Source organism: Micromonospora halotolerans, assembly GCF_032108445.1.
GTDB lineage: Bacteria > Actinomycetota > Actinomycetes > Mycobacteriales > Micromonosporaceae > Micromonospora > Micromonospora halotolerans.
In genome coordinates, this window is sequence record NZ_CP134876.1 from 4,581,618 (window position 1) to 4,636,785 (window position 55,168).

Annotated in this window: 59 protein-coding genes (2 of these 59 only partly in view); 35 read left to right on the forward strand and 24 right to left on the reverse strand. The window is 73.3% G+C overall.

What is annotated here, in order from left to right:
• Positions 1–132 carry the 3' portion of an RNA polymerase-binding protein RbpA gene (locus tag RMN56_RS21665; RefSeq protein ID WP_313719349.1) on the forward strand. The gene continues 213 nt to the left of window position 1, outside the view, so only the last 132 of its 345 coding nucleotides appear in the window; its start codon lies beyond the left edge, outside the window; its stop codon occupies positions 130–132.
• A gap of 45 nt (positions 133–177) precedes the next feature.
• On the opposite strand, the gene pgl is transcribed toward RMN56_RS21665, so the two are convergent.
• The 6 genes from pgl to tkt form a co-directional block, all read right to left on the reverse strand.
• The gene (gene pgl, locus RMN56_RS21670; RefSeq protein WP_262286274.1) at positions 178–948 is read right to left on the reverse strand and encodes a 6-phosphogluconolactonase; all 771 of its coding nucleotides are present in this window, start codon (positions 946–948) and stop codon (positions 178–180) included.
• Positions 949–1,026: 78 nt separating this feature from the next.
• Positions 1,027–2,043 (reverse strand): glucose-6-phosphate dehydrogenase assembly protein OpcA, encoded by a 1,017-nt coding sequence (locus tag RMN56_RS21675; protein WP_313719350.1) that lies wholly within the window; start codon positions 2,041–2,043, stop codon positions 1,027–1,029.
• Positions 2,040–3,554 carry a glucose-6-phosphate dehydrogenase gene (zwf, locus tag RMN56_RS21680; protein ID WP_313719352.1) on the reverse strand — a complete coding sequence of 505 codons (1,515 nt, stop codon included), beginning with the start codon at positions 3,552–3,554 and terminating at the stop codon, positions 2,040–2,042. The genes RMN56_RS21675 and zwf overlap by 4 nt, the downstream gene beginning before the upstream one ends.
• Positions 3,555–3,592: 38 nt before the next feature.
• Positions 3,593–5,233 carry a glucose-6-phosphate isomerase gene (locus tag RMN56_RS21685; RefSeq protein WP_313719353.1) on the reverse strand — a complete coding sequence of 547 codons (1,641 nt, stop codon included), beginning with the start codon at positions 5,231–5,233 and terminating at the stop codon, positions 3,593–3,595.
• A 63-nt stretch (positions 5,234–5,296) separates the two neighbouring features.
• Positions 5,297–6,475: a transaldolase gene (gene tal / locus RMN56_RS21690; RefSeq protein WP_313719354.1), complete on the reverse strand. Its 1,179-nt coding sequence runs from the start codon at positions 6,473–6,475 to the stop codon at positions 5,297–5,299.
• A 16-nt stretch (positions 6,476–6,491) separates the two neighbouring features.
• Positions 6,492–8,630, reverse strand: a complete 2,139-nt coding sequence (tkt, locus tag RMN56_RS21695) for a transketolase (RefSeq protein ID WP_313719355.1) — start codon at positions 8,628–8,630, stop codon at positions 6,492–6,494.
• 266 nt (positions 8,631–8,896) lie between these two features.
• On the opposite strand from tkt, the gene RMN56_RS21700 reads away from it, so the two are divergent.
• The 3 genes from RMN56_RS21700 to RMN56_RS21710 all read left to right on the forward strand — a co-directional run bounded on the left by RMN56_RS21700 (position 8,897) and on the right by RMN56_RS21710 (position 11,367).
• Entirely contained in the window at positions 8,897–9,856 is a 960-nt protein-coding gene (locus RMN56_RS21700) for a heme o synthase (RefSeq protein WP_313719356.1), read from the forward strand.
• Between the two features lie 251 nt (positions 9,857–10,107).
• Positions 10,108–10,440 carry a hypothetical protein gene (locus RMN56_RS21705; protein ID WP_313719357.1) on the forward strand — a complete coding sequence of 111 codons (333 nt, stop codon included), beginning with the start codon at positions 10,108–10,110 and terminating at the stop codon, positions 10,438–10,440.
• A gap of 6 nt (positions 10,441–10,446) precedes the next feature.
• A complete protein-coding gene (locus RMN56_RS21710) occupies positions 10,447–11,367 on the forward strand; it encodes an ATP-grasp domain-containing protein (RefSeq protein ID WP_313719358.1) in 921 nt (306 codons plus the stop codon).
• Between the two features lie 40 nt (positions 11,368–11,407).
• Here the strand turns inward: RMN56_RS21710 and RMN56_RS21715 are convergent, their stop codons facing one another.
• Positions 11,408–13,075, reverse strand: coding sequence for a right-handed parallel beta-helix repeat-containing protein (locus tag RMN56_RS21715; RefSeq protein WP_313719359.1), 1,668 nt, complete (start codon positions 13,073–13,075; stop codon positions 11,408–11,410).
• A gap of 80 nt (positions 13,076–13,155) precedes the next feature.
• A complete protein-coding gene (locus RMN56_RS21720; protein ID WP_313719360.1) occupies positions 13,156–14,124 on the reverse strand; it encodes a COX15/CtaA family protein in 969 nt (322 codons plus the stop codon).
• A 98-nt stretch (positions 14,125–14,222) separates the two neighbouring features.
• Here RMN56_RS21720 and RMN56_RS21725 point away from each other — a divergent pair, with 98 nt between their 5' ends.
• From RMN56_RS21725 to RMN56_RS21760, 8 genes are all read left to right on the forward strand, one after another.
• Positions 14,223–14,975 (forward strand): helix-turn-helix transcriptional regulator, encoded by a 753-nt coding sequence (locus RMN56_RS21725; protein WP_313719361.1) that lies wholly within the window; start codon positions 14,223–14,225, stop codon positions 14,973–14,975.
• On the forward strand, positions 14,972–16,402 hold the full coding sequence (gene sufB / locus RMN56_RS21730) for a Fe-S cluster assembly protein SufB (RefSeq protein WP_107075697.1): 1,431 nt from the start codon (positions 14,972–14,974) through the stop codon (positions 16,400–16,402). The genes RMN56_RS21725 and sufB overlap by 4 nt, the downstream gene beginning before the upstream one ends.
• 88 nt (positions 16,403–16,490) lie before the next feature.
• The gene (gene sufD / locus RMN56_RS21735; protein WP_313719362.1) at positions 16,491–17,633 is read left to right on the forward strand and encodes a Fe-S cluster assembly protein SufD; all 1,143 of its coding nucleotides are present in this window, start codon (positions 16,491–16,493) and stop codon (positions 17,631–17,633) included.
• Positions 17,633–17,959 (forward strand): non-heme iron oxygenase ferredoxin subunit, encoded by a 327-nt coding sequence (locus RMN56_RS21740; protein ID WP_313719364.1) that lies wholly within the window; start codon positions 17,633–17,635, stop codon positions 17,957–17,959. Before sufD ends, RMN56_RS21740 begins: the two co-directional genes overlap by 1 nt.
• Complete coding sequence (sufC, locus tag RMN56_RS21745; RefSeq protein ID WP_313719366.1) at positions 17,959–18,732, forward strand: Fe-S cluster assembly ATPase SufC; 774 nt, start codon at positions 17,959–17,961, stop codon at positions 18,730–18,732. The genes RMN56_RS21740 and sufC overlap by 1 nt, the downstream gene beginning before the upstream one ends.
• Positions 18,733–18,737: 5 nt before the next feature.
• A complete protein-coding gene (locus RMN56_RS21750) occupies positions 18,738–20,042 on the forward strand; it encodes a cysteine desulfurase (RefSeq protein WP_313719368.1) in 1,305 nt (434 codons plus the stop codon).
• Positions 20,042–20,515 carry a Fe-S cluster assembly sulfur transfer protein SufU gene (gene sufU, locus RMN56_RS21755; protein ID WP_313719370.1) on the forward strand — a complete coding sequence of 158 codons (474 nt, stop codon included), beginning with the start codon at positions 20,042–20,044 and terminating at the stop codon, positions 20,513–20,515. Before RMN56_RS21750 ends, sufU begins: the two co-directional genes overlap by 1 nt.
• Positions 20,512–20,943, forward strand: a complete 432-nt coding sequence (locus tag RMN56_RS21760) for a metal-sulfur cluster assembly factor (protein WP_313719371.1) — start codon at positions 20,512–20,514, stop codon at positions 20,941–20,943. Before sufU ends, RMN56_RS21760 begins: the two co-directional genes overlap by 4 nt.
• Positions 20,944–21,035: 92 nt before the next feature.
• Here RMN56_RS21760 and RMN56_RS21765 read toward each other — a convergent pair whose 3' ends face one another.
• Positions 21,036–21,365 carry a nucleoside triphosphate pyrophosphohydrolase family protein gene (locus tag RMN56_RS21765; protein ID WP_313719372.1) on the reverse strand — a complete coding sequence of 110 codons (330 nt, stop codon included), beginning with the start codon at positions 21,363–21,365 and terminating at the stop codon, positions 21,036–21,038.
• 203 nt (positions 21,366–21,568) lie between these two features.
• Here RMN56_RS21765 and RMN56_RS21770 point away from each other — a divergent pair, with 203 nt between their 5' ends.
• Both RMN56_RS21770 and RMN56_RS21775 read left to right on the forward strand, forming a co-directional pair.
• Positions 21,569–22,201 (forward strand): LysE family transporter, encoded by a 633-nt coding sequence (locus RMN56_RS21770; protein ID WP_313719373.1) that lies wholly within the window; start codon positions 21,569–21,571, stop codon positions 22,199–22,201.
• Between the two features lie 25 nt (positions 22,202–22,226).
• The gene (locus tag RMN56_RS21775) at positions 22,227–22,889 is read left to right on the forward strand and encodes an acVLRF1 family peptidyl-tRNA hydrolase (RefSeq protein WP_313719374.1); all 663 of its coding nucleotides are present in this window, start codon (positions 22,227–22,229) and stop codon (positions 22,887–22,889) included.
• Positions 22,890–22,977: 88 nt separating this feature from the next.
• On the opposite strand, the gene ypfJ is transcribed toward RMN56_RS21775, so the two are convergent.
• A complete protein-coding gene (gene ypfJ, locus RMN56_RS21780) occupies positions 22,978–23,892 on the reverse strand; it encodes a KPN_02809 family neutral zinc metallopeptidase (protein ID WP_313724822.1) in 915 nt (304 codons plus the stop codon).
• 249 nt (positions 23,893–24,141) lie between these two features.
• On the opposite strand from ypfJ, the gene RMN56_RS21785 reads away from it, so the two are divergent.
• The gene (locus tag RMN56_RS21785) at positions 24,142–25,749 is read left to right on the forward strand and encodes an ABC-F family ATP-binding cassette domain-containing protein (protein ID WP_313719375.1); all 1,608 of its coding nucleotides are present in this window, start codon (positions 24,142–24,144) and stop codon (positions 25,747–25,749) included.
• 6 nt (positions 25,750–25,755) lie between these two features.
• On the opposite strand, the gene RMN56_RS21790 is transcribed toward RMN56_RS21785, so the two are convergent.
• Positions 25,756–26,352: a cadmium resistance transporter gene (locus RMN56_RS21790; protein WP_313719376.1), complete on the reverse strand. Its 597-nt coding sequence runs from the start codon at positions 26,350–26,352 to the stop codon at positions 25,756–25,758.
• A 213-nt stretch (positions 26,353–26,565) separates the two neighbouring features.
• Here RMN56_RS21790 and RMN56_RS21795 point away from each other — a divergent pair, with 213 nt between their 5' ends.
• The 6 genes from RMN56_RS21795 to RMN56_RS21820 all read left to right on the forward strand — a co-directional run bounded on the left by RMN56_RS21795 (position 26,566) and on the right by RMN56_RS21820 (position 32,141).
• Positions 26,566–26,793, forward strand: a complete 228-nt coding sequence (locus RMN56_RS21795) for a helix-turn-helix domain-containing protein (protein WP_007462679.1) — start codon at positions 26,566–26,568, stop codon at positions 26,791–26,793.
• 46 nt (positions 26,794–26,839) lie between these two features.
• Positions 26,840–27,607: an enoyl-CoA hydratase/isomerase family protein gene (locus RMN56_RS21800; RefSeq protein WP_313719378.1), complete on the forward strand. Its 768-nt coding sequence runs from the start codon at positions 26,840–26,842 to the stop codon at positions 27,605–27,607.
• Between the two features lie 114 nt (positions 27,608–27,721).
• Positions 27,722–29,704, forward strand: coding sequence for an ABC transporter ATP-binding protein (locus RMN56_RS21805; protein WP_313724823.1), 1,983 nt, complete (start codon positions 27,722–27,724; stop codon positions 29,702–29,704).
• 55 nt (positions 29,705–29,759) lie between these two features.
• Positions 29,760–30,566: an ABC transporter ATP-binding protein gene (locus RMN56_RS21810; RefSeq protein WP_376787216.1), complete on the forward strand. Its 807-nt coding sequence runs from the start codon at positions 29,760–29,762 to the stop codon at positions 30,564–30,566.
• Positions 30,563–31,324, forward strand: a complete 762-nt coding sequence (locus RMN56_RS21815; RefSeq protein WP_262286251.1) for an ABC transporter permease — start codon at positions 30,563–30,565, stop codon at positions 31,322–31,324. The genes RMN56_RS21810 and RMN56_RS21815 overlap by 4 nt, the downstream gene beginning before the upstream one ends.
• A gap of 34 nt (positions 31,325–31,358) precedes the next feature.
• A complete protein-coding gene (locus RMN56_RS21820) occupies positions 31,359–32,141 on the forward strand; it encodes a MerR family transcriptional regulator (protein WP_313719380.1) in 783 nt (260 codons plus the stop codon).
• Positions 32,142–32,147: 6 nt separating this feature from the next.
• Here the strand turns inward: RMN56_RS21820 and mug are convergent, their stop codons facing one another.
• The 6 genes from mug to RMN56_RS21850 all read right to left on the reverse strand — a co-directional run bounded on the left by mug (position 32,148) and on the right by RMN56_RS21850 (position 36,580).
• A complete protein-coding gene (gene mug / locus RMN56_RS21825) occupies positions 32,148–32,783 on the reverse strand; it encodes a G/U mismatch-specific DNA glycosylase (protein ID WP_376787217.1) in 636 nt (211 codons plus the stop codon).
• An 85-nt stretch (positions 32,784–32,868) separates the two neighbouring features.
• A complete protein-coding gene (locus tag RMN56_RS21830) occupies positions 32,869–33,630 on the reverse strand; it encodes an SDR family oxidoreductase (RefSeq protein WP_313719381.1) in 762 nt (253 codons plus the stop codon).
• 43 nt (positions 33,631–33,673) lie between these two features.
• Positions 33,674–34,156, reverse strand: a complete 483-nt coding sequence (locus RMN56_RS21835; RefSeq protein ID WP_313724825.1) for an SCO6045 C-terminal-like domain-containing protein — start codon at positions 34,154–34,156, stop codon at positions 33,674–33,676.
• Positions 34,157–34,167: 11 nt separating this feature from the next.
• Positions 34,168–34,989, reverse strand: a complete 822-nt coding sequence (locus RMN56_RS21840; RefSeq protein WP_313719382.1) for an MbnB/TglH/ChrH family RiPP precursor modification enzyme — start codon at positions 34,987–34,989, stop codon at positions 34,168–34,170.
• Positions 34,986–35,906, reverse strand: coding sequence for a TIGR04222 domain-containing membrane protein (locus RMN56_RS21845; protein ID WP_313719383.1), 921 nt, complete (start codon positions 35,904–35,906; stop codon positions 34,986–34,988). Before RMN56_RS21845 ends, RMN56_RS21840 begins: the two co-directional genes overlap by 4 nt.
• Before the next feature lie 101 nt (positions 35,907–36,007).
• Complete coding sequence (locus tag RMN56_RS21850) at positions 36,008–36,580, reverse strand: TetR/AcrR family transcriptional regulator (protein ID WP_313719384.1); 573 nt, start codon at positions 36,578–36,580, stop codon at positions 36,008–36,010.
• 105 nt (positions 36,581–36,685) lie between these two features.
• Between RMN56_RS21850 and RMN56_RS21855 the strand changes: the two genes are divergently transcribed.
• From RMN56_RS21855 to RMN56_RS21865, 3 genes are all read left to right on the forward strand, one after another.
• Positions 36,686–37,540 carry a carbon-nitrogen hydrolase family protein gene (locus RMN56_RS21855; RefSeq protein WP_313719385.1) on the forward strand — a complete coding sequence of 285 codons (855 nt, stop codon included), beginning with the start codon at positions 36,686–36,688 and terminating at the stop codon, positions 37,538–37,540.
• Between the two features lie 55 nt (positions 37,541–37,595).
• The gene (locus RMN56_RS21860) at positions 37,596–38,240 is read left to right on the forward strand and encodes an HAD family hydrolase (protein ID WP_313719386.1); all 645 of its coding nucleotides are present in this window, start codon (positions 37,596–37,598) and stop codon (positions 38,238–38,240) included.
• A gap of 161 nt (positions 38,241–38,401) precedes the next feature.
• Entirely contained in the window at positions 38,402–39,331 is a 930-nt protein-coding gene (locus RMN56_RS21865; RefSeq protein WP_313719387.1) for an RIO1 family regulatory kinase/ATPase domain-containing protein, read from the forward strand.
• A 72-nt stretch (positions 39,332–39,403) separates the two neighbouring features.
• Here the strand turns inward: RMN56_RS21865 and RMN56_RS21870 are convergent, their stop codons facing one another.
• The gene (locus RMN56_RS21870; protein ID WP_313719388.1) at positions 39,404–39,652 is read right to left on the reverse strand and encodes a DUF2630 family protein; all 249 of its coding nucleotides are present in this window, start codon (positions 39,650–39,652) and stop codon (positions 39,404–39,406) included.
• Positions 39,653–40,098: 446 nt separating this feature from the next.
• On the opposite strand from RMN56_RS21870, the gene RMN56_RS21875 reads away from it, so the two are divergent.
• The 9 genes from RMN56_RS21875 to RMN56_RS21915 all read left to right on the forward strand — a co-directional run bounded on the left by RMN56_RS21875 (position 40,099) and on the right by RMN56_RS21915 (position 48,925).
• The gene (locus RMN56_RS21875; protein WP_313724826.1) at positions 40,099–41,412 is read left to right on the forward strand and encodes a cytochrome P450; all 1,314 of its coding nucleotides are present in this window, start codon (positions 40,099–40,101) and stop codon (positions 41,410–41,412) included.
• On the forward strand, positions 41,409–42,284 hold the full coding sequence (locus RMN56_RS21880; RefSeq protein WP_313719389.1) for a terpene synthase family protein: 876 nt from the start codon (positions 41,409–41,411) through the stop codon (positions 42,282–42,284). The genes RMN56_RS21875 and RMN56_RS21880 overlap by 4 nt, the downstream gene beginning before the upstream one ends.
• Positions 42,281–43,834: an NACHT domain-containing protein gene (locus RMN56_RS21885; protein ID WP_313719390.1), complete on the forward strand. Its 1,554-nt coding sequence runs from the start codon at positions 42,281–42,283 to the stop codon at positions 43,832–43,834. The genes RMN56_RS21880 and RMN56_RS21885 overlap by 4 nt, the downstream gene beginning before the upstream one ends.
• A gap of 139 nt (positions 43,835–43,973) precedes the next feature.
• The gene (locus RMN56_RS21890) at positions 43,974–46,421 is read left to right on the forward strand and encodes a sensor histidine kinase (RefSeq protein ID WP_313719391.1); all 2,448 of its coding nucleotides are present in this window, start codon (positions 43,974–43,976) and stop codon (positions 46,419–46,421) included.
• Positions 46,422–46,485: 64 nt separating this feature from the next.
• The gene (locus RMN56_RS21895) at positions 46,486–46,911 is read left to right on the forward strand and encodes a roadblock/LC7 domain-containing protein (protein ID WP_091320827.1); all 426 of its coding nucleotides are present in this window, start codon (positions 46,486–46,488) and stop codon (positions 46,909–46,911) included.
• On the forward strand, positions 46,908–47,297 hold the full coding sequence (locus tag RMN56_RS21900) for a DUF742 domain-containing protein (protein WP_262286237.1): 390 nt from the start codon (positions 46,908–46,910) through the stop codon (positions 47,295–47,297). The genes RMN56_RS21895 and RMN56_RS21900 overlap by 4 nt, the downstream gene beginning before the upstream one ends.
• Complete coding sequence (locus RMN56_RS21905; RefSeq protein WP_313719392.1) at positions 47,278–47,886, forward strand: GTP-binding protein; 609 nt, start codon at positions 47,278–47,280, stop codon at positions 47,884–47,886. Before RMN56_RS21900 ends, RMN56_RS21905 begins: the two co-directional genes overlap by 20 nt.
• A 35-nt stretch (positions 47,887–47,921) precedes the next feature.
• Positions 47,922–48,326, forward strand: coding sequence for an SRPBCC family protein (locus RMN56_RS21910; RefSeq protein WP_313719393.1), 405 nt, complete (start codon positions 47,922–47,924; stop codon positions 48,324–48,326).
• A gap of 194 nt (positions 48,327–48,520) precedes the next feature.
• Positions 48,521–48,925: a VOC family protein gene (locus tag RMN56_RS21915; protein WP_313719394.1), complete on the forward strand. Its 405-nt coding sequence runs from the start codon at positions 48,521–48,523 to the stop codon at positions 48,923–48,925.
• On the opposite strand, the gene RMN56_RS21920 is transcribed toward RMN56_RS21915, so the two are convergent.
• A complete protein-coding gene (locus tag RMN56_RS21920; protein ID WP_313719396.1) occupies positions 48,911–49,654 on the reverse strand; it encodes an SAM-dependent methyltransferase in 744 nt (247 codons plus the stop codon). The genes RMN56_RS21915 and RMN56_RS21920 overlap by 15 nt on opposite strands.
• Before the next feature lie 143 nt (positions 49,655–49,797).
• Here RMN56_RS21920 and RMN56_RS21925 point away from each other — a divergent pair, with 143 nt between their 5' ends.
• Complete coding sequence (locus RMN56_RS21925; protein ID WP_313719398.1) at positions 49,798–50,682, forward strand: fructosamine kinase family protein; 885 nt, start codon at positions 49,798–49,800, stop codon at positions 50,680–50,682.
• Positions 50,683–50,693: 11 nt separating this feature from the next.
• Here the strand turns inward: RMN56_RS21925 and RMN56_RS21930 are convergent, their stop codons facing one another.
• From RMN56_RS21930 to RMN56_RS21945, 4 genes are all read right to left on the reverse strand, one after another.
• Positions 50,694–51,785, reverse strand: a complete 1,092-nt coding sequence (locus RMN56_RS21930; RefSeq protein ID WP_313719399.1) for a winged helix DNA-binding domain-containing protein — start codon at positions 51,783–51,785, stop codon at positions 50,694–50,696.
• A gap of 103 nt (positions 51,786–51,888) precedes the next feature.
• Positions 51,889–52,377 carry a hypothetical protein gene (locus tag RMN56_RS21935; RefSeq protein WP_313719400.1) on the reverse strand — a complete coding sequence of 163 codons (489 nt, stop codon included), beginning with the start codon at positions 52,375–52,377 and terminating at the stop codon, positions 51,889–51,891.
• Positions 52,378–52,520: 143 nt separating this feature from the next.
• Positions 52,521–52,709, reverse strand: a complete 189-nt coding sequence (locus RMN56_RS21940) for a DUF397 domain-containing protein (protein WP_262286231.1) — start codon at positions 52,707–52,709, stop codon at positions 52,521–52,523.
• Positions 52,700–53,467 (reverse strand): DUF5753 domain-containing protein, encoded by a 768-nt coding sequence (locus RMN56_RS21945; protein WP_313719401.1) that lies wholly within the window; start codon positions 53,465–53,467, stop codon positions 52,700–52,702. The genes RMN56_RS21940 and RMN56_RS21945 overlap by 10 nt, the downstream gene beginning before the upstream one ends.
• A 228-nt stretch (positions 53,468–53,695) precedes the next feature.
• Here RMN56_RS21945 and RMN56_RS21950 point away from each other — a divergent pair, with 228 nt between their 5' ends.
• A complete protein-coding gene (locus RMN56_RS21950; protein WP_262286229.1) occupies positions 53,696–53,998 on the forward strand; it encodes a hypothetical protein in 303 nt (100 codons plus the stop codon).
• Between the two features lie 43 nt (positions 53,999–54,041).
• Here RMN56_RS21950 and RMN56_RS21955 read toward each other — a convergent pair whose 3' ends face one another.
• On the reverse strand, positions 54,042–55,168 hold the 3' portion of the coding sequence (locus tag RMN56_RS21955; protein WP_313719402.1) for a glycoside hydrolase family 130 protein. The gene runs 364 nt beyond the window's last position; 1,127 of the gene's 1,491 nt are visible here — the last part of the coding sequence; its start codon lies off the right edge, out of view — the gene reads right to left on this strand; it ends in the stop codon at positions 54,042–54,044.

The window sequence follows — 55,168 nt, forward strand, 5'->3', positions numbered from 1 at the left end:
CCCGGCCCGGCCCGGCCCGAGCCCTACAAGACCCACCTGGCGTACGTGCAGGAGCGGCGCACCCCGGAGCAGGGTGAGGCGCTGCTCGCCGAGGCCCTGGAGACGCTGCGCAGGCGGCGCGGCGGGGCCTGAGCACGCGGGAGCCCCGACCCGCCCGGGCCGGGGCTCCGCCGTCGTTCAGCGCAGGCTGCGCAGCCGGGGCGGCACGTTCGCCGCCGCGGAGCGGTCCAGCAGCCACAGCGTCCGGGACACCCCGCGCACGCCGGCCGCCGGCAGCTGCACCGGCCCGGCCCCGGCCAGGGCCATCCCGACCGCGCGGGCCTTGTCCGCCCCGGCGGCCACCAGCCAGACCTCCTCGGCCGTGTTGATCGTCGGAAGGGTCAGCGTGGTCCGCACCGGCGGCGGCTTGGGGCTGCCGCGTACGGCGCTGACCGGGCGGTTGTCGTGGTGCACCGGGTGCTCTGGGAAGACCGAGGCGACGTGCCCGTCCTCGCCGACGCCGAGCATCAGCACGTCGAAGTGGGGGAGGGCGGCGGTCCCCGGCCGGGCGGCCCGGGCCAGTTCCTGCGCGTATCCGGCGGCGGCCGCCTCCGGGTCGTTGCCGGCCGGCCCGTCGGAGGCCGGCATAGGGTGGATGCGGGCCGGGTCCAGCGGGACCACGTCCAGCAGCGCCGCCCGGGCCTGGGTCTCGTTGCGCTCCGGGTCGCCGGCGGGCAGGAACCGCTCGTCACCCCACCAGACGTCGACGCGGGACCAGTCGACGGCGTCCCGCGCCGGCAGCTGCGCCACCGCCCGGTACACCGCCGCGGCGATCCGCCCGCCGGTCAGCACCACCGACGCCTGGCCGCGCTCGGCCTGCGCGTCGAGCAGCTTCACCACCAACCGGGCCGCCACCGCCTGCGCCAGCAGGTCGGGGTCGGCGTGTACGGCGACACTCGCCTCACTCATCCGTCGTGCCTTCGTCCTCCGACCGCCCCGCGGCGGTCACCTGTGCTGTCCGGCCGCCGCGCGGCCCGTCTGTGCCGCTCACTCGTGGGCGGTCGCGCCGGCGTGTGCGGTGACCCCCGCCTCGGCCCGCTGGGCGGTCGCCGGATCCTTCCACACGTGCACCCGATGGGCGGGCCGCTGGTCGAGCGCGGTGAGCCCGGCGGTCGCACCGAGCGCCTCGGCGTAGACCTGGTCCGCGTCGAGCCGGCGCAGCTCCTCGGCCAGCTCGTCGCCGAGCGGGCGGCGGACCAGCGGCAGCGTCCGGTCCTCCTGGCCGCTCCGCCGGAAGATGGCCACGTTCTCGTCGCGGGTCAGCATCAGCTCGTCGCCGTTGGCGCAGCGCAGCTGCACCTCGCGCATCCGGGGGAAGTTGTCGGTGTGCTCCCAGACCGGGTCGATGCCGAGCCGGGCGGTCAGCCAGCCGCGCATGAGCGCCGCCGTCGGGTCGGTGCGCGGCGCCACCACGGTCGCCTCGGTGATCCGGGCCTGGGTGGTGTCGAACGCGCCGGCCACGAGGGTGCGCCACGGGGTGATCCGGGTCCAGGCCAGGTCGGTGTCGCCCGGGGCGTAGTCCGCGGCCCGCTGCCGCAGCGCGGCGATCGGGTCGGCGGCCTGCGCCGCGTCGGTGATCCGCCGGTCGGCCACCACACCGAGGAAGTCGGTGGCGATCTCGTCCGGCGGCTCGCCGTGCCACCACGTCACCACCGGCACGTCCGGGACCAGCAGCGGCATCACCACCGACTCGGCGTGCAGCGCGAGCCGGCCGTACATCCGGGTCACCACCGCCTCGCACGGGCCGAGCCGGCCGCCGACGACGATCTCCGCGTCCAGCCGGTTGCGGTCCCGCTCGACGTCGGAGCGGACCACCACGAGCAGCCGGCACGGGTGGGCGGCGGCCGCGATGGTCGCCGCCGCCTCCGCCTCCCGGACGCGCTTCTCGTCGACCACCACGATCAGCGTGAGCGCCATGCCGCTGGCCACCCCGCCCGCGCTGCGCCGCTCGGCGGCGAGCGCCTTGACCACCTCGTTCCCGGTGGTGTCCCACAAGCCGATCATGCTCTCCTCCAGGACCGGCCCTCGCGGGCCAGCATCTCGTCGGCGGCCCGGGGGCCCCACTCGCCGGCCCGGTACGGCTCCGGCTTGGTGCCCGTCCAGGCGTGCTCCAGCGGATCCACGACCTGCCAGCTCTGCTCCACCTCGGCCGCGTCCGGGAACAGGGTCCGGTCACCGATGAGCACGTCCAGCACCAGCCGCTCGTACGCCTCGGGGCTGGACTCGGTGAACGCCTCGCCGTACTGGAAGTCCATGGCGATGTCGCGGACCTCCATGGTCGTGCCCGGCACCTTGGAGCCGAACTTCAGCACCACGCCCTCGTCGGGCTGGACCCGGATGACGAGCTGGTTGGGGCCGAGCGACTCCATGTCCTCGGGGTTGAACGGCAGGTGCGGCGCCGTCTTGAACACGATGGCTACCTCGGTGACCCGCCGGGGCAGCCGCTTGCCGGCCCGGATGTAGAACGGCACCCCGGCCCAGCGGCGGTTCTGGATGCCCAGCTTCACGGCCACGTACGTCTCGGTGGTGGAGTCCGCCGGGACGCCCTCCTCGTCGAGGTAGCCGACGGCGCGTTCGCCGCCCACCCAGCCGGGCAGGTACTGGCCGCGGACGGTGTCCCGGGAGACGTCCTGCGGCACCGTGATGGCCTTGAGCACCTTGAGCTTCTCGGTCCGGATCTCGTCGGCGTCGAAGCTCGTCGGCTCCTCCATGGCCACCAGGGCGAGCAGCTGGAGCAGGTGGTTCTGGAGCACGTCCCGGGCGGTGCCGACGGAGTCGTAGAAGGCGGCCCGGGTGCCGATGCCGACGTCCTCGGCCATGGTGATCTGCACCGAGTCGACGTACTTGGAGTTCCACAGCGGCTCGAACAGGTTGTTGGCGAAGCGCAGGGCCAGGATGTTCTGGACCGTCTCCTTGCCCAGGTAGTGGTCGATGCGGAAGACGTCCTGGCTGGTGAAGACGTCGTCGACCAGGTCGTTGAGCGACTTCGCCGAGGGCAGGTCGTTGCCGAACGGCTTCTCCACCACCACGCGGCGCCAGCCGCCGGACTTGGCGTTGTCGGCCATGCCGGTGCGGGCGAGCTGCTTGAGCACCACGGGGAAGGCCGCCGGGGGGATGGAGAAGTAGAAGGCGGCGTTGCCCGGGATGCCGTGGGTGTTCCGCAGCTCGTCGAGGGTGGCGGCGAGGTGGTCGAAGGCGGCGTCGTCGTCGAACGAGCCGCCGACGAACTTGATGTTGCCGGCGAGCCGGGCCCAGACCTCCTCCCGCCAGGGAGTACGGGCGTGCTTCTTGGCCGCGTCGTGGGCCAGCCCCTCGAAGTCGCCGTCGCCCCAGTCGCGCCGGGCGAAGCCCAGGACCACGAAACCGGGCGGCAGCAGCCCCCGGTTCGCCAGGTCGTAGACCGCCGGCAGGAGCTTCTTCTTGGCCAGGTCGCCGGTCACCCCGAAGATCACCAGAGCGCACGGCTCCGGGATCCGTGGCAGCCGGCGGTCCTGAGGATCGCGCAGCGGGTTCATGCCGCCTCCTCGCTCCGCCGATGTCACGTCATTCATCGTCACGTCAGTGTCCGTCCGGCCGCATCCAGTAGCTGGGCGACGCCCGCCGCCCGCTCGGTCAGGTGCAGGCGCAGCACCGGCCGCCCGCGACCGGCGAGGGCCCGCCGGTCGCCGGCGGCCTGGGCCGCCTGAAGGTCTCCGAAGGTGTAGGGGTGGCCGGGCACCGGCAGGTCGTCGGTGACCGCGCCGGTCACCTGAAGGTGGCTGCCGGCCCGCGGGCCGCCCCTGTGGTACTGCCCGGTGGAGTGCAGGGAACGCGGCCCCCACCCGAAGGTGACCGGGCGCGCCGTCGCCCGCGCCAGCAGCGGGCGCAGCCCGGCCACCGCCGCGTCGCCCCGCCGGTCGAGGTAGGCGGTCACCGCCAGGTAGCCGTCGTCGCCCAGCCCGGCGAGCAGCCAGGCCAGCGCACCGGCCAGGTCGGCGGGGGCACCGGCCGGGGCGTACACCTCGATGGCGCCCTCGGTGGCCGAGGGCGACTCCGCCGGCGGGCCGGCGGCGAGCAGCCGCGCGGTGTGCTCGGTGCTCTCGGCGACGTCCGGCTGGCCGAACGGGTCGACGTCGAGCACGGCGGCGGCGAGCGCGGTGGCGTACTCCCAGGTGAGGAACTGGGCGCCGAGCGGACCGTTGACCGCGAGGTCGGCGGGGCCGGGCGCGACGCCCGGGCCCAGGGCGCCGCCGTAGCCCACGGTCAGCACGCCGGGGCCGGTGGCGCCGGGGGCGTCCGGGGACTCCACCACGACCGGGAGGATGCCCTGGCCGGCCTTGCCGGTGGACTCGGCGAGCAGTTGCTCGGCCCAGTCGCCCAGCCCGTCGAGCCCGGTGCCGTCGGACACCAGCGCGACGGTGTCCCGGCCGGTGGTGGCCGCCGCGGCGAGCGCCGCCCCGAGGGCCAGGCCGGGGTTGTCCCGGTCCCGGTCGAGCGCGCCGGCGAGGGCGTCGGCGTCGTCCAGCAGGTCGGCGACCGGCGCCCCGGCCAGCGCGGCGGGAACCAGCCCGAACGCGGTGAGCGCCGAGTACCGGGCGCCCACCTCCGGGTCGGACTGGATGACCACCACGCCCAGCTCGTCGGCGACCGCCTCCAGCGGGGAGCCGGGGTCGGTGACCACCACGAAGTGCCGGGCGGCCTCCGCGTCGGTCAGCCCGGCGTCCAGGAACGCCTGCCAGTACGCCCGCCGGATGCTGTCGGTCTCGACCGTGGCCCCGGACCTGCCGGCGACCACCACGACGGTGCGGTCCAGCCGGTCGGCCAGGGCCGCGCGGACCTCGCCGGGATCGGTGCCGTCCAGCACGGTCAGCGGCCGCCCGAGGGTCCGGGCGATCACCTCCGGGGCGAGCGAGGAGCCGGCCGACCCGGCCAGCACCACGTGGTCCAGGTCGGCCAGCTCCTCGGTCAGCTCGGCGAGCTGGGGGAGCAGCTCCCGGGCGCGCGCGTGGGTGTCCAGCCAGCCCAGCGCCGTCCGGGCCGTCGCCTCGGCGGCCGGCCCCCAGAGGGTCGGGTCCTTGGCGGCGAGCCGGGCGGGGAGGTCCGCGGCGACCAGCGCGGCCCGCACGGACGCGGGCGCGGACCCGTCGACCGCGTCCGCGCCGTGCACGGCCAGCCCGGCGGCGATGTCCGCCCGGCCGGCCAGCAGGTCGCTCACCTCACCACCCCGTCCTCGTGGCGTGGCGCGTCCCGGGTCCCGGGACGCGTCCGGCGCCGTCCGTCACGCGTCGCCCCCGGCCTTCTCGGCGGCCCGCGCGTTGCCCTTGGCGGCCTGGTTCGGCTGGCCGATGCCCTTGGCCGCCTCGGCGAGGGACTTCTTGACCCCGTCGAGCAGTTCCATCCAGCTCGTCTCGAACTTCTCCACGCCCTCCCGCTCCAGCGTGTCGATCACGTCGGCCATGTCCACGCCGACGGCCTGCAGGTCGGTGAAGACCTTGCGGGCCGCGTCGTACGCGCCGGTGACCGTGTCGCTGCGGGTCTCCCCGTGGTCGGCGTAGGCGTGGATGACCGCCTCCGGCATGGTGTTGACCGTGCCGGGTGCGATCAGCTCCTCGACGTAGATGACGTCCCGGTAGTCCGGGTTCTTGGTCGAGGTGGAGGCCCACAGCGGCCGCTGCGGTTGGGCGCCGGCGTCGGCCAGCTTCCGCCACCGGTCGGAGCCGAAGACCTCGGCGTAGCGCTCGTACGCCAGCTGGGCGTTGGCGACGGCGGCCTTGCCGCGCAGCGCCTTGGCCTCGTCGGAACCGAGCTTCTCCAGCCGCTTGTCCACCTCGGTGTCGACCCGGGAGACGAAGAACGAGGCGACCGACCCGATCTTCGACAGGTCGTGACCGTTGGCCTTCGCCTGCTCCAGACCGGCCAGGAACGCCTCCATGACCTGCGAGTACCGGTCCAGGCCGAAGATCAGCGTGACGTTCACGCTGATCCCCTCGGCCAGGGTCGCGGTGATGGCCGGCAGGCCCGCCTCGGTGGCCGGGATCTTGATGAACAGGTTCGGCCGGTCGACCAGCCACCAGAGCGCCTTGGCCTCGGCGACGGTCCGGTCGGACTCGTGGGCCAGCCGCGGGTCGACCTCGATCGACACCCGGCCGTCCACGCCGGCGCTCTTGTCGTAGGAGGGGCGCATCACGTCGCAGGCCCACCGCACGTCGTACGTGGTGAGCATGCGGACCGCCTCCTCGACCTCGATGCCGCGGCTGGCGAGGTCGCGCAGCTGCCAGTTGTACTCGTCGGCGTCGCTGAGTGCCTTCGCGAAGATTGTCGGGTTGGTGGTCACCCCGGCCACGTGCGACTCGCGGCGGAGCTTGTCCAGCCCGCCGGAGCTCAGTCGTACCCGGGAAAGATCGTCGAGCCAGATCGCCACACCGGCGGCCTGGAGCTCGCTCAGCCTGTCCGTCATGCTGTCCACGCTCCCCTCAGTTGCCGGTCGTGAAACCGGTGATGTCGCCCACCCGGGTGAGCGCCGCGTGCGCGGCGGCCACGATCCGGTCGGGGGTGAACCCGAACTGCTCGAAGAGCACGGTGTGCGGTGCGCTCGCCCCGTAGTGCTCCAGGCTCACGCTCTCGCCGCTGTCCCCGACGATCCCCCGCCAGGACATGGCGATGCCCGCCTCCACGCTCACCCGTGCCTTTACCCCGCGCGGGAGCACCGACTCCCGGTAGGCCTCGTCCTGCGCGAAGAACCATTCCTGGCAGGGCATCGAGACGACCCGGGTGGGGGTGCCGTCGGCCTCCAGCCGCTCCCGGGCGGTGAGGCAGAGCTGCACCTCGGAGCCGGTGCCCACGATGATCACCTGCGGCTTGCCGTTGGACGCCTCGGCCAGCACGTAGCCGCCCTTGGTCACGCCCTCGGCGCTGCCCAGCTCGGTGCGGTCGAACGTCGGCAGCGCCTGCCGGCTGAGCGCCAGCGCGGTGGGCCGGTCGGTGTGCTCCAGGGCCTGCCGCCACGCCCAGGCGGTCTCGTTGGCGTCGGCCGGGCGGACCACGTCGAGGCCCGGGATGGCCCGCAGCGCGGTCAGGTGCTCCACCGGCTGGTGGGTCGGGCCGTCCTCGCCGAGGCCGATCGAGTCGTGCGTCCAGACGTAGGTCACCGGCAGCTTCATCAGCGCGGCGAGCCGCACCGAGGGGCGCATGTAGTCGCTGAACACCAGGAACGTGCCGCCATACGGGCGGGTGCCGCCGTGCAGCGCGATGCCGTTGAGGATCGCGCCCATGGCGTGCTCGCGGATGCCGAAGTGCAGGGTGCGGCCGTACTCGTCGCCCGGGAAGTCCTTGGTGGCGTGCTCGGCCGGGACGAAGGACGGCTCGCCCTTCATGGTGGTGTTGTTGCTCTCCGCCAGGTCGGCGGAGCCGCCCCAGAGCTCGGGCAGCACCGGGGCGAGGGCCTCCAGGACCTTGCCGGAGGCGGCCCGGGTGGCGATGCCCTTGGCGTCGGCCGGGAAGGTCGGCAACGCGTCGGCCCAGCCCTGCGGGAGCGTGCGGGTGGACATCCGCTCCCAGAGCGCCTTGCGCTCCGGGTTGGCCTGCGCCCAGGCGTCGAACGTGGTGGTCCACGCCGCCTGCGCCTCGGCGCCCCGATCCATGACCTGCCGGGCGTGCTTGAGCACCTCCTCGTCGACCTCGAAGGTGCGCTCCGGGTCGAAGCCGAGGATCCGCTTGGTGGCCTTCACCTCGTCGGCGCCCAGCGCCGAGCCGTGGATCTTGCCGGTGTTCTGCTTGTTGGGCGCGGGCCAGCCGATGATGGTGCGCAGCGCGATGAAGGAGGGGCGGCCGGTCTCCGCCTTCGCGGCCAGCAGCGCCTCGTGGAGCGCCTCGACGTCCTCGTGGTAGTCGCCCTGGTCGGCGTCGCCGCGGCGCCAGTCGACCGTCTGGACGTGCCAGCCGTACGCCTCGTAGCGGGCGGCCACGTCCTCGCTCTTGGCGATCCGGGTGTCGTCCTCGATCGAGATCTCGTTGTCGTCGTAGATCACGCAGAGGTTGCCGAGCTGCTGGTGGCCGGCGAGGGCGCTGACCTCGTGGCTGATGCCCTCCTCGATGTCGCCGTCGGAGGCGATGCACCAGATGTCGTGGCGGAACGGGGAGTCGGGCCGGTCCGGCTCGGGGTCGAACAGGCCGCGCTCGCGGCGGGCCGCCATGGCCATGCCGACCGCGTTGCCGAGGCCCTGGCCGAGCGGGCCGGTGGTGGTCTCCACGCCCGGGGTGTGGCCGTGCTCCGGGTGGCCCGGGGTGAGGGAACCCCACTGGCGCAGCGCCTTGAGGTCGTCCAGGGCCAGCGGGTAGCCGGAGAGGAAGAGCTGGATGTAGAGGGTCAGGCTGGAGTGCCCGGCGGACAGCACGAACCGGTCCCGGCCCGGCCAGTTCGGGTCGGCCGGGTTGTGCCGCATGACCCGGTTGAAGAGCAGGTACGCCGCCGGGGCGAGGCTCATGGCCGTGCCCGGGTGGCCGTTGCCGGATTTCTCCACGGCGTCCATGGCCAGCACGCGGACCGTGTCGACGGCCCTGCGGTCGAGGTCGGACCAGTTGAGAGCGGGAAGCTCGGGTCGGTTGGCAGCCACGATGGTTGTGCTCCTCGGCAGATGGGCGGAACCCTCACTGATGACCCTATCGAGCGGCCCTAAACGTCCGCCCGGGGATCTCGGCATGCTGGTCTGTACGTCTCCGACCCGATCAGCCGTTCACGCCGGGATGTGACGGCCCGCACCGTTGCCGGGTCTGCGGGGCAGCCAAAACGACGCCGCGTAGTGTGTGGGGCGGTGTGTGGACCCGGAGGGGTCCGAGCCGATCCCGACCTCCCCCCGCCGAAGCCGGAAGGTGGCAATCCGTGAGCATGATCACCGAGCGCCCCGTCAGCGACTCTGCCGGGCAGCCGCCGGTGGGCACGGTGGCGGAGGCGCCGGCGACCGGCCGGCGGGACGTGCGGGCCGTGGTGGCCGCGTACGTGGCGCTCACCAAGCCGCGGATCGTCGAGCTGCTGCTGGTCACCACCGTGCCGGCGATGATGTTGGCCGACGGCGGCATGCCGGCGCTCTGGCTGGTGGCCGTGGTGCTGGTCGGCGGCTCGCTCGCCGCGGGCGCGGCCAGCGTGCTCAACTGCTACATCGACCGCGACATCGACCAGTTGATGCGGCGCACCAAGCGGCGGCCGCTGCCCGCGCACACCGTGTCGCCGCGCAGCGCGCTGATCTTCGGCCTGGTGCTCGCGGTGATCTCGGTCGCGCTGATGGCCGCCACCACGAACTGGCTGGCCGCCGGGCTGACCCTCGCGGCGATCGCCTACTACGACCTGGTCTACACGCTCTGGCTGAAGCGCACCACGGCCGCGAACACCTTCTGGGGTGGCGCCTGCGGTGCGGCGCCGGTGCTGATCGGCTGGGCCGCGGTCACCGGCTCCCTGGCGCCGGCCGCGTGGGGCCTGTTCGCGGTGGTCTTCTTCTGGCAGATGCCGCACTTCTACGCCCTGGCGATCAAGTACAAGGCGGACTACGCGCGGGCCGGCATCCCGATGTTGCCGGTGGTGGCCTCGGTCCGCCGGGTCAACGCGGAGATCATCCTCTTCTCCTGGCTGACCCTGCTCTCCTCGCTGGCCGTCTGGCCGCTCGGGATGAGCCCCATCTACGGCGTCACCGCTCTGGTGGTCGGCGGGATCTTCGTGGTCGAGGCACACAAGCTCTGCCGGCGCGCGACGCGGGGCGAGGCGGTCAAGCCCATGCGGCTGTTCCACTGGTCCACCACCTACCTCACCATCCTGTTCGCGGCCGTCGCCCTCGACGCGCTGCTCTAGCGGCGTTTCCCGCGTTCACCGGAGTGGATGGGTTCCCCGTGTCGCGGATTTCATCAGAATTTTTTTCGGTGTGAGCCGGACGGGCTCAACCCGGACAGACTGTGACGATCTCCGCCGCCCGTTTTGGGCGGGCATAGGCGACATGTGCGGGCGAATTACCTGTGGTCTTCCTTAAACCCGGAGGTAATTGGCATCACATTCAGTTCATCGTTCTCGCACATCCGAGTGGATGTCTGCTTAGGCTTCGCGTCATGGCAGATGGTTCCGATACGACGCTGACGGCTGACAAGACCGCCGAGCAGGCCCCCAACGGCCTGGTCGCGGGCATCAAGTCGTTCGCCGCCGGACACGGCGGGGCGAAGGCGGTCATCGAGTACGTCGGCAAGCGCGGCGCACGGATCGTCCTCGTGGGTTCCGATGGGGCGTGGGCCGACCAGTTCGCGGACGGCACCGACATCGCGCGGCAGGCCTGCGCCAAGGCGGGGGTCACCGTCGAGAACGCCTGGGAGCGTGAGCTGATGGACCAGATGCGTCCGAGCAACGACCTCTGGCGGTCGATGGCCCGGCGCACGATGGCCCGTTGACATAAATTGACCGACCACTACCAGTCGACCCGGGGGAAACCCCGGGTCGCTCTCGTCACCTGCACGGCCCTTCCCGACCTCGACCCGGACGACCGGCTCGTGCTCGCCCCGCTCGCCGCTAGCGGCGTCGCCGCCGAGGCGGTCGTCTGGGACGACCCGGCCGTGGACTGGTCCGGCTACGACCTGGTCGTGCTCCGCTCGCCCTGGGACTACGCGCTGCGCCGCGACGAGTTCGTCGCCTGGGCGCGCACGGTGCCCACCCTGGTCAACCCGGCCGACGTGGTCGCCTGGAACACCGACAAGCGCTACCTGGCCGAGCTGTCCGCGGCCGGCGTGCCCACCGTGCCGACCGCCTGGGTCGAGCCCGGGGCGGACTGGGCCCCGCCGGCCGACACGGGGGAGTACGTGATCAAGCCGGCGGTCAGCGCCGGCAGCCAGGACACCGGCCGGTACGACCTGGCCGACCCGGAACATCGGGAGCTGGCCGTGGCCCATGTGCGGCGGCTCTCCGCCGCCGGCCGGGTGACCATGGTGCAGCCGTACCTGACGGCCGTGGACACCGCCGGGGAGACCGCGCTGCTCTTCCTGGCCGGGCCCGACGGCCTGGCGTTCAGTCACGCGATCCGCAAGGGGCCGATGCTGACCGGCCCCGACCGCGGCGTGGCCGAGCTGTACCGGGAGGAGCGGATCGACGCCCGCACGGCCACCCCGGAGCAGCTCGACACGGCGGAGAAGACCCTGGCCGTCGTGCCCGGCGGCACCGAGCGGCTGCTCTACGCCCGGGTGGACCTGATCCCCGGCCCGGACTCCGCGCCCGTCCTGGTCGAGCTGGAGCTGACCGAGCCGAGCCTGTTCGTCGGCCACGCCGACGGCGCCCCGGACCGGCTCGCCGCGGCGATCGCCACCCACCTGGCCCGGCGGTCCTGACCCGGCGCTCCGGCCCGCGCCGAGTGGGCCGGGGTGGGCGTCACCGCTCGTCGCAGTGGTTGCGATCCCAGCGGCCGCCGATCGGCGGGGTGTCCAGCCGGATCGCCGCCTCGTTCCCGGTGACGTCGTTGTCCTCCACCCGGCAGGACACGCAACTGCCCGCCTCGGTGATCCACAGTCCGTAGGTCTGGGTGTGCTCGTCCCGGTGCCAGATCCGGTTGCCCCGCACGGTGGCCGAGTCGAACGGGGCGTTGATCGCGATCCCGGCGCGCTCCGGCGGGCCGGCGGGCAGCTCGTACGGCGTGCCCGGCGCCGGGGTGGCCTCGTTCCAGCCGGTGGCCCCGTCGGGCCGCACCTCGGCCAGGGACAGCTCGTTGCCGGTGTTGTCGGCGACGACCGCGGCCCGCGAGTCGACCCGCACGACCTTGCCCCGGTGCCCGCCGGGCGGCCAGTCCGCCGTCCCGTCGGTCACCTGGCGCGTGGCGTAGCGCACCGTCGCACCGGAGCCCCGGCAGGCGGGTGCGGACCGGCGCCCGTTGTCCCGGATCCGGTTGTCCACCACCGCGGCGTCGATCATCGGCCGGTCGATCCGGATGCCGTCCAGCGCGTTGTCCCAGATGTGGTTCCCCTGGATCACCACGTCCTCCGCGGCGCCCCGGTAGCCGTGGCCCAGGTCGTGCTCGTGGTAGCCGTAGCCGCCGTTGCGGCTGATCCGGTTGCCCCGGATCGCGTACGGGCCGGGGGTGTTGCCCATGCTGATCCCGTCGCCGACGTTGCGGTCGATCACGCAGTCGGTCAGCAGCCCGCCGCGGCCGGCGATCCCGGCCGTGCCGTTGGCCGACACGTCGAAGCCGGCCTCCAGGTTGTTCGTCAGCGTGCAGGCCGAGACGATCAGCCCGTCGGCCCCCCAGTCGGAGATGCCGAAGCGGTTCGCCTGGCTGTGGCACCCCACGATGCGGAAGCCGCGCGGGGGCGGCCAGTAGTCCTTCTGCAGCTCCAGGAAGATCCCGTTGGTCCCGTTGCCCAGGGTGGTGCAGTTGGCGATGGTGAGCCGCTCGACGTCGCCCCAGCCGCCGATGCCGACGCCGATGCCCGCGCCGCCCATCTGCTCGCCGTTGTCCAGCCGGCCGCAGCCCACCACGACCACGCCGTCGATCAGGCTGTCCTGGAGGAAGTCGCAGCCCAGCCCGGTTGCGCCGGTGTGGTGGATGTAGAGGTTCCGGAAGACGCCGCGCACCACGTACTGGAGCCCGAGGCCCTTCGCCAGGTAGTTGTACTGGGCCATGCCGACGCCGGAGCCGTCGATCTCGAAGTCGGCGAAGGTGCAGTCGGCGATGTGCCGGTCCCGGTCCGCGTCGTGCTGCACGGTGGTCCAGAACGCCAGCGGGACGGGATCGCTCCGGTTGCCCTCGTTGCTGAGCAGGAACCGGGTCGCGGCCGACCCCGCGCCGATCAGCGATACGCCGCTGCGCCACACCGTGCCGGCGTCCCGGATCGAGTAGATGCCCGGCGGGCAGTAGATGACCCGGGCCCGGCCGTCGGCGGCGTACCCGTCACCGAGCCGCTCCACCAGGGCGGCCAGCGCCGGCTGGTCGTTGGTCACGCCGTCGCCGGTGAGCCCGAAGTCGAGGGCGTCGCACCACAGCGGCGCGCCGGCCACCGGCGTCAGGCGCTGCGGGACGGTCGTGGACAGGCCCTTGCGCGACACCGGCGGCTCCCCTCGGGCGGACGATCCGTGGCGGAGCGCATTCCCGCTGCCCGCCGGCCGTAACGCCCGGGGGGAGTGGCTCAGGCGGCGGCGGTGACCGGCTGGCCGGCGGGCGCGGCGGCGGCCGGGGCCGGCGGGGCGGCCGGACGCCGCTCCCGGGTGGCCCAGAGCACGCCCAGGGTCGCCAGCAGCACCAGGCAGGAGCCGAGCATGTGCGCGGCGACCAGCACGGCGGGCAGGTGGGTGAAGTACTGGACGAAGCCGATCAGGCCCTGGCCCAGCTCGACCGCGACCAGCACCCCGGCGGCCCGCGCCGCCCGGGCGGCGCCCACCGCGCGGAACGCGAAGAGCAGCGCCACCGAGAGGCCGATCAGCAGGAACACCCCGTCGGCGTGCACCTGGGAGATCGCCTCCGGGTCCAGGCCGTTGCGGGCCGCGCCCTGGTCGCCCGCGTGGGGGCCGCTGCCGGTCACCCAGGTGCCGATCACCAGCACGGCCGCGCTGATCACGGTGGTGAGCCCGGCGAGGGTACGCAGCGGCGCCGGCACGGTCGGGTGGACCGGCCCGTCCGGCTCGACGGTGCGCCGCCAGAGCGCGTACGCGGCGGCGATCACCGCCATCGAGGCGAGGAAGTGCAGCCCGACCACCCACGGGTTGAGGTTGGTGAGCACGGTGATGCCGCCGACCACGGCCTGGGCGGGAATGCCGAACAGCACGCCGATCGCCAGGGGCAGCAGCCCGCGCGGCCGGGTCCGCTGGGCCAGCACGGCGAGCACCACGGCCAGCGCGATGATCCCCACGGCGAAGCTGAGCAGCCGGTTGCCGAACTCGATCGCCCCGTTGACGCCCATCTCCGGGGTGGCGATGTACGACTCGTCGGTGCACCGGGGCCAGGTGGGGCAGCCGAGCCCGGAGCGGGTGAGCCGGACACCCCCGCCGGTGACCACGATCGCCACGTTCGCGATGATCGAGGTGTACGCGAGGCGGCGCAGCAGCGTGTGGGAGACCGGGAACCGGGCGAAAGCCTTCACGGAGCGAATCCTACGCACCGTAGTTGATCCCGATCGGGTGACTCCGTCACCTCGGTGGTCGGGATCACCGGACCCCGGGTTTGCGGGGCTCCGGCGAATTACGTAACGTTGGCGTTGTGAAAAACGCGGCGGCGCTCTCCGGGCACCACCAGGCGACCGCTCCGGTCGTCAGCACTGCCGCGTCCACCGATCTCTCCACCCGGGACCGGGTCACCCAGCTGCTGCTGGAGCAGGGCGCGACGACCGCCGGCCAGCTCGGCTCGGCGCTCGGGCTCAGCCCGGCCGCGATCCGCCGGCACCTCGACGCCATGCTGGCCGACGGCGACGTGGAGGCCCGCGAGCAGGTCGTCCGGGGCAGCCGGGGCCGGGGCCGGCCGGCCAAGGTCTTCGTGCTCACGGAGGCGGCCCGGGTGCGCTGTGGCACCCACCACTACGACAACATCGCCACGGCCGCGCTGCGCTGGATCGCCCGCACCGGCGGCTCGCACGCCGTCGAGGCGTTCGCCGCCGAGCAGGTGACCGCGCTGGAGGAGCGCTGCCGCGCCGCCATGGAGGACGCCGGCGACGACCCCCTGGCCCGGGCGGAGGCGCTCGCCGGGGCGCTGACCGCCGAGGGTTACGCTGCCAACGCGTCCACGATTGCCTCCGGCGGCCAGCTGTGCCAGCACCACTGCCCGGTGGCGCACGTGGCCGCCGAGTTCCCCCAGCTGTGCGAGGCCGAGACCGCGGTGATCTCCCGTCTGGTCGGCACCCACGTGCAGCGCCTGGCCACCATCGCGCACGGCGACGGGGTGTGCACCACGCACATCCCCACCCAGCCGCGTGCCCAGTCCGGTAACACCGTCACCACTGTGAGGACAGATAGATGACCGAGCAGATCGTCCAGCCCCTGACCCAGGAGGAGCAGCTCGCCGCCCTCGGTCGCTACGAGTACGGCTGGGCCGACCCCGACGTCGCGGGGGCGGCTGCCCAGCGCGGCCTCAACGAGGCGGTGGTGCGGGACATCTCGGCCAAGAAGAACGAGCCGGCCTGGATGCTCGACCTGCGCCTCAAGGGCCTGCGGCTGTTCGGCCGCAAGCCGATGCCGGCGTGGGGCGCGGACCTCACCGGGATCGACTTCGACAACATCAAGTACTTCGTGCGGTCCACCGAGAAGCAGGCCACCAGCTGGGAGGACCTGCCCGAGGACATCAAGAACACCTACGACCGGCTGGGCATCCCCGAGGCGGAGAAGCAGCGGCTGGTCGCCGGCGTCGCGGCGCAGTACGAGTCCGAGGTCGTCTACCACAAGATCCGTGAGGACCTCGAGGAGCAGGGTGTCATCTTCCTGGACACCGACACCGCGCTGCGCGAGCACGAGGACATCTTCAAGGAGTACTTCGGCACGGTGATCCCGGTCGGCGACAACAAGTTCGCCGCCTTGAACACCTCCGTCTGGTCCGGTGGCTCGTTCATCTACGTGCCGAAGGGCGTGCACGTGGAGATCCCGCTGCAGGCCTACTTCCGGATCAACACGGAGAACATGGGCCAGTTCGAGCGGACGCTGATCATCGTCGACGAGGGTGCGTACGTGCACTACGTCGAGGGCTGCACCGCGCCGCTCTACTCCTCGGACTCGCTGCACAGCGCGGTCGTGGAGATCATCGTCAAGAAGAACGCCCGGTGCCGCTACACGACCATCCAGAACTGGTCGAACAACGTCTACAACCTGGTGACCAAGCGCGCCGTCTGCCACGAGGGCGCGACCATGGAGTGGGTCGACGGCAACATCGGCTCCAAGGTCACCATGAAGTACCCGGCGGTCTACATGACCGGCGAGCACGCCAAGGGCGAGGTGCTCTCGGTGGCCATGGCCGGCGAGGGCCAGCACCAGGACGCGGGCGCCAAGATGGTGCACGCCGCGCCGCACACCTCCTCGACCATCGTGTCGAAGTCGATCGCCCGGGGCGGCGGCCGCACCTCCTACCGGGGCCTGGTGCAGGTGCTGGAGGGCTCGCACAGCAGCCGGAGCACGGTCAAGTGCGACGCGCTGCTGGTCGACACCATCTCCCGCTCCGACACCTACCCCTACGTCGACATCCGTGAGGACGACGTGTCGATGGGGCACGAGGCGACCGTCTCCAAGATCAGCGACGACCAGCTCTTCTACCTGATGAGCCGGGGCCTGAGCGAGGACGAGGCGATGGCCATGATCGTGCGCGGCTTCATCGAGCCGATCGCCAAGGAGCTCCCGATGGAGTACGCCCTGGAGCTCAACCGCCTGATCGAGCTCCAGATGGAGGGCGCGGTCGGCTGATCCCGACCACGTGGTGGCGGGCCGTGCCCAGCTCGGCCCGCCCTCCGGTTCACCTGACATCGCCGTCGCAGAACAGACCAAGGAAGAGATGACTACCCAGGCTTCCGCGCCGCCCGCGACCAAGTCGCAGGCGCTCCGCTCGTACGACGTCGCCGACTTCCCGGCCCTCACCGGCCTGGAGGAGGAGTGGCGCTTCACCCCGCTCAAGCGCCTGCGCGGCCTGGCGGGGGAGGCGCAGGCCGCGACCGGCACGGTCCGCCACGAGCACGGTGACCTGCCCGAGGGCGTCACCATCGGCCGGATCGGCAGGGACGACCCGCGGGTGGGCAGCGTGCTCACCCCGTTCGACCGGATCAGCGCGCTGGCGTACGGCGGGGTCGACGAGGCACTGCTGGTGCAGGTCGCCCGGGACGCCGTGGTCGAGGCGCCGGTGAGCCTGCGGGTGGTCGGCGGGGGCGCCGACGCGCTCGCCCTCGGCCACACCTTCGTCGAGGTGGGCCGGTTCGCCGAGGTGACCCTGGTGCTGGAGCACGTCGGGTCGGCCACCCTGGCCGACAACGTCGAGGTGTCGGTGGGCGACGGCGCGAAGCTCACCCTGGTCACCGTCGCCGACTGGGCCGAGGACGCGGTGCAGGCGCAGCACCTCAGGGTCAAGCTGGGCCGCGACGCCAAGGTGATCCACGTCCAGGTGAGCCTCGGCGGCGACCTGGTCCGGCAGTACACCTCGGTGGAGTACACGCAGCGTGGCGGCGAGGCCGAGCTGTACGGCGTCTACTTCGCCGACGCCGGCCAGCACCTGGAGCACCGGCAGCTGGTCGACCACACCGTGCCGGACTGCCGCAGCTACGTCGGCTACCGGGGCGCCCTGCAGGGCGACAGCGCGCACACCGTCTGGGTCGGTGACGTGCTGATCCGGGCCGAGGCGACCGGCACCGACACGTACGAGATCAACCGGAACCTGCTGCTCACCGACGGCGCCCGGGCGGACTCGGTGCCCAACCTGGAGATCGAGACCGGCGAGATCGCCGGCGCCGGGCACGCCAGCGCGACCGGCCGCTTCGACGACGAGCAGCTCTTCTACCTGATGGCCCGGGGCATCCCGGAGGGCGAGGCTCGCCGCCTGGTGGTCCGCGGCTTCTTCGCCGAGCTGATCAACAAGATCCCGGTCGAGGAGCTGCGCGAGCGGCTCGGCGACGCGATCGAGGCCCGCCTCACCAAGGCCGGCGCCTGATGATCAAGATCTGCTCGACCGAGGACGTGCCCAAGGGCACCGCGATCAGCGCCGACGTCGACGGCATGCAGATCGCGATCGTGCACGGCGAGGACGACGCGTTCTACGCCGTGTACGACGAGTGCTCGCACGCCGCGGTGGCCCTGTCCGAGGGCGAGGTCGACGGGTGCACGCTGGAATGCTGGCTGCACGGATCCCGTTTCGACCTACGGACGGGTGAGCCCACCGGGCTCCCCGCCACCGAACCCGTTCCCGTCTACCCCGTCGAAGTCCGCGACGGCGACATCTACGTCAGCCTGACGCCGAGCAATGGAGTGACCCGCTGATGAGCACCCTGGAGATCCGCGACCTGAAGGTGTCGGTCAAGCTGCCCGAGGGTGAGCTCAAGCCGATCCTTTCCGGTGTCGACCTGACCGTGAAGTCGGGCGAGACCCACGCCATCATGGGCCCGAACGGCTCCGGCAAGTCCACCCTGGCGTACTCGATCGCCGGCCACCCCAAGTACGAGATCACCGGCGGCTCGGTGACCCTCGACGGCGAGGACGTGCTGGCCATGTCCGTCGACGAGCGGGCCCGCGCCGGCCTCTTCCTGGCCATGCAGTACCCGGTCGAGGTCCCCGGCGTCTCGGTGGCCAACTTCCTGCGCACCGCCAAGACCGCCATCGACGGCGAGGCGCCGAAGCTGCGCACCTGGGCCGGCGAGCTGCGCGGTGCCATGGAGAAGCTCCAGATGGACCCGGCGTTCGCCCAGCGCAACGTCAACGAGGGCTTCTCCGGCGGCGAGAAGAAGCGGCACGAGATCGTGCAGCTGGAGCTGCTCAAGCCGAAGATCGCCATCCTCGACGAGACCGACTCCGGCCTCGACGTGGACGCGCTGCGCGTGGTCAGCGAGGGCGTCAACCGGGTGCGCGACACCGGCGACACGGGCCTGCTGCTGATCACCCACTACACGCGGATCCTGCGCTACATCAAGCCGGACTTCGTGCACGTCTTCGTGGCCGGCCGGATCGTCGAGCAGGGCGGCTCGGAGTTGGCCGACAAGCTCGAGGACGAGGGCTACGAGCGGTACGTCGCCGGGGCCGGTTCGGCGCGGGCCTGAGCACGATGACCTCCATCGCGATCCCGTCGGGCATGCCGCAGTACGACGACGTGCCCCGCTTCGACGTGGCGCGGGTGCGGGCCGACTTCCCGATCCTGGACCGGGAGGTCAACGGGCACCCGCTGGTCTACCTCGACAGCGCCAACACCTCGCACAAGCCGCGGCAGGTGCTCGACGTGCTCGCCGAGCACTACGCGATGCACAACGCCAACGTGTCGCGCTCGGTGCACACGCTGGGCACCGAGGCGACCGAGGCGTACGAGGGTGCCCGGGCGAAGATCGCCGCGTTCATCAACGCGCCCAGCGTGGACGAGGTGGTCTTCACCAAGAACTCCACCGAGGCGATCAACCTGGTGGCGTACGCGTTCTCGAACGCCTCGCTGCGCCCGGACGCCGACCCGCGGTTCCGCATCGGCCCGGGTGACGAGATCGTCATCTCCGAGATGGAGCACCACTCGAACATCGTCCCGTGGCAGCTCCTCGCGGAGCGCACCGGCGCGACCCTGCGCTGGTTCCCGGTGACCGACCACGGTCGGCTCGACGAGTCCGGGCTGGACGACCTGGTCACCGAGCGGACGAAGATCGTCTCGCTGGTGCACATGTCCAACATCCTCGGCACGGTCAACGCCACCGCACGGATCACCCAGCGGGTCCGCGAGGTGGGCGCCCTGCTGCTGCTCGACTGCTCGCAGTCGGTGCCGCACCTGCCCATGGACGTGGTCGACTACGACGCGGACTTCATCGTCTTCACCGGCCACAAGATGTGCGGGCCGACCGGCATCGGTGTGCTGTGGGGCCGGGGCGAGCTGCTCGCCGCGATGCCCCCGGTGTTCGGTGGCGGCTCGATGATCGAGACCGTGTCGATGGCCCGCTCCACGTTCGCCGCGCCGCCGGCCCGGTTCGAGGCGGGCACGCCGCCGATCGCCGAGGCGGTCGCGCTCGGGGCGGCGGTCGACTACCTCACCGGGATCGGGATGCGGGCCATCCAGTGGCACGAGAAGGAGTTGACGGCGTACGCGCTGGACGCCCTCGCCACCGTGCCGGGGCTGCGCGTCTTCGGCCCGAACGTGCCGGTCGGCCGGGGCGGGACGATCTCGTTCGCGCTCGGCGACGTGCACCCGCACGACGTCGGGCAGGTGCTCGACTCGCTCGGCGTGCAGGTCCGGGTGGGTCACCACTGCGCCAAGCCGGTGTGCACCCGGTTCGGCGTGCCGGCCACGACCCGGGCGTCGTTCTACCTGTACACCACGACCGAGGAGATCGACGCGCTGGTGGCCGGTCTCGAGCAGGTGCGGAAGGTGTTCGACTGATGCAGCTCGACCAGCTCTACCAGGAGATCATCCTGGACCACTACAAGCACCCGCACGGCCGCGGCCTGCGGGACGCGACGGACCCGGCCGCCGCGGTCGGCGAGGCGCACCACGTCAACCCGACCTGCGGCGACGAGATCACCGTGCGGGTGACGACCGACGGCAAGGTGTTCACCGACATCTCGTACGACGGGATGGGCTGCTCGATCAGCCAGGCGTCGGCCAGCGTGCTGCACGAGTTGCTGCGCGGCCGGGCCGCCGACGACGCCACCGTGGTGCACGAGGCGTTCGTCGAGTTGATGTCCGGGCGTGGCCAGGTCACGCCGGACGAGGACGTGCTCGGAGACGGGGTGGCGTTCGCGGGTGTCGCGCGCTACCCGGCCCGGGTGAAATGCGCGCTGCTGTCGTGGATGGCGTTCAAGGACGCCGCGGCACGCGCCGGGGTGGGCGTGAGCCCGGAGGTGAAGGCATGAGCAGCGAAGAGACCGCCTCGACGGCGGAGACCGGCGCGGTGGCGACGGACGGCGCGGCCCCGGCCGGCGGCGCGACGGCCAACGGCGGGACGACCGGCGGTGGCAAGGCCCCGCTCGACGCCATCGAAGAGGCGATGAAGGACGTCGTCGACCCCGAGCTGGGCATCAACGTGGTCGACCTCGGCCTCGTGTACGGCATCCACGTCGACGACCAGAACGTCGCCACCCTGGACATGACGCTGACCTCGGCGGCGTGCCCGCTCACCGACGTCATCGAGGACCAGGCCCGGCAGGCGCTGACCACCGGCCCGGGCGGCGGCCTGGTCGACGACATCCGGATCAACTGGGTCTGGCTGCCGCCGTGGGGCCCCGACAAGATCACCGACGAGGGCCGGGACCAGCTCCGCTCCCTCGGCTTCAACGTCTGACCGTTCCCCGGTCACCGTCGAGCGCGACACCCCCGCGGGGTGCCGTGCTCGACCCGTTCCACCCCCCGAACCCGGCCTGACCACCCCCTGGCTCAGCGGTTGTCGCCGCTGCCGCCCAGCACGCCACGGTCCTGGCGGCTGGCCAGCTTCGCCAGGTTGGCCGCTGCGATGTCGTCGAGCGACAGGTCGAGGTAGTCGGCGAGCACCGCCAGGTACCAGAGCACGTCGCCCAGTTCCCGGGCGATGTCGGCCCGGTCGATCCGCGACTCGTCGCTGTCCAGGTCCCGGACCCACTTCTTGAACTTCTCGGCGATCTCACCCGACTCGCCGACCAGCCCGAGCACCAGGTGGAGCAGCTCGTTCCTCTTGTCCCGTGGAGCGGCCGTACGGAGGGCGCCGCGCTGATACTCGTCCAGGTCCATGGCGGACCAGTATGGTCGAGCATCGCCTGCCCGGGCGGGCGGGTGTCCCCGCCATGAAACAATCCGGTGGCGGCCCGGGGGAGGGGCAGGCACGATGGGCGCGTGATCGAGGCGTACCCGAAGCAGGCTCCTGTCCGTGCGGCCACTGCCGCGCGCCGACAGCGCACCCTGCCGCCGGCCGCCTCGACCCGCCGCCCACTGTCGTGACCGGGGCGTTCCTCGCCGGTCTGGTGGCCGGCTACGGCGTCGCCGTCCCGGTCGGCGCGATCGCGATCCTCATCCTCGGGCTCAGCGCCCGCACCGGCTTCCGGGTCGGCGCCGCCGCGGCGCTCGCCGTGGCCACCGCCGACGGGCTCTACGCGGCGGCCGCCGCGCTCGGCGGCGCCGGCCTGGCCGGGATCGTCGCGCCGGTCGCGGGCCCACTGCGGGTGGTGGCCGCGCTCGTCCTGCTCGGCCTCGCCGGCCACGGGCTGTGGCGGACCTGGTCCGCCCGCCGGACCCGGGAGGTCGCGGAGGCGCCGGTGGGCCGCGGGCTGAAGAGCCCCGGGCGCGCGTACGCGGCGCTGCTCGGCCTCACGCTGCTGAACCCGGCCACGGTGGTCTACTTCGCCGCGCTGGTGCTCGGCCGCCAGGACACCGCCGACCCGGACGTGGCCACCGCCGCGCTCTTCGTGGCCGGCGCCTTCCTGGCCTCGGCGAGCTGGCAACTGGTCGTCGCCGGTGGCGGCACCATGGTCGGCCGGGCGCTGGCCGGGCCGCGCGGTCGCCTGGTCACCGGCCTGGTCTCCAGCGCCCTCATCGCCGCCCTGGCGGTCGCCACCCTGCTGCCCGACTGAGCCGCTGGTGCCGTACGGTCGGGCGGTGACCAGCCGACCCGCAGCCGGGGGCGGCCGGTGGGTCGAGGTCGACCCGACCCGCGTCGCCCGCTGGGTCGAGGGCTTCGCCGACCGGCACGGCCCGCCCGCCACGACCGTGGAGGGGTACGGCCTGCTGCTCACCGCCCCCGACGGCGCCACCGCCGAGCTGCACACCCCGCCCGGCGCCCCGGCCGCCGCCGACGTGCCCGGGTTCGTGGCCGCGGCCGGCGCGCCCCGCCGGCTCGGCCTGCTGCTGGCCCGCAAGGGCGCGGTGGCGGTCGGTGTCGCCGAGGGCGCCGAGCTGCTCGTCTCCAAGGTGGACACCCGGTACGTGCAGGGGCGGACCGCCGCCGGCGGCTGGTCCCAGCAGCGCTTCGCGCGGCGGCGGGACAACCAGGCCAAGGCGGCGCTGGGCGACGCGGCCGAGCTGGCCGTACGCCTGCTGTTGCCGGAGGCGGAGCGCCTCGCGGCCGTGGTCGGCGGCGGCGACCGGCGGGCCGTGGACACCGTGCTGGCCGACCGGCGGCTGGCTCCGCTCGCCGCCCTGCGCGCGGAGCGGCTGCTCGACGTGCCCGAACCCCGGCACGCGGTGCTGGTCGGCGCGGTCGCCGCCGCCCGCGCGGTGCGGATCCTGGTCCGCGACCCGGCCCCCGAGAGAGCCGGCTGAGCCCACCCATCGCCGGTGGTGCCCCGCCGACACGACGGGACCCCGGCGCCGGGGTGGTCGCCGGGGTCCGCGTGCGGTCGGTCGGGGTTTACAGGCTGCCGCCGAAGGTGTCGCAGGCCTTCGGGTCGCCGGTGGAGAAGCCCTTGGTGAACCACTGCTTGCGCTGCTCGGAGGTGCCGTGGGTGAACTCGTCGGGGTTCACCGGCCGGCCCGAGCGCTGCTGGATGGCGTCGTCGCCGATCTTCTCGGCCGTGTCGATCGCCTGCTGGATGTCCTGGTCGGTGATGCTCTTGAAGATCTTCTGGCCCTGCTCGTCGGAGGTGCCGGTGGCGTTCTTCGCCCAGGCGCCGGCGTAGCAGTCGGCCTGGAGTTCCAGCTTCACCGACAGCGTGTTGGCGCTCTGCGGGTCGCGCTGCTGCTGGCGGCGCATCTGCGCCTCGGTGCCGAGCAGGTCCTGCACGTGGTGCCCGTACTCGTGGGCCAGCACGTACGGCTGGGCGAACTCGCCCTCGGCGCCGAGCTGATCGGCGAGCAGGCGGTAGAAGGTGAGGTCGATGTAGACGAGGTCGTCGGCCGGGCAGTAGAACGGGCCGACCCCGGAGTCGGCCGCGCCGCAGCCGGTGCTCACGTTCTGGCTGAAGAACACGGTCTTCGACGGCTTGTACTGGTCGCCGAACACCTCCGGCAGGGCGGTCCGCCAGTACGCCTGGATCGAGTTGACGTAGAGCGTGTTGCGGCAGTCGAGCTGCTTCAGCGCGTCCTCCGCGGAGCACTTCTGCTCCAGCGAGGTGTTGTCGCCCTGCTCCGACCCGCCGCCGTTGGTGGCCGCGTTCAGCCCGAAGCCGCCGCCCACCAGGGCGACCAGGACGGCGATGATGATGCCCACGATCCCGCCCCGGCCACCGCCGATCGGGATCGGGATGCCCATCCCGCCGCCTCCGCCGGACCCTCGCCGGTCATCCACCTGGCTGGTGTCGACCCGCGCGTTCTCGTTCAGCTCCATGATGACCCCGATCACCGATTAGTCCGTATGTGGTGGTTGCGGTACCGGACCGGGTCCGGACGGGGTTTTTCGTACCCGATGATCTTGCGTGGTAATCCGGCGGGCCGGCCGGGGAGCGCCCGGTACAATTGGCGCGTGCTGCGCTGCGAAGGCTGAACGGCCCCGCGCCGACGGGAACTGATGACCCGCCGGCGCTTTCGCGTGCCCTGAGTCAGCCCTTCGCCGAACCCCGAGAGCGAGTACCCCGACATGATCAACGCCACCGGCCTGGAACTGCGCGCCGGTTCCCGGATCCTGCTGTCCGACACCACGCTGCGGGTGCAGCCGGGTGACCGGATCGGCCTGGTCGGCCGCAACGGCGCCGGCAAGACCACCACGCTCAAGGTGCTGGCGGGGGAGGGGCAGCCGTACGCCGGCCAGATCGACCGGCGCAGCGCCATCGGCTACCTGCCGCAGGACCCGCGCACCGGCGACCTGGAGGTCACCGGCCGGGACCGGGTGCTCTCCGCCCGCGGGCTGGACGTGCTCATGGCGCAGATGAAGGAGCTGGAGGAGAAGCTCGCCGAGGGCGCCGACGACGAGAAGCTGGTCCGCCGCTACGGCGCGCTGGAGGACCAGTTCGCCTCCCTGGGCGGCTACGCGGCCGAGGCCGAGGCGGCCCGGATCTGCGCGAACCTCGGCCTGCCCGACCGCGCCCTGGCGCAGACCATCGGCACCCTCTCCGGCGGCCAGCGCCGCCGCATCGAGCTGGCCCGGATCCTGTTCCGCGACGCCGGCGAGAACGGCGGCGGCATCCTGCTGCTCGACGAGCCGACCAACCACCTCGACGCCGACTCGATCACCTGGCTGCGCGGGTTCCTGGGCAACCACAAGGGCGGCCTCATCGTGATCTCCCACGACGCGTCCCTGCTGGAGGCGGTGGTCAACAAGGTCTGGTTCCTGGACGCCACCCGCTCCGTGGTCGACGTCTACAACCTGGGCTGGAAGGCGTACCTGGAGGCGCGGGAGACCGACGAGCGGCGCCGCCGCCGGGAGCGGGCCAACGCCGAGAAGAAGGCCGGCGCGCTCATGGCCCAGGCGGACAAGATGCGGGCCAAGGCCACCAAGACCGTCGCCGCGCAGAACATGGCCCGGCGGGCCGAGAAGCTGCTGTCCGGCCTGGAGGACGTGCGGGTCGCCGACAAGGTGGCGAAGGTGCGCTTCCCCACCCCGGCGCCGTGCGGCAAGACCCCGCTCACCGCCTCCGGCCTGTCGAAGTCGTACGGGTCGCTGGAGATCTTCACCGACGTGAACGTGGCGGTGGACCGCGGCTCGCGGGTGGCGATCCTGGGCCTCAACGGCGCCGGCAAGACCACCCTGCTGCGGATGCTCGGTGGCCTGCTCGAACCGGACACCGGCGAGGTGCGCCCGGGGCACGGGCTGCGGCTCGGCTACTACGCGCAGGAGCACGAGACGCTGGACGTGGAGCGGACGATCCTGGAGCACATGCGCAGCGCCGCGCCGGAGCAGACCGACACGGACCTGCGCCGGATCCTGGGCGCGTTCCTGTTCTCCGGCGAGGACGTCGACAAGCCGGCCGGGGTGCTCTCCGGCGGTGAGAAGACCCGGCTGGCCCTGGCCACCCTGGTCTGCTCCGGCGCCAACGTGCTGCTGCTGGACGAGCCGACGAACAACCTCGACCCGGTCAGCCGCGAGCAGGTGCTGGACGCGATCGCCCGCTACCCGGGCGCCATCGTGCTGGTCACCCACGACCCGGGCGCGGTGCTGGCGCTGAAGCCCGACCGCGCCATCCTGCTCCCCGACGGCGACGAGGACGCCTGGTCCGACGACCTCCTGGAGCTGGTCGAACTGGCCTGACCCCGGTCAGGGGAGCAGGTGGGGCAGGACGCCGGAGGTGGTCAGGATGACCACGCCGAGGGCGATGAAGACGGCCGGCACCAGCCAGTGGCCGGCGCGGCCGACCAGGGACACCACCCGCGGGTGGTTGCCGAGCAGGGCGGCGGCCGCGCACCAGGCGGCCACCAGGGTGGCGAATACCAGGAGCCAGACCAGGCCGGTGGCCGGGTCGAGCGCGCGGAACACCGGCACGTAGACGGCGATGTTGTCGGCGCCGTTGGCGACCGTCACCCCGGCCACGCCGAGCAGGCTGCCGACCACGGCCGGCGGCTCGTCGTCGCCGCCCCGGCGGGCCAGCAGGGCGCGGACGCCCAGCGCGATCGGCAGCAGCCCGAGCAGGCCGGTCCACGGGTCGGGCACCACCAGCAGGCCGGCGGCGACCACCACGGCGACCCCGACGAGCGCGCCGATGCCCGCGTACTGGCCGGCGACGATCTGCCAGGGGCGGGGCCGCCCGGTGCCGCGGGCGGCCACGAAGAACACGGTGAGCACGACGATGTCGTCGATGTTGGTGGCGGCGAAGACGCCCGTGGCGGCGGCCGCCGCGGCCAGCAGGTCGATCACGCGAGGAGCGTACGGGTCGGCCGGCTGGTCGGCCTCTCATGATCCGGCCGGCCGACGCCGGCTGGGCCGGTCAGAAGGATCACTCTATCGGGAAGCTGACATTGCATAGCGTGTCGGTTGGCGAATAGTTGATATCTGGCGCATGATCGTCCGAGGCGGTCTAATAGGTGGGACCGTATCCGAACCGCACAGTCTGGGACGTGAGGACACAGCATGGCAGCCACCGGCACAGCCACCAGCACTGAGAAGGGTCGCCGGATCGTCGGGGCCGAGCGGCAGACGCTCGCCAAGGACCTGGTAAAGCGGTACACCTCGGGTGAGAGCATCCGTGCGCTCGCGGCCTCGACCGGCCGTTCCTACGGGTTCATCCACCGGGTGCTCACCGAGTCCGGGGTGCAGCTGCGGCAGCGTGGCGGCGCCCGGCGCCGCAAGAAGGCGTGACCCGCCCCCCAGCGTCGTCCATCAGCGCTGCGCTCCGGGCGGTCCGGTGACCCCCGAGACGACCGGAGTGCGACTCGACTGCGACGGGCCGGTCGCGACGGTGACGTTGTGCCGGCCCGACGTGCTCAACGCCCAGACCCCGGCCATGTGGCGCGCGATGAGCGACTTCTCCCGGGAGCTGCCCGGCGACGTCCGCGTCGTCGTGGTGCGCGGTGAGGGGCGGGCGTTCTCCGCCGGTCTCGACCTCTCGGTCGCCGGCTCCTCCGGCCCGGGCTCGTTCGCCGAGCTGTCCACCCTGCCCGAGCAGGAGTGCGCCGACCGGATCGCCGAATACCAGGGCGGCTTCACCTGGCTGCACCGGCCCGACGTCATCTCGATCGCGGCCGTGCAGGGCCACGCCATCGGCGCCGGCTTCCAGCTCGCCCTCGCCTGCGACCTGCGGGTGCTCGCCGAGGACGCCCGGCTCTCCATGGCCGAGGTGACCCTCGGCCTGGTTCCCGACCTGGCCGGCACGAAGCGCCTCGCCGAGCTGGTCGGCTATTCCCGCGCGCTGGAGATCTGCGCCACCGGCCGCCGGATGGACGCCGCCGAGGCGGAACGGATCGGCCTGGCCACCCTCGTCGTGCCGACCGGGGACCTCGACGGCGCGGTCCGCGACCTGACGGCGGGCCTGCTGGCCAACAACCGCGACGCGATCGTGGAGATCAAGGCGCTGCTCGCCGGCGCGGGCGGGCGCAGCCACGCCGAGCAGCAGCGCGCCGAGCGGGAGGCGCAGACCCGGCGGATCCGCGACCTGGCCGGGCGGGGCGAATAGTAAGGACCGTTCGGGAAGATCCGGGTTACTCGCGAGGTTGTCGTAGTCGTCAGGAGAATTGATCCCGACGGTCCACGGCTGCCGACGACCCGGAGGTGACGAGTGTCCAACCCCATGGGCGGTGGCGGCATGGGCGGCTGGAGCATGCTCCGGTCGATGCGCAACCGCGACGAGATCTCCACCCACCAGCTCAAGCGCGGCACGGCGCGGCGGATCGTCGCGTTCGCCCAGCCCTACCGCCGCGACATCATCGTCTTCCTGGTCACCGTGGTGATCGCGGCGGTGATCGGCGTGGCCACCCCGCTGCTCGCCGGTGACGTCATCGACGCGATCGCCGGCGGCGGCTCCGACGCGGGCGCCACCGTGGTCCGGCTCGCCCTGATCATCGCGGTGCTGGCCGTGGCCGACGCGCTCTTCTCCCTGGCCCAGCGGTGGTATTCGGCGCGGATCGGCGAGGGCATCATCCTCGACCTGCGCACCCGGGTCTACGACCACGTGCAGCGGATGCCGCTGCAGTTCTTCACCCGCACCCAGACCGGCGCGCTGGTCAGCCGGCTCAACAACGACGTGCTGGGCGCCCAGCGGGCGTTCACCTCGACGCTGTCCGGCGTGGTCAGCAACGTCATCCAGCTCGTGCTGACCGCCGGGGCGATGCTCATCCTGTCCTGGCAGATCACCGTGCTGGCGCTGGTGCTGCTGCCCATCTTCATCATTCCGGCCCGCCGGGTCGGCAAGCGGCTGGCCGAGATCACCCGCGAGTCGTACAACCTCGACGCCAAGATGAACGCGACGATGACCGAGCGGTTCAACGTCTCGGGCGCCCTGCTGGTCAAGCTCTTCGGCTCGCCCGAGGTGGAGGCGACCCGGTTCGCCGGCCGGGCCGAGCGGGTCCGCGACATCGGCATCCAGTCGGCCATGTACTCGCGCACCTTCTTCGTGGCCATGCTGCTGGTCGCCTCGCTCGCCCAGGCGCTCACCTACGGGCTCGGCGGCTGGCTCGCCGTCACCGGCGCGGTCAGCGCCGGCACCGTGGTCAAGCTGGCGCTGCTGCTCACCCGCCTCTACGGCCCGCTCACCGCGCTCTCCAACGTCCGGGTCGACGTGATGAGCGCGCTGGTCTCGTTCGACCGGGTCTTCGAGGTGCTCGACCTGCGCCCCGGCATCGAGGAGAAGCCCGACGCCCGGCCGGTGCCCCGGGGCAACGGCCGGGTCGAGTTCCGCGACGTCCGGTTCCGCTACCCGAGCGCCGCCGAGGTCTCCCTGGCCTCCCTGGAGGAGGTCGCCGCGCTCGACCGCACGGTCAACGAGCCGGTTCTCAAGGGCGTCTCGTTCGCCGTCGAGCCCGGTCGGATGGTGGCCCTGGTCGGCCCCTCCGGCGCCGGCAAGTCGACGCTGTCCATGCTGATCTCCCGGATCTACGACGTGAGCGACGGCCAGGTGCTCGTCGGCGGGGTCGACGTGCGGGACGCCACGCTCGCCTCGCTCCGCGACGAGATCGGCGTGGTCACGCAGGATTCGCACCTGTTCCACGAGACCATCCGGGAGAACCTGCGCTACGCCAAGCCGGACGCCACCGACGACGAGATCTGGGCCGCGCTTGCCGGGGCGCAGGTCGCCGACCTGGTCCGCGCCCTGCCCGACGGGCTGGACACCACGGTCGGCGAGCGCGGCTACCGCTTCTCCGGCGGCGAGAAGCAGCGCATCGCCATCGCCCGACTGCTGCTCAAGGCCCCGTCGATCGTGATCCTGGACGAGGCCACCGCGCACCTCGACTCGGAGAGCGAGGCGGCCGTGCAGCGGGCGCTGTCGGTGGCGCTGACCGGGCGCACCGCGCTGGTCATCGCGCACCGGCTCTCCACGGTCCGCGACGCCGACCAGATCCTCGTTCTCGACGAGGGGCGGATCGTCGAGCGCGGCCGGCACGACGAGCTGGTCGCCGTGGGCGGCCTCTACGCCGAGCTCTACCGCACCCAGTTCGCGGTCACCGACTCGCCGGCCCCCTACCAGGAGCCGGAGCAGCCGGAGCCGGTGGTCACCACCGTGCCCGTCGGCACCTACGTGGCGCAGGAGGCGCTGCCGCCGGCCGCCGCCAACTGACCGCCGCGGGAAAAACCGCCCCGCGGGCTTGACCCTGACGCAGCGTCAACCCTCCATGCTGGCTGCCATGAACATCCCGACAACAGCTCAGGTCGAGCCGCCCGCCATACAGGTGCGGGGCCTGGAAAAGTCGTTCAAGCAGCTCACGGTGCTGCGCGGCGTGGACGTCGACGTGGCACGGGGCAGCATCTTCGCCCTGCTCGGCTCGAACGGGGCGGGCAAGACCACCATGGTGAGGATCCTCTCCACGCTGCTCAGGGCCGACGCCGGTACCGCCCGGGTCAACGGCTTCGACGTCGCGACACAGGCCGCGGACGTACGCGAGTCCATCAGTCTCACCGGGCAGTTCGCGGCGGTCGACCAGATCCTCACCGGACGGGAGAACCTTGTCCTGGTCGCCCGGCTGAGGCACCTCAAGGACCCGGGCGCGATCGCGGACGACCTGCTGCGGCGCTTCTCGCTGACCGAGGCGGGCGCCCGGAGGGTGGCGACGTACTCCGGTGGCATGCGCCGGCGTCTGGACATCGCGATGAGCCTCATCGGGAACCCGCCGGTCATCTTCCTCGACGAGCCGACGACCGGGCTGGACCCGGAGGCGCGCATCGAGGTGTGGGAGGCCGTCCGGGAACTCGCCCGGGGCGGCACGACGGTCCTGCTCACCACCCAGTACCTCGACGAGGCGGAGCAGCTCGCCGACCGGATCGCGATCCTCCACGAGGGCCGGATCCTCGTGAACGGCACCCTCGACGAGCTGAAGCGGCTCCTCCCACCCGCCGAGATCGAGTACGTCGAGAAGCAGCCGACCCTCGAGGACGTCTTCCTCACCCTCGTCGGCGCCGGAAGGGACAAGGCACAGCGATGAACAAGCACTTCCTCGGCGACACCGCCGTCCTCCTGGGCCGTTCGCTGCGCCACATCGCGCGCAGCCCGGACACCATCATCACGACCGCGATCATGCCGATCGCCTTCCTGCTGCTGTTCGTCTACGTCTTCGGCGGCGCGATCGAGACCGGGTCCGACTCGTACGTGAACTACCTGCTGCCCGGCATCCTGCTCATCACGATCGCCTCGGGCATCTCCTACACCGCCTACCGGCTCTTCCTGGACCTGCAGGGCGGCATCTTCGAACGGTTCCAGTCCATGCCGATCGCGCGCTCGGCCGTGCTGTGGGCGCACGTCCTGACCTCGCTGGTGGCCAACCTGATCTCGCTCGTGGTCGTGATCGGGGTCGCGCTGCTCATCGGCTTCCGCACCGGGGCGGGCGTGCTGGCGTGGCTCGCGGTCGCCGGCATCCTCCTCCTGTTCACCCTGGCGCTGACCTGGATCGCCGTGATCCCCGGCCTCACCGCGAAGTCGGTCGACGGCGCCAGCGCGTTCTCCTACCCGCTGGTCTTCCTGCCGTTCATCAGCTCGGCCTTCGTGCCCACCGGGTCCATGCCCGGCCCGGTGCGCGCGTTCGCCGAGCACCAGCCGGTGACCTCGATCGTCAACGCGATCCGGGACCTGTTCACCCAGCAGCGGGTCGGCACCGACATCTGGATCGCCCTCGCCTGGTGCGTCGGCATCCTCGTCGTCGCCTACGTGTTCGCCGGCATCTCCTACCGTCGCAAGATCTCCTGAGCCGGCGCGGGGCGGTGGAGGGCAGGATCAGGGCATGCTGACGATCGGTCAACTGGCGGCGTACGCCGGCGTCACGGTGCGGGCGGTGCGGCACTACCACCAGATCGGGCTGCTGCCCGAGCCGGAGCGGGACGCCTCGGGTTACCGGCGGTACCGCGCGGCGGCGGTCGTGTCCCTCATCAAGATCCGCACCCTCGCCGACGCCGGCGTGCCGCTGTCCCGGATCGGTCAGATGCTCGAAGCCGACGCGCCGGCCTTCGCCGAGGCTGTCCGGCGGATCGACAGCCACCTGCGTGACGAGATCGAACGGCTGGAGGCCAGCCGCAAGCAGATCGCACAGCTCGCCGCCGGGGACGCCCTGGCACTCCCACCGGAGGTGATCGCCTACCTCGATCGGCTTCGGGAGGTCGGGGCGTCGGAGCGGATGGTGGAGGGCGAGCGGGACGGGTGGATCCTGTTGGCGGCCCGCTGGCCCGATCGCGTCCGCGAGTTCATGCCGGGGAAACTCGCGCAGCTGGACGACCCGCGAGTCGTTCGGCTCTACCGGGTCCTGTCGGAGATCTTCGACGACAGCGACGTCGGCGACGACCCGCGTCTGGAGGAAGCCGCCGACCTGATGGCCGTCTTGGCCGAGGAGGCATACGCCGCGAGCGAGATCAACCACGGCAGGGAGGCGTACGACGACATGCCGCACGACCTCCTGGACGCGCTCGCCGTCGAATCCGATCCGCGGGTGGAGCGGCTCGTGAAGCTGTTGCGCGAGCGTGGGTGGGACGGTTGGAACCGCATGGAGCGGCTGGCGGACCGGCCCGACTGACCTCGGCTAGCCGGCGACCGCGGCACGCAGCTCACCGAACGCGGCACCGAGCGTCTCCGGGGTGAAGTGCGCGTTCAAGCCGCTCGGGTTGGGCAGCACCCACAGGCGGGCCGCGGCGAGCGGTTCCGGCTGCGGCCCGAAGCCCGCCTTCGGCCGGGCGAACCCGATCCGGTACGCGGTCACGCCGACCACCGCGACCCAGCGCGGCCGGTAGCGCGCCACCTTGGCGGTCAGCTCCCGTGCGCCCGCGACCAGCTCCTCGGCGGTCAGCTCGTCGGCGCGGGCGCTGGCCCGGGCCACCATGTTGGTGATGCCGAGCCCGAGGCCGGGCAGCTCGTCCTGCTCGCTGGGGTGCAACTGCCGTGGGGTGAAGCCGCCCCGGTGCAGCGCCGGCCAGAACCGGTTGCCCGGGCGGGCGAAGTGCCAGCCCGTGGCCGCCGACCACAGGCCCGGGTTGATCCCCACGAACAGCACGTCCAGCCCGGGGGCGATCAGGTCCGGGAGCAGCTTGTCGGCCGCCGCCGCGAGCTGCTCCTTCGTCGGCCGGGGATACCGCCGCCCGGCCGCCGCCGAGCCCGGCCCGGCCGCTCCGCGCAGCGTCGGGTCCGGCACGGCCGTCTCGGGCCGCGTGGGGTCCGGCACGGCCGCTTCGGGCGGCGTGGGGTCCGGCACGGCTGCCTCGGGTCGGGCGTCCCCGGGCCGTTGTCGCCCCTTCACCGGCTCACCGTCACAGGCCGCGCAGCGCGCCGCCGTCGACCGGCACGGTCACCCCGGTGACGTAGCCGGCGGCGGGGGAGAGCAGGAAGGCGGCCACCCGGCCGAACTCGGCGGGGTCGCCGATCCGGCGCAGCGGGATCGACGCCTCGGCCTCGGTGCGGGCCCGCTCCGCGTCGCCGCCGGCGGCCAGGAGCTCCCGGTTGCGGTCGGTCATGATCCGCCCCGGCAGCAGGCTGACCACGCGTACGCCGCGGGGGCCGTGCTCGTCGGCGAGGTCCTTGGCGACCCCGGCCAGGCCGGGGCGCAGGCCGTTGGAGATGCCGAGGCCGGGCAGCGGGGCGCGGACCGAGGTGGACAGCACCAGCCCGATGGCGCCGCCGTCGGTGAGCGCGGCGGCCACCGTGCGCGCGGTGCGGACCGTGCCCAGGAAGACCGTCTCGAAGGACTCCCGCCACTGCTCGTCGGTGATCTGGGCGGCGGTGCCCCGGGGCGGGCCGCCGACCGAGATCAGCGCCCCGTCGAGCCGGCCGAACTGCTCGCGTGCCACCGCGACGAGCCGTTCCGGGGTGCCCGGGTCGGTGAGGTCGGCGGTCAGCCCGATCGCCCGCTCCGGCCCGCCGAGCGCCTCGACGGCGGCGGCGACCCGCTCCGGGGCGCGGGACGAGATCACCACGCGGGCGCCGTCGCCGACGAGCTGCTCGGCGGTGGCGAAGCCGAGGCCGCCCGAGGCGCCGGTCAGCACGTACACCCGGTCGACGAGTCCGAGATCCATACCGCCGATCCTGCCGTACCCCGGGAGCGCCTGCCACCCGCTCTCAGCGCGGCGCGGGCCGGAGCAGGCGTACCCGGCCGGCGAGCTGGGCCGCGACGGCGCCGCCGGCCCGGGCGACGGCCGGCAGCCGGCGGGGCCGGGGGGCGGTGCGGCCGTCGTAGCGGATCGCCGCCTCGCGGACGGCCAGTTCCTCCGCGCCCAGCGGCGGCAGCGTGTCCCGGTCGCGCAGCTCCCGGGCCAGGTCCCAGCCGTCCCGGAGTGAGCCGTTGGTGGGGCGGCCGGCCGCCCAGCCGGCGAAGGTGGCCGGCCACGCGTCGCCGAGGCCGGCGGCGAGCAGCGGCCAGTGCCGGGCCACGTCGCCGGCCCGCTTGCGCAGCAGCGCCCGCCGGGCCGCCTCCACCGGCGCGGTGGCGAACCCGGGTGGCAGCGGCCCGCCGGCCACCAGCGCCGCGACCAGCTCCGCCTGCCGCCCGGCCAGATCCCCGCCGCCGGGCGCCTGGGCGTGGCGGCCGCCTGGCCCGGCCAGGTCCCCGCCGGTCACGTGATCACCGGGTACGAGGAGGCGGCGGCCAAGGCGTCCAGCTCGCCGCGCAGCTCGGCGGCGGGCGGGTAGTGGCCGTCGCGTTCGAGCAGCAGCGCCGGGGGCCGGCGGCGGTCGCACAGCTCCCGGACCAGGTCGAGCACCTCGGCGGGGACCGGGTCGGTGTGCGTGTCGTGGTAGAAGCCGCCCTGCTCGGTGCCGCCGGCCACGTGCACGTAGGCGATCCGGTCCAGTGGCAGCCGTTCCAGCAGGGCGCCCGGGTCGCCGCCCCGGTTGCGGGCGTTGGCGTGCACGTTGGCGACGTCGAGCAGCAGCAGCGCCCCGGTGGCGTCGAGGATTTCGGTGAGGAAGTCCCCCTCGTTCAGCTCGTCGTCGGGCCAGTCGAAGAGGGCGGCGATCGGCTCCAGGGCCAGCGGCACCGGCAGCTCCGCCTGCGCCCGGCGCACGTTGGCCACCACCGCGGCCACCGCCTCCCGGCTGCGCGGCAGCGGCAGCAGGTGACCGGCCTCCAGACCGCCGGCCCGGACGAACGCGATGTGCTCGCTGACCAGCGGCGCGTCCAGCGCCGCGGCCACGCCGGCCAGGTGCGCCACCCGGGCCGGGTCGACCGGCTCGGCGCCGCCGAGGGAGAGCTTCACCCCGTGAGGTACGACCGTGACGCCCCGCGCGCGCAGCTCGGCGAGGCCGTCGGGGAGCGGCCCGGCGGGAGCGACCGTCTCGGCGACCACCTCGACGAAGCGCAGCCCGGGCAGGCCGGCCACGAAGCCGGCGATCTCCGGCCGCCAGCCGATGCCCACACCGGACGGTCCGGCCGTCATCCGCCGCACCCGCCACCGCCGCCGCAGCCGCCACCGCCGCCGCAGGAGCTGCCCCCGCCGCAGGAGCTCCCGCCCGCGTCGGAGCTGCCGCCGCCGCAGGAACTGCCCGAGCTGCCGCCCGACCCCATGGCCTGGCGCTGGATCTCGGCCTGCTCCGAGAAGCCCGGGTCCATGCTCCAGAGGGTGGCCGTGCCGAACAGCGCGACGCCCATGGCCGCGTCGGACGGGCCGTAGGTGGCGTACGCCGGTGCGGCGGCGGGGCGCAGCCAGGTGTGCTGGCGGCGCAGCTCGCGCAGCTCCCGGTCGGCCGCCCGGGTGCGCCACGGCACCCGCTGGAGCAGCGGGAACGCGATGAAGAGCGGCACGAGGGTGAGCAGCAGCCAGCCGGCGGGCCGGCCGTTGGAGATGCCGACGAAGGCCCGGACGAAGCCGACCGCCACCAGGGCCCCGAGGAGCAGCGAGCCGCGGCGCAGCGTCGCCCGCCGTTCCTTGTCCAGTGCCAGGCCACGGCGCACGAGCCCGTCGCCCAGCTCGTCGAGGGCGCGCCGGACCCACTCGTCCTGCGCCAGCTCCCGGGAGCGCAGCCCGCGGCCGGCCGCGTGGTGGATTGCCTGGTCCAGCGGGGTGAGCCCGGCCGGCAGCGGGCCGCCGGTGGTGAGCCGCCGGTCCGGGCGTACGCCGACCGCGCCGGCACGGCGCAGGCCGCCGAGCGCGGTCCAGACGGCGAGCTGGTCGCCCCCGTTGAGGTACGCGACCTGCTGCGGCCCGAGCGGCCCACCGCCCTGCACCGGGGTGCCAGCCAGCGCGCGCCAGCGGTACACGAGGGTGCCGGCGACCAGCACGACGGCCGCCACGAGGTACCAACGGAGGAAGACGGGGCCGGGGATGCCCCAGGTGTCGCCCGCGAGGACGGTCATGCTCTGCTCCTGTCGCGAGGGGTCGCGGCTCATTGTGGAGCAGGTCCGCCAGGGGTGATCTCCCCGAGCGGCCGAGTTACCGGACCGATATCCGCGGCGGGTCAGTGCCGGCGGACGGCCTCCTCGACCAGGTCGAGCACCCGGCCCAGGTCACCGGCGGGACGGCCCATCGCCAGGTGCAGCACCAGCCCGTCGTACGCCAGCTCCAGGAACTGGGCCAGCACGTCGATCGGCACGTCGTCGCGGAGCACCCCGGCCTCGCGCTGCCGCAGCAGGCGCTCCCGGGTGGCCTCGGCGATCGCGGCCGAGCGTTCCGCCCAGCGCCGGGCGAACGCGGGGTCGGTGCGCAGGCGCCGGGAGACCTCGAGCTGGCTGCCGAGCCAGCCGGTGGTGTCCGGGGAGACCGCCCGGGCCAGCAGGTCCCGCATCACCTGGACCAGGCCGTTGCGGGCCACGGTCTCCACCATGATCGCGGCGTCGTCCTCGGCCACGGCGAGGAAGAGCGAGTCCTTGTCCCGGAAGTGGTGGAAGATCGCGCCCCGGGAGAGCCCGGTGGCCTCCTCCAGCCGACGGACCGTGGCACCCTCGTAGCCGTGCCGGGCGAAACACGCTCGTGCGGCGCCGAGGATCTCCTGCCGGCGCGCGTCGAGCTGGTCCTGGCTTACTCTGGGCACGTCACGATCGTTGCAGGTGGACCCGGTCGATGCAAACCGTACGTACGGCTTGAGATGCGGTTTCGCATGATCGACCCGGCCGGTCGCGCCGGTTACGATCCTCCGGTGACCGAGGCCGTGCCCCTGCCCACCCGTCCGCTGACCGTGGCCACCGTGCAGGCCGAGCCCGTCCCGGGTGACGTCGCCGGCAACGCCGCCCTGGCCGCCCGCCTCGTCGGCCGGGCCGCCGGCGCCCGGGTCGTGGTGCTGCCCGAGCTGTTCCTGCCGGCGTACCACCCGCCGACCCTGGGCGCCGACCCGACCGGCACCGACGTGGCCGCCGACCCCGAGGGGCGGGTCGACGACGCGCGGCTGGACCCGCTGCGCGCGGCCGCTCGCGACGGCGGGGCGAGCGTGGTGATCGGCGCGGCGGTCCGCCATCCCGACCGGCGGCGCACGATCTCCTCCCTGCTGGTCGACCCGACCGGCGCGGTCACCGCCGCGTACGACAAGCAGCAGCTCTGGAGCGGCGAGCGCGAGCTGTTCGACGCCGGCCGGCGGGGCGCCTCGCTGCTGGTCGACGGCTGGCTGCTCGGCCTCGGCATCTGCTACGACGGCTGCTTCCCGGAGCACGGCCGGGCCGCCGCCCTCGCCGGCGCGCACGGCTACCTCTGCCCGAGCGGCTACCTGGCCGGCTCCGAGCACCGCCGCGACCTCTACTACGCGGCGCGCGCCCTGGACAACACCATGTTCGTGGTCTTCGCCAACGCCGTGGGCGGCGCGGACCCGTGGCGGTTCAACGGCGGCGCCGCCGTCTACGAGCCGGAGGGCCGGCCGCTGGCCCGGGGCGCGGACACCGGCGAGGAGGTGCTGGTGGCGACCCTCGACCCGGCCGCCCTCGACGCCACCCGCACCGCACACACGATGCTCACCGACCGGCTGCCCGACCAGGGGCTCGCCCGAACGACGCTCGTCGGCTGACGGCCTGGTGCCCTCGGCCCTGTCGGTGGCGCACCCCGTCCCGTAGGGTGCCCGAGTGCCGTTGCTCCTGCTCGATCTGGACAACACCCTGCTCGACCGCGAGGGGCCGTTCCGCGCCTGGGGTGAGCGGTTCCTGGACAGCATCGGCGCGCCGCCCAGCGACATCGAGTGGTTGCTCTCCGTCGACGCCGACGGCCTGACCGACCGCTGGGACGTCGCCGACGCGATCCGCGACCGCTACGAGGTGCGCATCCCCTCGATCGACCTGGTCGAGGAGCTGCACGACGGCGTGGTGGCGTTCACCCGCCTGGACCCGCTGGTGGCCTGCGCGCTGCGGATCGCCGACGACGCCGGCTGGGTGCCCGTGGTGGTCACCAACGGCACGTCCCGGCAGGAAGAGGCGAAGATCCGCCGGACCGGGCTGGACCGCTACATCGCCGACTGGGTGATCTCCGAGGAGGCCGGGGTCAGCAAGCCCAACCCGCGTATCTTCGCGCTGGCCGCCCAGCGGGCCCGGATGCCGCTGCGCGGGGCCTGGGTGATCGGTGACAGCCCGGAGGCGGACATCGGCGGCGCGACCGCGGTCGGGCTGCCCAGCGTCTGGCTGCACCGGGGGCGCCGCTGGTCGGACACCCGGTTCGCGCCCACCCGCACGGTGGACGGGCTGATCGCCGCGGTGGCCGCCGTCCTGGCCGGCTGAGCGGAAATTCGGTTGACCCGTCCGCGGCCGCCCGTGACCATGGTGCGGCGCGAGGGCGCAGCCGGGCGGTGCCCGGTCGAGGAGAGGAGGTCGGTCATGGCCGTCTTTGCAGGGTCGAACCACCTGCCTCCACCAGCCTCGATCGAAGGACCGATCCACCCGTGCGCGATCACGACTTCCCGGCGCCGCAGCGCCGTGGCCGCGGCAAGAGCCGCTTCGACGACGACGAATCCACCTTCCTGAAGCGCGGCCGGCACACCGAGCCGGTCCTCACCGACCCCGACGCCGAGCCGGACGCGGAGGACAGCTGGTCCTCCTGGGACCAGGCCGTGCACGGGCCCGAGCCCCACCCGCAGTGGCTGGTCACCGAGCTGGCCGCGAAGGACACCGAGCTGGGGGTGCTGAAGACCGGCAAGGAGGCGGACGTCCACCTGGTCCGCCGTGCCGTGCCGGACACCGGCCGGGGCTGCCTGCTGGCGGCCAAGCGGTACCGGGATCCCCAGCACCGCCTCTTCCACCGCGACGCCGGCTACCTGGAGGGGCGCCGGGTCCGCCGCTCACGGGAGATGCGGGCCATGGCCGGCCGGACCTCGTTCGGCCGGCAGATGATCGCCGGGCAGTGGGCGGCCGCCGAGTTCGCCGCGCTCGCCCGGCTCTGGGAGATCGGCGCCGCCTCCGGGCGGATCGCCGTGCCCTACCCGGTGCAGCTGCTCGGCACCGAGCTGATGCTGGAGTTCGTCGGTGACGCCGAGGCGGGCCAGGCCGCGCCCCGGCTGGCCCAGCTCCGACCCGAGGGCGCCGAGCTGCGCGACCTGTGGGAGCAACTGGTCGACGCCCTGGTGGTGCTGGCCCGCGCCGGATACGCCCACGGCGACCTGTCCCCGTACAACCTGCTGGTGCACGCCGGGCGGCTGGTCATGATCGACCTGCCGCAGGTGGTCGACGTGGTGGCCAACCCGCAGGGGGCCGAGTTCCTGGGCCGGGACGTCCGGGTGGTGGGCACCTGGTTCACCGCCCGCGGCCTGCCCGCCTCGGAGACCGATCCGGAGGCGCTGACCGAGGTGCTGTTGCGGGAGGCGGGCCTCCGCTGAGCGCGCCGCCGGGTCCCGGGCGGGTGGCGGCCCGCCCGGGACGCGGCGCGGCGGTCCACCGCCGGCCCGGCGTCACTGGAGGTAGCGCTCGACCTCGGTCACCGGACGCTCGCCCTGGGCGTCGGGGTCACCGTGCGTCCGGCGCGCCGCCCGGCGGCGACGGAGCAGGTCCCAGCACTGGTCGAGGTGCTCCTCCAGGGCCCGCAGCCGCTCCCGGGCCTCGTCGTCGGTGCCGGTCTCGTGCTCCTGTGCGGCCGCGCGCAGCCGGTGCTCCTCGTCGACGAGTTCGGAGATCCGGCTCAGGATGGTCTTGTCGTCCATGCCCGAAGCTTGGCACAGGGGGCGAGCACGCGCCCGCGTTCTCCCCAGCCGGCCGGGAGGAGTTGACCGCTCCGGCCCACCGGCTGGGCGGCGGACGGTTCGGGCCGGTCGCGGCCGGCGGGTGGCCGGCGAGGGCCGGCGGACCTGCGCCGGAAGCCGGCAGGAAACTCCACTGTGGATGTCCGGGCGCGCCGGAAGGCCTACGGCGTGACGCAAATCCCACCCGCTCCATTGTCGACAGCGGGATTGTTGTGGAGTGAGATATTTTCCTGTCCGCCTTTTTATCCGCCGTTCAGGATGGCATGCTCGCGGGCAACGTCACGGGTCATGACGGTGTCGCGACCCTGAGTAGGACTGGGGGAGCCATTCACGTGGACGAGTCGCAGACCGCGCCCCGGCCCACCGGGCGGCCCCACCCCGTTCCGCTGCGGCAGATCCTGCCCGGCATGCTCCGGGACCCGGCCCGCGCGCTGATCGACGTCGGCAACCGGACCGGCGGCGCGCTCGTCCGGCTCAACCTGGGGTCCTTCCGCCCCTACCTGGCCACCCACCCCCGGCACGTCCAGCACGTGCTGCGGGACCGGGCGGACAACTACGAACGGGCCGGCGACGGGCTGTTCTGGCGCCCGGTCAAGCGGCTGTTCGGCGAGGGCATCCTCGGCGAGGGCCAGATCTGGTCGGCCAGCCGCCGGATGCTCCAGCCGATGTTCACCGCGAAGCGGGTGGAGGCGCTGATCGACGGCATGGCCGACGCCATCCGGGACGCCGTCGACGAGCTGGACGAGCCGTTCCGGGCCGGCCGCCCCGTCGACATCGGCACCGAGCAGGCCCGGATCGTCAGCCAGGCGATCATGCGGGTGCTCTTCGCCGACAAGATCTCCGTGCCGGACGCGCTGCGGGTGATCGACGCGCAGGACGTCATCGCCAGCGCGGTGATTCCCCGGATCGTGGTGCCGTTCGCCCCGCTCTCCCTGCCCATGCCGGGGGACCGTCCGTTCCGCCGCGCGGTCCGCATCGTCGACGAGGTGCTCGTGCCGATCGTCCGGGAGACCCGGGCCGTGGCCGACCAGGGCGACGACATCATCTCCACGCTCTGGAAGGCCCGCACCGACGACGGGCGGCAGCTCGACGAGCGGCAGGTCCGCAACGACACCGTGGCCATGTTCGCGGCCACCACCGAGACCACCATCAACGTGCTCACCTGGGCCTGGCCCCACCTGGAGCAGCAGCCCGACGTGGCCGAGCGGCTCTACGCCGAGATCGACCGGGTGGTGGGCGACGAACCGGTGCGCCGCGAGCACCTCGCCGACCTCACCTACACCCGGATGGTCCTGGACGAGCTGCTCCGGCTCTACCCGATCGGCTGGATCATCCCGCGCCGCGCGGTGGCCGACGACGTCATCGACGGCGTGCCTATCGAGGCCGGGGCCACCATGGTGGCCAGCCCGCTGATCACCCAGCGCATGCGGCAGTTCTGGGACCGGCCGGACGAGTTCGACCCGGAACGGTTCCGGCCCGAGCGGGTCCGCGCCCGGCACCGGTACGCCCACTTCCCGTTCGGCGGCGGCCCGCACCAGTGCCTCGGTATGTACCTGTTCTACCTGGAGGCCCAGCTCATCCTCGCCACGATGCTGAGCCGCTACCGGTTCCGGCTGCGCCGTCCCGGCGTACCCGGCTTGCGGCTGGCCGCGGCGTTGCGGCCGCGCGAGCGGGTCGAGCTGACCCTGCTGGCCGCCGAGCGGCGGGCGGAGCCGGCGTGACCGGCGGGAAGGTGCCGGATCCGGTCGCCGCCGCGGCGGAGCAGGGGCGGGTCTGCGCGCTCGCCGCCAAGGGCCAGCGCGACCTGCAGCGGTGCGCGGCCCGGCACGCCGAGCTGTTTCCCGGCCGGCCGTTCGACGCGGCGCTGTTCAGCAGCATCGCCCTCGCGATGTCGTTCAGCGCGCCCTGGTGTACCGCCGAGGAGCTGGCGCTCACCAACCGCGCCGTGCTCTGGGGCTTCGCGGTCGACTGGCAGGTCGACCACCTGGCGGCCTCCCGGTCGGAGGTCGACCGGATCGTGAAGTCCTGCCTCGCCGTGGTCGACGGCGCCGCGCCCGACGACCCGCTGGGCCGGTTCCTCGCCGAGCTGCGCGACGACCTGGCCGCCACCCCGGCGTACGCCGAGCTGCGCGAGCCGTGGCGGGACGCGATGGCCCGCACCCTCGACGCGATGGCCCGCGAGTGGGACTGGAAGCAGGCCGACCACCCCACCCTCGCCGCATACCTGGCGAACGCCGACAACCTCGCCGCCACGGTGGTCAACGTGGCCCACTGGATCCACACCGGGGACGCCGCCACCCACCGCGAGCTGCCCCGGCTGATCGCGGTGAGCGACGAGGTCCAGCGGGCCCTGCGGCTGGTCAACGATCTCGGGACGCACCGGCGTGACCGGGAGTGGGGCGACCTCAACGCGCTCCTGCTGGTGGACGACCCGGCGGAGATCGAGCGGTGCCTGGCGGAGCAGGTCGACCACTGCCGGCGGCTGCTGGCCGACCTGACGCCGGCCTGCCCCCGGCAGGCCGACTTCCTGGCCCGGCAGCTGGGCTTCACCAGCGGGTTCTACCGGCTCACCGACTTCTGGGGCGCCCAGTGAGCCTCACCGCGGGACCCGCGCGGGTCACCCGTGCCGGCGACGCCCGCGCCGGGCAGGCCCGGGAACTCGTCGAGGCCATGGTGGACAACCCGGCCGGGGAGACCTCCGCGTCGGTCTACGAGACCGGCCGGCTGGTGGGCCTGGCGCCCTGGCTGCCCGGCCACGACCTCCGCGTCTCCTGGCTGCTCGACCGGCAGCGCGCCGACGGCGGGTGGGGCGGCCCCGGCGGGTACGCCCTGGTGCCGACCCTGAGCGCCACCGAGGCGCTGCTGACCGTGCTGCGGCGGGGCGAGCACGGTCCGGCCGCGCCGCTGGCCGACGCCGCGCACCGGGGCCTGGCCTTCCTGGCCGGCGCCCTCGACGCCGCCGCCCCGCCCGACCTGCCGGCCACCGACCTGATCGTGCCGGCGCTGCGCGAGGCCGTCGAACGGCACCTCGCGCAACCCCCGGCCGGGCTGGCCGACTGGGCCGGGGTCCGCCTGCCGCTGCCGGCCGGCATCGACCCGGACCGGCTGACCCGGGTACGCGGCCTGCTGGCCACCGGGCGGCCCGTGCCCGAGAAGTTGGCGCACGCGCTGGAGGTGGCCGGCGAGGGCGCCCGCCGGGCGGCCGGGGTGCGACCCGCCGGGGTCGGCGCGGTCGGTGCCTCGCCCGCCGCGACGGCCGCCTGGCTCGGCCGCCCCGAGCCCGGCTCCGCCCTGGACTACCTCCGGGCGGTCGGCTCGCGCGGTCCGGTGCCCTGCGCCAGCCCGATCACCGTCTTCGAGCGCGCCTGGGTGCTCGGCATCCTGGCCCGGGCCGGCGTGCCGCTGGCCGTCCCCGGGTCGCTCCTGGCGGAGCTGCGGGCGGCCGTCGGGGTGTCCGGTGCGGCCACCGGACCGGGGCTGCCCGCCGACGCCGACACCACCTCGGTGACCCTGTACGCGCTCGCCCGGCTGGGCCGGCCGCTCGACGTGTCCCGGCTCGACGCGTACGACACCGGAGGGCACTTCTGCACCTGGCCGGGGGAGGACGGGGCGTCGGTGACCACCAACGCCCACGTGCTCGACGCCCTCGGGCAGCACCCCGGCCACCCGGGCGTGGCGGCCACCGTGGACCGGGTCGCCGGCTGGCTGGTCGAGCGGCAGGAGCCGGACGGCTCGTGGGACGACCGGTGGCACGCGTCGGCGTACTACGCGACGTACTGCGTGCTGCTCGCGCTCGCCGACCACGCCGCCGGCGCCGCGGCGCTGGCCGCCGTCGAGCGGGGCGTCGGCTGGCTGCTGGACACCCAGCGGTCGGACGGCTCGTGGGGGCGCTGGGGCGGCACCGCCGAGGAGACCGCGTACGCGGTCCTCGCGCTGTCCGGCGCCGGGCGGCCGGGAGACACCCGGGTCGACGCGGCGCTCGTGCGGGGGCGGCGGCGACTGTCCGAGTGGGACGGACGCGCTGATGGGCCGGCCCTGTGGCACGACAAGGATCTCTACCGTCCGACCCTGATCGTGCGCGCGGCGGTGCTGGCCGCGTCGTGGTCGGCCGACCCAACTCCCACCGGGCCGGCAACACCATGATCAGGATCGCTTGAATGGAGTTCACGACGACTGCTAGCGTGCGCCGGAGTCGATCGGATTTCCGACTGATCGGATACCGGGCCAGGACGGTGTGATGCGTTCCCGCAGTACGAATCTCCGTACGAAGATCATCGCCCTCTTGGCGTCCCTGATCGCGCTCTGGGCCTTCGCGGCTTGGGTGACGGTCCGGGACGGGTTCAACCTGCTCGGCGTGCAGGCGCTCAACGCGCGGGTCTTCGAGCCGGCCGACCCGCTGCTGCTCCAGCTCCAGAACGAGCGGCGGCTGTCGCTGTTGTACCTCGGACAGTCCGACCCGGACCAGCTCCAGGAACTCGTCGCGCAGCGGCAGCGCACCGACGACAGCGCCTCCGCGCTGTGGCGGTCCGCGCAGGACTGGCGCACCGAGATCCCGGCCAGCGACGAGCTGGAGCAGCGGATCACCGACCTGAAGACCCAGGTCGAGCAGCTCGGTGCGGTCCGCGCCGAGGTGGGCCGCAAGACCATCGACCGCACCGCGACGCTGGCCGCGTACAACGAGGCGGTCGACTCCATCTTCGGTGTCTTCGACGCGCTCGGCGGCCTGGACGACGACGAGATCGCCCGGGACACCGCGGCGCTCATCGACCTGAACCGGGCCCGGGAGCTGCTGTCCCAGCAGGACGCCCTGCTCACCGGCGCGGTGGCGGCCAACCGGATGACCGTGGCGGAACAGAGCGCCTTCGCCCGGCTGGTCGGCGCCCAGTGGTTCCTCTCCGACCGCACCGCCCGCGACCTCGCCCCCACCGACCGGGCCCGCTACCAGCAGATGACCGAGGGGGAGGCGTTCCGGCAGCTCCGCGCCCTCCAGGACCGGGTGCTCGCCGCCAAGGGCAGCGACGTGCGCCCGCCGGTCACCGCCACGGCGTGGCAGACCGCCGTGAGCCGGTCGATGGAGGACCTGCGTGGCGTGATCCTCGCCGGCGGCGACGACATCGTGGCCCGGGCCACCCCGGTCGCCGTCGGCGTCATCGTCCGGCTGGTGCTCGCCGCCGGCCTCGGCCTCATCGCGGTCGTGGCGTCCATCGTCGTCTCCATCACGACCGCCCGGGCGCTGGTCCGGCAGCTCGAACGGCTGCGCGAGGCGGCGTTCCGGCTGGCCAACGAGCGGCTGCCCAGCGTGGTCGAGCGGCTGGGCCACGGCGAGGAGGTCGACGTCGCCCGCGAGGCGCCACCGCTGGAGACCGGTGACGACGAGATCGGGCAGGTCGGCAAGGCGTTCAACGCCGTGCAGGAGACCGCCATCCGCACCGCCGTCGAGCAGGCCGAGCTGCGCCGCAACGTCCGCGAGGTCTTCCTCAGCCTGGCCCGGCGCACCCAGGCGCTGGTGCACCGCCAGCTCACCCTGCTCGACGCCATGGAACGCCGGGAGCACGACGCCGAGGAACTGGAGGACCTGTTCCGCGTCGACCACCTGGCCACCCGGATGCGGCGCAACGCGGAGAACCTGATCGTCCTGTCCGGCTCCACGCCGGGCCGGGCGTGGCGGCGCAACGTGCCGATGGTGGACGTGGTGCGCGGCGCGGTCGCCGAGGTCGAGGACTACACCCGGGTCACCGTGCGGCCGCTGGGTCCCGTGTCCCTGACCGGCCGGGCCGTCGGCGACGTCATCCACCTGCTGGCCGAGCTGATCGAGAACGGCCTCTCCTTCTCGCCGCCGCACACCACCGTCGAGGTGCGCGGCATGATGGTGTCCAACGGCTTCGCCATCGAGATCGAGGACCGCGGCCTCGGCATGGGCGCGGAGGAGTTGGCCGCCGCGAACCGGCGCATCGTGGACCGCTCCGAGCTGAACCTGGCCAACGCCGCCCGGCTCGGCCTCTTCGTGGTCAGCCGGCTCACCGAGCGGCACGGGGTGAAGGTGCAGCTCAAGGAATCGGCGTACGGCGGGACGACCGCCGTGGTGCTGATCCCGCTCGAACTGGTCACGAACGACGGGCCGGACCCGAGCACCTCCGGCGGCTTCCCGGTCGGCGCCGGGCAGCCCGCCCCGGCGGCGCCCGCCTCCCCGGCCGTGGAGAGCGCGGCGGCCGAGCCCGCCGGCGACCGGCCGGCCGCCACGGTGGCGCTGGCCGAGAGCGCCGGTCCCGCGGAGCCGGTCGCGGACGGCACGGAAGCGCCCGCCCCGGCGCCGGAGGCCGACGCGGACGAGCCTCGGCTCACCCCGTCCGGGCTGCCGGCGCGTACCCGCAAACGGCAGCCCTCGCTCGCCGAGCCCACCGCGGCGCTGTCCCCGGTGGACGCCCGGCCCGCCGACGCGGCACCGGCCGGCGCGGCGGAGGCGGCCGGCGCGCCGGCGGCCCGCACCGACGGCGGGCTTCCCGTCCGGGTCCGGCAGGCCAACCTGGCGCCGGAACTGCGGCACGACCAGTCCGCCGTCGACGACGGCGGCAGCGAGGACGACGACACGGTGCGCCCGCCGGAGCAGGTGCGCCGGATGATGAGCTCCTACCAGAGCGGCACCCGACGCGGCCGGACCGACGCGGCCCGGCTGCTCGGCGGGGCGCACGAAGCCGGCGCGCCGGACACCGGCGACGGTCAGGCGACCTAGGGACCGCCGATCCGGCGATCCCGGACGAGCACGGCACACCAGCCGGGGGAGAAGAGGACGACGAGTGGCGCAGAAGACGGCTTCGAGCGCGGACCTGACGTGGTTGCTGGATGACCTGGTCGGCCGGGTCAAGCAGGCGGAACACGCCGTGGCGCTCTCCACCGACGGACTGCTGATGGCCTCGTCCCGCGGGTTGAGCCGGGACGACGGCGAGCACCTCGCGGCGATGGCGGCGGGCATCCAGAGCCTGGCCCGGGGCGCGGGGAAGCGGTTCGGGGGTGGTCAGGTGCAGCAGACCATCATCGAGATGCAGTCGTCGTTCCTGTTCGTCACCGCGGCCGGCCGCAACGCCTGCCTGGCCGTGCTGGCGTCCGAGGACGCCGACGTCGGCCTGATCGCGTACGAGATGGCCATGCTGGTCACCCGGGTCGGCCGGTTCGTCGCCTCACCGACACGGGAACAGCCCCTCGGCGAGAACCCGGCGCGATGACCGGCCAGGGGGACCCCGCGGAGCACGAGTGGGTGGACGACCACGCGGGTCCGGTGGTGCGCCCGTACGCGGTGACCGGTGGCCGGGCCCGCCCGGTGACCGGCACGTTCGATCTGATCTCCCTGGTCACGGCGACCCGGGCGGAGGTGGCGTCGGAGTCCGGGCTCGGCCCGGAACACGTGGCGATCGTCGGTCTCTGCCAGCGGATCCAGTCCGTTGCCGAGATCGCCGCCCACCTCGACCTGCCGGTGGGCACCGTCCGGGTCCTCCTGGGTGACCTGGCGGCCCGCAGCCTGGTGCAGGTCCGTGAGCCGCGGGCGACCCCCGCCGGCCTTCCCGACGACAGTGTTTTCGAGGCGGTAATCAATGGACTACGGGCGCTCTGAGCGGCCGGCGGGAGCGGCGCCGCTGCCCACCGCGATCAAGATCCTGATCGCCGGTGGTTTCGGCGTGGGCAAGACCACCCTGGTCGGCGCGGTCAGCGAGACCCGGCCGCTGCGGACGGAAGAGGTGCTGACCGAGACCGGGATCGGCATCGACGACCTGTCCGGTGTGGAGGAGAAGACCACCACCACCGTGGCGATGGACTTCGGCCGCATCACCCTCAGCGACGACCTGGTGCTCTACCTGTTCGGCACCCCCGGGCAGGACCGGTTCTGGTTCGTCTGGGACGAGTTGGCGCTGGGCGCCATCGGCGCGGTGGTGCTCGCCGACACCCGCCGGCTGGCCGACTGCTTCCCGTCGATCGACTACTTCGAGGGGCGCGGCACGCCGTTCGTGGTGGCGGTGAACTGCTTCGAGGGTGCCAAGCAGTTCCGGCTGGACGAGGTGCAGGGCGCGCTCGACCTGGACCCGGACGTGCCCGTGGTGCTCTGTGACGCGCGGGACCGGGAGTCGGTCAAGGAGGTGCTGATCACGCTGCTGGAGTACGCCATGAAGCTGCGCGAGGAGCGTCGGCGCGCCGCCGGGGAGTGACTGACTCCGGCGGCGCGCGCTGCCATGATGGGGCGATGTCCACGGAATCCCGGCACCTGAGCGTGCACATCGACCGGCCGGTCGCCGAGGTCTACGCGTTCGCCTCCGACCCCCGCAACCTGCCCCGCTGGGCACCCGGCCTGGGCAACTCGATCGTGCGCGAGGACGGCGCCTGGTTCGTCGAGACGCCGGAGGGCCGCGCCCAGGTCACCTTCGCCCCGCGCAACGAGTACGGCGTGCTCGACCACGAGGTCGTGACGCCCGCCGGGGAGACGGTGTACGTGCCGCTGCGGGCCATCGCGGACGCCGACGGCTGTGAGGTGGTCTTCACGCTGCGCCGCTCGCCCGGCATGACCGACGCCGAGTTCGCCCGGGACGCCGGGCTCGTCACCGGGGACCTGGCCCGGCTCAGGACGGTGCTGGAAGTCGGGACGACGTGAGGCGCGTGTCGCTTCTGACGGGTCAGCGCCACATCACCGGGTTGCCGGTGACCACCGACGCCGCGGCCGCACACCCTTTCCCCGGTGCCGCCGACACCGCCTGCCGCGTGGGGCGCCAGAAGTGCGCGTCGGCCTTACCGTAGATGGGCCGAAGGCCCCCGGAGCATTGCCGAGGGGATTAAGGAGATCCGGCCATGACAGCACCCAGCCAGTACGCCAGCGTTCGCTACCTGGTCGACGACGTCCAGGCCGCCGTCGACTTCTACACCACCCATCTCGGGTTCACCGTCCACACCAATGCCGCTCCTGCGTTCGCGGACGTGGTTCGCGGCCCGCTGCGGTTGCTGCTGTCCGGACCGACCAGCTCGGGCGCCCGCGCCACCCCCGCCGACGCCGCCACCGCCGGGCGCAACCGGATCCACCTGGTCGTCGATGACCTGGACGCCGCGATCGACCGACTGCGCAGCTCCGGATCGTCCTTCCGCAGCGACGTGGTTGCCGGCCCGGGCGGACGCCAGATCCTGCTGACCGACCCCGCCGACAACCTGATCGAACTGTTCCAACCCGCCCACCGACCGCCACGATCAGATACGGCGTAGCACCAGCGTCACGAAGCCCAGAACCGCGCGGTACCCGCGCAGCCACTGGTCGCGGTGCTCCCGGGCGGCGGTGAGCGCTTCGGCGGCGTCCGGGTGGCCGGGATTGTCCAGCGCCCACTCGGTGAGCGAGCCGATCCACGACCATTCGTAGTCGTCCCACTCGGCGGCGTCGCTGACATGGGCGTACACCGGCGTCCAGCCGGCCTGCTCGGCGGCGTCGACCAGGCCGGCGAGGTCGGTGAACTCCTCCGGCTTCGCGTCGAGCGCCGCGAGGGCCTCCGGTGTCGGCGGGACCTGCCAGAACCCCTCACCGACCATCAGCACGCCGTCGGCGTTCACATGCCGGCCGGCCAGCTCCAGCGTCTCGCCGAACCCGCCGAACGCGTTTGTCGACCCGACGCACAGCACCAGGTCGTAGTCGCCGTCCGGCACGTACGTCCGGGCGTCGCGCTCGTGCAGCGTCAGCCGGTCGGCGAGGCCGCGTTCGGCGGCGGCGCCGGCGGCGCGCTCAAGCGCGTACGGGCTGACGTCCACGCCGTCCGCGTGCCCGTCGGGGTAGTGCGCGAGGGCCTGTAGCGCCCAGGATCCCTCTCCGCAGCCGAGGTCGAGGACGCGGGCCGCCGGCTGGCGGCCCGCCCGGCGCAGGAGCCGGTTGACGTTGACACCGGAGATCGGTGCCGCGATCGGGTGGTGCGAGTGCGCGATGCTGCTGAGCCGTTGACGATCCACCGCCAGAGTCAACACGAGTCCGCCGGCGCCCGCACCCGGGTTGTCATGCCACGCGACCCCGGCCCCGGGGATCGGTCCTCGGGAGGTGGCCGACCGTTCATCTAGGATCTTGCGAACAGGCAGCCCGGACACGAGGAGCCGCAGTGACAGGGCCGACGACGTTTCTGCAGGAGTGTCTGCTCCGGGCCGGGATGCGCGATGTCGTCACGGTGGAGCCGGCGACGGGTGGGCTGGCGTCGCTCGCGGGCATCGCCACCCGCCACGACGCGCCGCCGGTGTTCGTCAAGGCCTTCGCGGATGCGCCGGCCGACGACGTCTTCCTCGCGGAGGCCGAGGGGCTGGCTGCGCTGCGGAAGCTCGGCGGTGTGGCGACCCCCGAGGTGATCCTGGCGGACCGGGAACTGATCGTGTTGTCGGTGCTGCGACCCCGCCCGCGCAGCGAGGCCTTCTGGGAGCGGTTCGCGCACGCGCTCGCCCGCCTGCACACGAGCACGACCCATCCTCGTTTCGGGTGGCACCGTGACAACTGGCTGGGCCGTCGCCGGCAGGTCAACACCTGGGACGACGACGGGTTCGCCTTCTTCGCCCGGCACCGGCTGCTCCGGTGGCTCGGGGAGCCCCGTGTCGAGGCGGCACTCGACGCCGGCGACCGGGCGGCCCTCGAGCGGCTGTGTGACCGGTTGCCCGACCTGCTGCCCGACCGGCCGGCATGCCTGACGCACGGCGACCTGTGGGCACAGAACGTCCTGGCCACCCCGGACGGGCAGCCCGCGCTGATCGACCCGGCCGTGTCCTACACGTGGGCCGAGGTCGACCTCGCCCACGTCTGGTCCACCTCGCCACCGTCCGAGGCGCAACGGTTCTTCGAGGTCTATGCGGAGCTGACCTGCCTCGACAGGGACTGGCGGGCCCGCATGCCGATCATCCAGCTGCGGCAACATCTCGCCGTGCTGGCCCAGTTCGACGACGACTGGGGCGCGGGCGACCAGGTCCGCGCCACCCTCGCCCCGTTCCGGACGCGAACCTGACCGGTCGTCCGTCAGTCGGCGAATTCGACGCCGGCCAGGGAGACGGTGCGGTGGGCGGCGAGGCGTTCAGCCTCTTCGACGATGGTGTCGCGGGTGGTGGCGGGCAGTTTCTGCCAGGGCTGGACGGTGAGCTTCACCGTCCTGCCGGACTTGCGGGGACGCCAGGTGCCGACCAGTTGACCGTCGACCAGGACTGCGCCGGGTCGGCCCAGCACCGGCCACAACTCCTTGGCGCGGGCCGTGTCCGGCACCAGGGTCGTCCGGTCCTTGGCCTGGAGGAAGAGGTCGAACGGGCCGAGCAGGCGGGTCGCCGTGGCGTCGGCCGATTCCAGGGCCTGTTCGTCGGCGGCCAGGAGCGACCGGGCCTCGCCGTCGACCGGCACCTCGACCACATCTTCGGGCCAGCGTGCCTTCACTTCCTTGACCGGGGCGTCGAGGTAGTCCGCCACGTGCTTGGGGGTGGCCGGGCCGAGCAGACGGAGGTACGCGCGGACGAGGTCGAACCTGTCGCCCGGGGCGACGGCCTTCTTGAACCCCCGGATGCGGTGCAGGACCGGCGGCGAGGTGTCGAGTTCCAGCTCCAGCCCGGCCCGTACGGCGGCCAGCCGGAACGGCATCTCGTAGAGGTGGGTGGCGTCGCACGGTCGGCAGAACCGCAGATACGGCTCGGGCATCACCTCGGCCAGGCGCCCGGAGACATCTCCCTTGACCGTCGGCGCGGTGACGACGGCCCGCATCTGAGCGGCCACCTCGTCCAGGGCGGCCAGGTTGCCGATGCCGGCGGCCTTCAACGGCCTGGCGGCGTCGTAGATGCGCTTGCCCGCGTCGGCGTCGGAGAACGGCTCGACCGCGGCCGCCACCTTCCCCACGTCCGCACGGCGGTAGAGGTGGGGAGCGCCGCGCACGGTCCACAGCAGGATCAGCTCCTCCGTGGACAGCGCCGTCACATCGACCCCGCGGATGGCCAGCGCCCACCGGCCGCCGTCCGTGCCGGTGTCCTGCACCCCGATGTCGAGCACGGCGGTGTCTGCGAGCGTGCCCTCGGCCCGGTCGAGCTGCTGGGCCCGCACGCGGAAGTTCATCACCTGGCGCTGATCAACCACCCCTCTACGCTACCCAGCGATCTCTCCAGACGCGCCGCGGCGGCAGCGCGTGGCGCTCGGTTCCCGCCTCACGCGGTCACCCGGGGAGTCCGCCGGCGCCGGGTCACACCGGATCAGAAGACTCGGGCGTTCCGGCCTCATCCGGCGTCGAGCGAGGCGCCGCCAGTTGGCGGACGGCCATGACTGCGACGCCGAGCGAGACGACGTACAGCACGAACAGGAAGGTCACGAGGCCCCCGGCTGACCGGCCCCACATCGCCACCAGCACGCCACATGCGGTCGCGGTCGCCGTGTTCACCGCGACGTAGAACCGGGCCAGCCACCGCCCCAGCCGGTACGCCCAGGCGCGGTCGCCGCGCAGTCCCACGCAGGCGACGCCCGTCGCGATGGCGCACAGAAACGAGGCGACGGCGTCGCCGACGCTGATCGCCGTGGCGACGGTGTGTCCGGCCGCGTCAAAGAGCAGCAGGTCGACGGGCCCGAGGAGCGGACCGAGGCTGAAGAGGGTGAGCAGCCACAGGATGCCACGAAGCAGCACCGATCCGACCAGTCCGATCAGCAACCAGGTGCCGGCCCAGGCATTCTTGAACACGTTCAAACTCTGCCCTGTCCTTGTTCGGCGAGCAAGGCACGGACCGGCCATGATGGCGTCTGGTCCTCGTGGGGCGGCAGAAACGGTGGAGACAAACCGAAGGCCCCCGGCGGATCGCCGAGGGCCTTCGAAGGTGTACGGGGTCAGCCGCGCCTGGTCATCTCCACGAAGCGCGTCCAGGCGGCCGGGTCGAAGGTGAGCACCGGCCCGGTCGGGTCCTTGGAGTCCCGGACGCCGACGACGCCCGCGAGATTGTCCGCGACCTCGACACAGTCACCGCCGTTGCCGCCGCTCTTGGTGCTCTTGCGCCACCGGGCACCGATCAGGTCCATGCTGTAGCCGCTTCTTTCAGGAGGTCCAGGGACCGCCCGCGGGGAAGAGCCTCGCCCCGGATGCGTTCCCACCGGCGCTCCAGCGTAGCAATCTCGGTTGCCTGGTCGATGATCTGCGCACGGGCCTGGCTGTCGACGTGCGCCACCCGCGTGCCGTCCCGCAACTCCGCGAGGGTGAACGGCTCGTCGAGCCCGGGGTACGTCGGCGTGTCCCGCGGCACGATATGGAGTTGGACGCTGGGCAACTCGGCGCAGGCGATGAGATGGGCCAGTTGCGCGGCCATCAGCCGGCGGTCGCCGGCCGCGGGGCGGCGCAGGACCTGCTCGTCGACCACCGCGACGAAGAGCGGTCCGCGCTCCCGGGTCAGGATCGCCTGCCGGTCCAGCCGCGCCGCGACCAGATCCGCCACCTCGGCCGGCGTGAGCGGCTGACCGAGGAACGTGGCGCGGGCATACGCCTCGGTCTGGAGCAGCCCCGGCACCCAGGAGAGTTGGAACGCGCGCAGTGCGACCGCCTCGCGCTCGATGTCGACCCAGGGCCGGAACCACACGGGCTCGCGGCGCTTGACCACGTCCGGCCAGAGTGCGTCGACAGGCCGGCCGAGGAGGTTTGCGACGGTGGCGCGGTGCCGCCCCTGAGGAATGTGGCCGGGGTTTGCCCACCGTGCGACGGTCTTCGGATGCACACCGAGCTGACCAGCCAGGCTCTCGGCCGTGTGGCCCGCCTCGGCCAGTGCCGCGACAAACGCGTGGTTCATGCCCGTCCCCTCAGGAACAAAACAACCGTCCGAAGGAGATTACATAACGCTGTGTGATTGTCCGGCAACCCTCGGAAGGCTGCTGTGCAGACGACGCCGAGGAGGGACGCCGATGCCCGAGAACAAGCCGAACCGACAAGCGATCCGTCGCCGGCCCGCCCGATCGTGCCCGGCCCGATCGGGCCGCTCGTTCCTCCGTACCGTGGCCCCGGCAGGGTGACCAACGGCGTGCCCGAAACGCGCTGGCGGACCCGCGGGGGCCCGCCCGTCGCGCACACCGCCACCGGCCCGTCCTGGCGGTGCGACGCCTGCGGTCGGGACTGGCCCTGCCCGGCGCTGCGCGCGATCCCGACGGACGCCGCCCGGCGCGCGACCCTGATCCCGGAGTTCTCCCGGATCACCCGCCGCGCGATCCGGGACCTTCGCGGCCGGCCCGGCGGGCCGGACCCGGTCGCCATCGTCCGCCGCTTCCTCTGGTTCCTGCCCCTCACCGACGAGGAGGCGCGCGCGGTCGCGCTGAGGCTGCGATGAGCGGCGGGACGGGGCCGTGGCCCGGTGACGAGGTGTGCGCCTCCTAGCCACCCATCGGCGGTGCGGGTTCGACCATCGCCGCGATGAGCGCGCTCACCGGTGCGGTGGCGAAGCCGACCCGGGCGTCGCTCGCCCCGTACGGCAACCACAGCTCGCCGGCGTGCACGAGCCCGCCGCAGGAGTAGACGACGTTCGGCACGTACCCGTCGCGTTCGGCCTCGTCGGGTGCCAGGAGCGCGCCGGGAAGCTCGGCGATCACCCGTTCCGGTCGGTGCAGGTCGAGCAGGAGCGCGCCGATGGCGTACCGGCGCATCGGGCCGACGCCGTGGGTGAGCACCAGCCACCCGGCGTCGGTCTCGATGGGAGAGCCGCAGTTGCCGACCTGGACCAGTTCCCAGCTGTGTCTCGGGGTGCGCAGGGGCACCGGGACCTGCCACCGGTTCGCGCTGTCCAGGCGGGTCAGGCCGATGGTCTCGCCGTCGGAGCGGCAGAGGGCGAGGTGGTGCCCGCCGACGGTACGGGGGAACAGCGCGACGCCCTTGTTGCGGGCGCCCGGTCCCCGCATCGGCGTGATCTGGAAGCGGCGCAGGTCGCGGCTGGCCAGCGCGCGGGAGGCGATGTGCCGTCCGTCGTAGGCGGTGTAGGTGGCCCGGTACACCGGGCCGGACTCGTCGACGAACCGGACGAACCGGGCGTCCTCCATGCCGTTCCTCTCGGCCGGGATGGCCGGCCAGAGCACCCGTTGATGCAGGTCGCTGTCGGCGGGGAAGGCGGTGGCGTAGCTGGCGGCGTTGGTGCGGCGCAGGTGTTCGAGGGTGCTCAACCCGGTGCTGCGGGAGAGCAGGTCCGGTGGCAGGCTGCCGAGCACCCGCTCGAAGGTGGCCTCGTCGTACCGTTCGGGCAGGACGTCCAGCACGGTGGCGGCGACCTCGTTGTCGCAGTCGATCTCGGCCAGGCCGGCGGCGAGCAGGTCCCGGCGGTGCCGGACGCCGACCCGACGACCGACCACCGGGGGGCCGGAGCGGTCGGCGACGGCGAGCCGGCGCCCGGGGCCGAGGACCGCGGTGGCGAAGCCGATGGAGGACAGGTGCCCCTCGCCGATCTGACGCAGGCTCACCGCGACGCGCAGCTGTCCGGGTTCCAGACCGGTCTGGTCGGGATGGGCCACCA

Excerpts from the sequence above, each read along its gene's own strand:
- RMN56_RS21900 (WP_262286237.1), top strand. The coding sequence starts at position 46,908 with ATGACCGGCCAGGGGGACCCCGCGGAGCACGAGTGGGTGGACGACCAC.
- RMN56_RS21760 (WP_313719371.1), top strand. The coding sequence starts at position 20,512 with ATGAGCAGCGAAGAGACCGCCTCGACGGCGGAGACCGGCGCGGTGGCG.
- pgl (WP_262286274.1), bottom strand. The coding sequence starts at position 948 with ATGAGTGAGGCGAGTGTCGCCGTACACGCCGACCCCGACCTGCTGGCG.
- RMN56_RS21830 (WP_313719381.1), bottom strand. The coding sequence starts at position 33,630 with ATGGATCTCGGACTCGTCGACCGGGTGTACGTGCTGACCGGCGCCTCG.
- RMN56_RS21740 (WP_313719364.1), top strand. The coding sequence starts at position 17,633 with ATGATCAAGATCTGCTCGACCGAGGACGTGCCCAAGGGCACCGCGATC.
- zwf (WP_313719352.1), bottom strand. The coding sequence starts at position 3,554 with ATGAACCCGCTGCGCGATCCTCAGGACCGCCGGCTGCCACGGATCCCG.
- RMN56_RS21845 (WP_313719383.1), bottom strand. The coding sequence starts at position 35,906 with ATGACCGTCCTCGCGGGCGACACCTGGGGCATCCCCGGCCCCGTCTTC.
- sufD (WP_313719362.1), top strand. The coding sequence starts at position 16,491 with ATGACTACCCAGGCTTCCGCGCCGCCCGCGACCAAGTCGCAGGCGCTC.
- RMN56_RS21940 (WP_262286231.1), bottom strand. The coding sequence starts at position 52,709 with ATGGACCTGATCGGTGCCCGGTGGCGCAAGAGCACCAAGAGCGGCGGC.
- ypfJ (WP_313724822.1), bottom strand. The coding sequence starts at position 23,892 with ATGGAGCTGAACGAGAACGCGCGGGTCGACACCAGCCAGGTGGATGAC.
- RMN56_RS21795 (WP_007462679.1), top strand. The coding sequence starts at position 26,566 with ATGGCAGCCACCGGCACAGCCACCAGCACTGAGAAGGGTCGCCGGATC.
- tal (WP_313719354.1), bottom strand. The coding sequence starts at position 6,475 with ATGACGGACAGGCTGAGCGAGCTCCAGGCCGCCGGTGTGGCGATCTGG.
- RMN56_RS21785 (WP_313719375.1), top strand. The coding sequence starts at position 24,142 with ATGATCAACGCCACCGGCCTGGAACTGCGCGCCGGTTCCCGGATCCTG.
- RMN56_RS21905 (WP_313719392.1), top strand. The coding sequence starts at position 47,278 with ATGGACTACGGGCGCTCTGAGCGGCCGGCGGGAGCGGCGCCGCTGCCC.
- RMN56_RS21815 (WP_262286251.1), top strand. The coding sequence starts at position 30,563 with ATGAACAAGCACTTCCTCGGCGACACCGCCGTCCTCCTGGGCCGTTCG.
- RMN56_RS21875 (WP_313724826.1), top strand. The coding sequence starts at position 40,099 with ATGCTCCGGGACCCGGCCCGCGCGCTGATCGACGTCGGCAACCGGACC.
- RMN56_RS21750 (WP_313719368.1), top strand. The coding sequence starts at position 18,738 with ATGACCTCCATCGCGATCCCGTCGGGCATGCCGCAGTACGACGACGTG.
- RMN56_RS21765 (WP_313719372.1), bottom strand. The coding sequence starts at position 21,365 with ATGGACCTGGACGAGTATCAGCGCGGCGCCCTCCGTACGGCCGCTCCA.
- RMN56_RS21805 (WP_313724823.1), top strand. The coding sequence starts at position 27,722 with ATGGGCGGTGGCGGCATGGGCGGCTGGAGCATGCTCCGGTCGATGCGC.
- RMN56_RS21945 (WP_313719401.1), bottom strand. The coding sequence starts at position 53,467 with ATGAACCACGCGTTTGTCGCGGCACTGGCCGAGGCGGGCCACACGGCC.
- RMN56_RS21810 (WP_376787216.1), top strand. The coding sequence starts at position 29,760 with ATGCTGGCTGCCATGAACATCCCGACAACAGCTCAGGTCGAGCCGCCC.
- sufB (WP_107075697.1), top strand. The coding sequence starts at position 14,972 with ATGACCGAGCAGATCGTCCAGCCCCTGACCCAGGAGGAGCAGCTCGCC.
- RMN56_RS21820 (WP_313719380.1), top strand. The coding sequence starts at position 31,359 with ATGCTGACGATCGGTCAACTGGCGGCGTACGCCGGCGTCACGGTGCGG.
- RMN56_RS21870 (WP_313719388.1), bottom strand. The coding sequence starts at position 39,652 with ATGGACGACAAGACCATCCTGAGCCGGATCTCCGAACTCGTCGACGAG.
- RMN56_RS21675 (WP_313719350.1), bottom strand. The coding sequence starts at position 2,043 with ATGATCGGCTTGTGGGACACCACCGGGAACGAGGTGGTCAAGGCGCTC.
- RMN56_RS21840 (WP_313719382.1), bottom strand. The coding sequence starts at position 34,989 with ATGACGGCCGGACCGTCCGGTGTGGGCATCGGCTGGCGGCCGGAGATC.
- RMN56_RS21910 (WP_313719393.1), top strand. The coding sequence starts at position 47,922 with ATGTCCACGGAATCCCGGCACCTGAGCGTGCACATCGACCGGCCGGTC.
- sufC (WP_313719366.1), top strand. The coding sequence starts at position 17,959 with ATGAGCACCCTGGAGATCCGCGACCTGAAGGTGTCGGTCAAGCTGCCC.
- RMN56_RS21915 (WP_313719394.1), top strand. The coding sequence starts at position 48,521 with ATGACAGCACCCAGCCAGTACGCCAGCGTTCGCTACCTGGTCGACGAC.
- sufU (WP_313719370.1), top strand. The coding sequence starts at position 20,042 with ATGCAGCTCGACCAGCTCTACCAGGAGATCATCCTGGACCACTACAAG.
- RMN56_RS21705 (WP_313719357.1), top strand. The coding sequence starts at position 10,108 with ATGGCAGATGGTTCCGATACGACGCTGACGGCTGACAAGACCGCCGAG.